Below are 56,930 nucleotides of genomic sequence, written 5' to 3'. Positions count from 1 at the left end.
GGAAGGGTCTTTATAGGTCAGGCGAATCTGGTAAATCGTCTCCTTTTCCGATACCATAGGAAGGGTGATTTTTGCAGCATAAACATCTGCCTTTTCATCACTTTTCTCCCACTCGGCATCTAAGTCCTCCCAGACTCCGTCGATACACAATTCTGTTTTCAGGCTGTCGCCCTGTTCAAAAAAGTGTTCCTCTATCTCCAGCACAATCTGCGCCTGAGAGCCATAATAATAACTTCCCTCCCAAAGCTTACCGCTTCCCTGGGGACAGTAATCCACATTTGTAAGCTTCGGGGTCGTGGTATCCAGGACCAGAACCGTGTCATCCTCCTTCTGGGTGTTATCAGCCAGAAAAATCTTGATGCCATCCTCCTGTGACCTCACGTTCCCAGCCTTGTCCTTGATCTGCGTCACCTCAAGAGTATCCTCCAGCTGCTGGTTTTTCCCTATGGTGACGGTTCCCTCCAATATCTCGTACAGGTCGGACAGCTGGTAGCCGTCCGATTCTTCTTTAAAGCTTCCGTCTATCAGAGCCGCCACACCCTTTGTGGGCGTAAGCTGCACTTCCTTTCCGCCCAGCTTCGCCGTAACACAGTCAATGCCGGCGTAATCCTCTTTCCCGATTACGTCTGCTGCGCTGCTTTGATCCTGGACGTACATGGTGATCTTCAGTTCTTCCTTTCCAAACAATTTCAGGAGTGAAAATCCATCCTTCGCCTCATAACGCACATACACAGTTTCTGCGGGACTGCTTTTGTCGATCTTCACCGTCTTTGTCACTGCATCGCCCACATTTCCCGCCTGATCCTGTGCATAAAGCCTGACCTCAAAGCTTCCTTCCCTTGTAATCTTCACAGCAGGCTCAGAAACCGCTAAATCTACAGTACCCTTTTCCGTGGCCGTACTTTCCCCCTGACGGTAGATTTCATAATATAGCTTGTCGAGCCCCGATCCGTTTTCCTCCTCTGTCACCTCTGCCCGCAGGATTACGTCCTCGCTGCTCCATCCAGTCTGGTTCCAGGAGCAGGCCGTCTCAGGCCCCTTTACATCATTTTTTAAGGAAATGACCTGTTGTGCACAACGGCCGGATTTATCGTAGACCTTCAGCTTAATCTCCAGATTCCCGCTTGCCTCAGGCTTCGGCACTGAAATCTTCCAGTCTGCAGTATTTCCCGGGCTTGCAGGTGCAGGCTCCGTCTGCTCCTCTCCGCCGTCCACGCTATAGATCAAATGAGACAGCGCCAGATTGTCTCCTGCCGTCACCTCGATCTGCACATTTCCCTCTGTTTCATAATCCTGCAGACTGCAGATATAACCGTCTTCTCCAAGCGTCTGCTGCGTGCCTCCCACCAGCAGTCTTACAGACTGAATTTTAGGATTTTCGTTATCCTTCATTACAGTAAAGCAGAGCGGCTCTGCATTATTTCCTGCATTGTCTGCTGCGTTCAGCTCATAGCTGTAGATGCCATCCTCCAGGTCTGCGCCGCCCGCCTCATAGCTTGCTGACTGTCTATAGTGGGTATTATCCGGGTTTTCTCCCAAAAAGGTTTCCTCGGTTCCATCCCGTTTTATTTCAAAGGAAGCCAGCCCGCTGGAATAAACAGAAGTATCATCCTCTGCCGTCATCTCCAGCACAAAGGAAGCATCATCTGTCAGAGAAATCACATCTCCAGATTTGACAGACGCCTTTCCGCCATCCTTATCATAGGTGATTTCCAGCTCAGGCGCCTGGGTATCTCCTGGGATTTCTACTTTGTACTCCGTCTCATGTCCAAAATAATCTTCTGCAAAAAAGATATATTCTCTGGCTTCTTTACATTCTGTATGAAGAAGCCCTGCCTCCGGATACTCTTTCTTCTCACCGTCCCCTTCTGCCTGATAAAAAAGCTTCACTTCCCCAACGCCGCTGTCCCTTACATCCGTAAGAGCGATGGTTCGCTTTGTGGGGTTCTGCGCATCCTGGTTTATCAGTATATTAGTCTGCCCAAGCTCCGGTCCAGTTGTGTCAAGGGCAATCAAATAGCTCTCTTCTTTGCCGGAATCATCTGAAAAAACAACCTTTTGGGACTGTTTTGTCAATCCTTCGGTCAAGGGAAGCTCTTCGTTCTCCCCATTCTCAAGGCGGTAATAGGTCATATTTCCACACAACAGCGAGTAATCCCCACTGCTCACATACAAAATATCCTGATTCGCCTCTTCCTTGCCGCGGGGCAGCTGGGACACCTGTGTGTCTCCTGTCATTTTGGCTTCATTTCCGTACGTCTGTACAGACAGTGCGTTGGAGCCGGAGACAGAGTCATCCTCCTGCTTCTCCTCCTGCCCATTGCCGGAGGATACCTGCTGTGAATCGCGATTTCCACTCTGTGCCAGAGCCACCGGCATCACAGGCCACTGGATGCAGCTTACAGCAAGGAAGAATGCCATTGCCGCAGCGATGGAAGCTTTTCGTTTTTTTCCAAGCATCATTGCCTTTATCATTGTCTTTCCCCTTAAACTCTCTCTTGTGTATGAATATCCATGATTTCTTCCAGTATCTGCATGCCCTCTCCTGCGCTGTCAGGCCTAGAGGTTTGCAGATTCTCTGTCACTCCAAAGCCGCTTAGCACCATGGTATGCTCAGAAGCCGGCATGGCAGAGGACATGGTCTCAGATTTTGACGGCATCGTCAGCACAGGCGGTGTTTCAGCAGGGACCGCCGCCATTTCACGGGATTTGCGCGCTTCTTTTATGACACTCCCCTTTTTAAGGGCCTTCATGGCATTTCTTCCGCTTAAAATGCCCACCGCTTCCCATATCCTCCATTTAAACGCCAGAAAAACCGTAACGCCGCCAAAAATAAGCAGAAAAAGCAGGCACACCAGATAAACAGTATGGTAAATCTGCATTAATTGTTCCAATCTTTCCATATGCCCTTTATTCCTCCGATTTTACAGTATCCGCTTCACTGATGCCGCCGGCATTCTGATAAGCAGAAGCAGTATCTATGGTTCTTTTGGCAATGGCGCCCCTTTCCTCCACCTTCGCAAGCAGCGCTTCTGTATTTTCCCTGCTTTCCACCAGCGCCGCCTTGGACAAGAGGCTGTCGATCTCTTCCTCCAGCGCCTCTGCAGAGATGCCGTTTTTCAAAAGCCCCACCGCATTGCTGTCAATTTGATATAAAATTTCGCTGTACAGGGTAAGCAGGGTCACATCGTTTCCCAAATCGCTTCCCTGATTGTCTCCAAGCAGCGTAAGGTCCTCCCACAGCTCTGCGTAGGTGGAGGCGTCTTTTTCCCCGGTAATGTCCACCGTTCCCAGCGTCTCATAGTATCCTCCGATACGACTGTAAATCTCCGCCCTCTTTGTTTTTCTCTCCTCCTCCTGTCCCAGCTCCAGCACATGGTCAAACCACTTCTTCGCCTCTGTTTTGGCGATTTTAATGCTTCCGTCGTAGTAGAAAAAATAGGCATTTCCCATTTCAAAGGAAAACTCGGAATACCCTTTTGGATTTGTCTTAAACACACTTTCGTTTGTGGTGTTTTCAGAGGTCGTTCCATACAGGATACTGCTCATGGCGATATCATCCTCTGTGCTGTAAACACCGTCCGACGTCAAATAGGAGATCAAGGACAGATACGCTCTTTCGTCACTTGGATTCAAATTCACCGCATTGCGGTAGCCTTCCAGCTTTTTTTCCTGATCTGCGGAAGAATACTCCTCTGCCTGAGCCAGATATACGTCATAGCTGGAATTACGGGTTTTACTCTCCATTACAAAGCCGTAGACGGCCCCTGATGCCATGAGCACACACAGCCCTGACATAACGCCCAAAAGTCTTACCCTGTTTTTCAGCATTCTTCGATAGGAATGCTCCAGCTCCTCGTAATGCTCCAGCGCGTAATACACCTCTTCGCAGGATTGGTAGCGGTCCTGGGGATTCAGCATGGTACAGCGCAGAATAATATCCTCAAGTCCGCTGGAAAGATTCGGATTTATCTGCCGGATAGGACGCATTTCCGAGGGTCTTGGCTCTATGCCTGTGACCAGATGATAAAGGGTGGTGCCAAGGCAGTAGATATCCGTTCTCGCATCTGTCTGTCCGTTGCCGCCCCACTGCTCCGGCGCGGCATACCCGGGCGTCCCCAGGCAGACGGTATCCGAGCTTTTGGCCGACTGCTTAAATTCCCTGGCCGCTCCAAAATCAATCAGCGTAATCTCTCCGTTTGTCTTAAGCATGATGTTTCCCGGTTTTAAATCCCGATAGATAATAGGCGGGTCGCATTTGTGAAGGTAGCTTAGCACATCACAGAGCTGTTTTGCCCACTCGATCACCGCCTTCTCCGGACAGGGACCGTTCTCCAGATAGTTGTCCAGAGATTTCCCGTCCACAAAGTCCATGACAATCAGAAAGGAATCCTCCTGATTGATTACATCTACAATGCTTGGCAGATACTTGTGCCGCAGCTTTTTCATCAGATCAATTTCCACCATGAGGCTGTTCTTGAAAATTGTCTGTGTATCCGGGTCCTTGTCCTCCTTTTTCACTTCCTTTACCGCCCAGGTTTTATTGGCGGACTCGTTCATGGCAAGATAGACGTTTCCAGACCCTCCCTCACCGATTTTATTCAAAATTTTATACTTTCCATCTACATAAGAACCGATTTCCAGCATTTAATCATCCCTCCCTGTAAGACCGGGCAGCCAGAACCGTAATGTTATCCTCCTCGCCCCTGTCCATAGCAAGCTGCGTCAGCTCACGGCAGATATCTCCTATCTGTTGTGCCGTTGTAATGCGCCCCGGCTGAAAGCATTGAAAAATCTCTTCTTCCGTAAGGGTATGACGAAAGCCGTCCGAACACAAAAGATATACCGTATCTGTCCCTACAGATCCCATGCGAAACTGGGGTTCTATCACCTCGGACGCACCCACACACTGCAGCAGCACATTCCTGCGGCTGTCTGTTTCCGCTTCCCGGGGCCCAAGTCTCCCCTCCTGCACCTCTCTGGCAACCAGAGTATGATCATCCGTGAGCTGGGAAAAGCCTCCGCCTATCTCATAAATTCTGGAATCTCCTATATGTACAATATAATAATAGTCACCGGCCGAAAGAAAGGCGCTGACAGTGGAACCCATATGAATGCCCCTGGCTCTTCCATAGGCCGCAATTTTACGGTTTTCCCGCTCAAGCAGCTGCTTTAAGCTCACCTCAATGGCTCCGTCCCGGTATTGATAGGGCTTTTCCTGCCAGATTTGCGTAAGCTCCTCCCGAAACCATTCGGAAAAAGCTCTTATGAGCTCAGCGCTTGCCACCTCTCCCTTGTCCAAGCCTCCCATGCCGTCGCAGACCACATACAGGTAAAATGAGGTTTCTCCTATCCTTCCTCTCTCTATCAGCAGCGAATCCTGGTTTTTCTCCTTTACAGCCCCCGGATGCGAGCAGAACGAATGTATAAATTCCATATCTCCTTTGTCCTTTCTCCACGCTTACATCAGATGGAATTCAAATTCCTCATTGGCCAGCTGGAATTTCATTCCGTCCGCAAGGGGTATCTCTTCATTGGGAGCCGCCATTCTGCCGTCTGCAAAGGTATGATTGGTGGAATTGTTGTCCACCAGCACAAAGCCCTGGCCCTTACGCCTGATATCCGCATGGCTTCGGCTGACCGCTCTGTTGTCTGCAACAGAAAAATCCGTGTAGGATGGATCGCTTCCGATTTTCATTACATCCCCATTCAGAAAAACCTTTTGTCCGTTTTTTACCCGAAGCACATAGGGAACAGGCTGTGGGGCCGGTGCATTCTGCCCATTCAGCACTACGGTACCTGCGCTTTTGTTGCCTGCATTCAGGACCACCGTCCCTCCAAAGGAGGCCTTCTGTTTTTCATAGGAGGGCGCCGTATAAGAGGTGCCAATGCCGCCGAAATCCTTTTCCCTATCCGTTTTTTCCTGCACAGCTCCAGGCACAGCCGGAGAAAAAGGCACCGAAGGAGAGGCAGCGCCGATACCAGGAACCGTTCCTGTACTTCTGCCCGGCAAGGAGATACCCCCTGCCTTTTCCGCCTTCTGCTTGGGCGGTGTCTTGGATTTATCGCTCTTTTTCCCGAATAAGGAAAAGCCAATTCCCTTTTTGGGCTGTGCGGAGGATTTTTCTTTTCCACGCTGTACAGGAGCAGATATGGGATTGCTCTGAGCTGCTGCCGACTCTGCTTCCCTTCTTGCTCCTCCAGGCAAAGGAGGCGAGGGAATCGGAGGCGTTGGCTGGGAGAGCTTCTGCTCTGTGGGCTTTTGCTCTGTGGGCGTTGGCACTGGGGGCTTTTGTTCTGCGGGCGTTGGCTCTGGAGCCTCCTTTGTCTCTCCTCTCTCCAGCTGACGCAGCATTGTGAGGAAATCCTCCACACTGAACATAGTATTGGAGTTAAAGTACCCCAGCAGTCTTGCAACGTAATCACAGTTTTCACTTACGTCAAACTGTACTCCTAAGACCAGCTCCTTAAAGAAATGCTCCAGATTCGCCGCTTCCCCATTTTCCCGCTCAATAGGCAGACAGACCATCTGCGCTGCAGCCGTGCTCACGTCTACAAAGATATATTCCTTGTCAAACACCAGAAAAGAAGGCTCTATCATATACTCCCGGGCATTGACCACAGCCGAAGCAATGCTTTTCATCACCCCCAGGAGTCTTTTTTTGTTTACAATTCCATTGAAATACTGTTCCAGGCTGATTCTTGAGGACACATTGTATTTTAAAAATCTGTCGCTGTCCATTTGGCTGTAGGTAAGGGGCAGCACGCCTTCGATCTTGTTATTCCGCATCATTCCCATTGTCAGAGAATCCAGCCTCTGTTCCTCCTCCATCCGGTACACCAGAAGTGTTCCTGTCCCCTGTACTTCAAATTCAAACTGCATATCCCTTTCCTCCACTGCGCTTATTGTTCAATGATCAGCATATACCACAGTCCGTCCTGCTTTACCGGAGCGGTACTGCCGTTTAAATGCTTCACCGCTTCAAACTGCGGTTCTATCACCATGCGGTCTGCGCTGCTGATAAATCCCCATTTTCCATCTACCAAAACTGCTCCCAGCTGTTCTCCAAAGGACATGGCGTCCTCATACTTCGGTTCAATGACCCATCTGTTTTCCGTGTCAACAAATCCCCACAGGCCGTTCTGCTTTACTGCAGCGTAGCCTCCTCTGTTAAAGGGCTTTGCATCCTCAAAAACATTCTCTCCCACAGGCTCGCCTTCGGTATCCACCATCCTGTAACCGTCCTGTCCCTTGACAAATATTCTGCCTGCAAAGCTGCAGAATTTGTCCTCATCCAGCTTGATATCACTGTAATATTCCTCTCCGATCCGGTTCAGACTGCTGTCCACAAGCGTCCATCCCTCCGCCATCCGCACTGCAGCTACGCCATTGTTAAAGTTTGAGCCGTCCAGCAGTTCCCCCAAAACCAGGCGAAACTGTCTGTCCACATAGCCATAGGCGTTTCCATACTGCACCAGAGCCAGGCCGCCCGAAAAGGACCAGGTTTTATCATATGTGTCCGTGGTGTCCAGATATTTTAAGCCCGTGTCATCCATAAAATTCGCACGGCCATCCACCGTCACACCCAGCAAATCTCCAAAATCCGGGGACGCATCCTCCAAATCCGTAAACTTCATTCTTTTACATATAGTGGACAAAAAGAAGGTTTCCGTCTCCGTCACCGCCACGTGGCTGCCATTATAGACGTCGCTTAAGTCCTGATACCCAGAACCTTCCAGGATAAAGCGGAATTTACATTGAAAATACTGCTCTGTCATTTCCTCGTCCCATCCGTGAACAGCAGCACAGTCCTCCAGGTAAGATACACAGACGGAATAATCTCCCGCATCAAAATAATGCTTTATAATTTTTTGATAAATTTCCTTTTCCTGGGGATACTTTTGAACGCAGACATCCAGCGTCTCATAAGCATCCTCCTCTTTTCCAGCCAATTCATAAACCTCTGCAAGCCTGGAATAATTTTCTACCGCAGGCTCCAGCTCAACAATGGCTTTATAATAGTCGATGGCGGAGCCATAGGCCTCCAGGGCTATCTGTTCCTCGGCAAATTCCCTGTAGGCAGCAACCTGGGCGCTGTGATCCTCTGGCAGGGCAGACAGGATTCCTGTGACCCAGCAAAGTATTAACAATCCAACTATAGATACAGGTACTAAAAATTTTGGCATCGCTTTGCTCCTTTGTATTTCCTTACATTCCCATCATCAGCACAACCGTCATTCCTGCACAGGTAAAGGGGCCCAGGGGCATCATGGTCCGCTTATCTCCCTTCTTTAACAGAAGCACTAAAAGCCCGGCCAGAGCAGAAATAAAAATAGTAAAAAACAACAAACCAAAAACCACACTGATTCCCAGCATAAGTCCCAGCACCGCAAAAAGCTTGATGTCCCCCATCCCAATGCTTCCCCTGGAGATCACGGCACTTAAGGCAAATACACCGCCGCCTAAAAGAAGGCCGAAAAAATAATCCTTCAAAGAGATGACCGCCGGATAGGAGGCCGCAATAATCTCCAGCGCCATATACGCCAATGCCCCCAGCAGTCCTTGCAAAATCAGGCTGTTTGGTATGAGTCCCGTATAAAAATCCACAAATGCAACAATCAGAAGCCATTCCAAAACCATCGCCAGCTTCAGCGCATAAATCATCCGATCCTGATAATAAAAGAAGGAAAGAGACATGAGCCCAAGATTCAGCAGCGTTCCCAAAGCCACATAGATTCTCCTTTTGCAGTCTTTGGGAAACTTGCGCAAAACAGCCTCCTTTGACCCGGCCCCCGCTTCCGTCAATGCTTTACACTGTCGTTCCGCCAGCAGTCCGTATACGCATATCACAGCCACCATAATTGCAAACGCCATCTTCATCCCCCTCATTCTTCCGCCGGCTTACTGGCAGTATTGCCACCGGTTTTCACAAGCTCAATCTCAACAGAGGCAATCCCCTCCGGCAGCTCCTGCGAAAGCTCTGCCTTCAGAGCGTCTATCTCTGCCTGTATCAGCAGTGCGTCCTCATCCGATACGTTTTCCGGTATCATGATTGTATAAGAAAAGTGTATATCCTCCTTTGGCAGCTCATACCGGCCGCCGCCCTCCATTACGAAGGATTCCGGAAGCTCCATCTTTTCCAGAATATTTTGCCGTATCTTCATTTTGTCTACGCTGACTGCCCCGTTTTTCATATTGGATTTTACATACGGGTCTACGGTTCTGGCCGCATATAACGTATTATGGTCCTCATCAAAGCCGCTGTAGATAAACTCAGGAGGCTTGGCGCATATATAAGAGCCTGTTTCGCTCTTGCGTTCTTCATTAAACTGTTCGATCAGCACTCTGTTGCGGTTTAGTGCCCCGCTGTCCCATGCGCTTTCCTCAGTCTCTTCTGAAGGTTGTGTACTTTCCTGGGGCTCTTCCGGGGCAGACGCCTGAGGCAGCTCCTGGGAAGTTTTTGCGTCTCCTCCCAGCCATGCCCTGGTGGAAGCGCTCTGAGCCACCGGTATGGTGGCAAAATCCCCCAGCAGAGGAAACACATTGAGACGGTACATTGCCACCAGGTTGATGTCACAATAATTCATTCCCCCAAACAGCTCCGACGCCATAAAACTCATCCCGTCCAAACCGTCCTCGATGCCAAGACTTTCCAGATATGCGTCCGCATCGTCCACGCCTCCATAGGGCAGTGAATCGTCGCTGGCCTCTATGTGTTCCACGATCAGCGCCTCGGCCAAAAGGCCTGCCATCAGGTTTTTTGCACTGTCGTACCCCTCCCCGATTCCAAAGCTTGCCAGGGTCTTTACAAACTGCATGGGATTTCCCGCAATCCCCTGGAGGTCCTCCTTCACCAGCCCAGCATTGGCCTTTAACGCCTCCATCTCCGTCTGTCCGCTGTCCTTAATATCCTGCAGGTTCTTTATGGCGGCAGACACGTCTGAGCTTCCCGAGACAACGCCTTCCAGCTCCTGGCCGCCGTTGCCGATCAGCTCAAAGAGAGTTTCCGTATTGTTCAAGACACTGTCCACATTCTCAGCATAGCCGGTAAGAACTGCTCCTGAGCCTTCAGCGGACCCCTGAATTGCCACATCCATATCGTACATCCCCGTCAGATAATAGAGGTAGCTCATGTGGGAGATATCAATGGCCGCCAGATGCAGGGCGTTGTTTACCTTGGCCTGCACTCTGCATATGTTGATCAGACTGATGATGCTGATCATAAAAAATATGAATATCGTGAGGGAAAGAGTTGCTTCCACCGTGATGGACCCTCTCTCCCTTCTTTTCCTTCCCAGCATTCTCACTATTCCTCTCCTCCGCTCAGGGAACCTACAAAATTACCGATTTTCCGGAAAAATCCCTGTACCTTTTCCAGAAAGGAATCTGCGTTGAAATCCTCCATGATCTCAATCACCATATCTATGTTTCGGATTACCTCCGGCTCAGCAGACACTGTGGTGGTGGCCACGCCCTGCATCACATAGGTATCCTGAAAGCCCAGCATTCTTAAAAATGCCGGGAACTTATATTCTTCTGTTATTGTGACGGTAATGCTTTTGGTCAAAATACCCTCCAGCCCGCTTACGTGCACATTTGTCTCCGTAATCTCCTCCAGATAATCGCCGAAGGGAAACATACGGTTTGTCTGAATGGTGCTTACAGCTTTATCCGTAATTGCACTTTGAATCATTTTTTCCAGGCTTCCGCTTCCCTTTAAGAAACGGTAGGGATCGTTTTCAATTTCCTGCATTCCTCTTGTGCTTCTTTTATAGCCCACATAATCCTGGGCAGGATCAGCGCTTATGTCCGCCAAAACGGTAAATTTAGGGTCTGAATAATACCGCTGGGCAATCAGTATGGAACGATGGGCAGCCGCATCCAGGACTGCCCGTTCATTCAAAAAATACCCTGCGAACAAAAGAAACATCACCACAAAGAGACATAAGGGCAAAACCACTGTGTATTCCACAATAGCCGCCGCCCCTCGGCAGCTTCCAAGCTTATGTAATTGTCTTTTCTCCATGTGTCTCTGCTTCATTTGTATTCCCCGCAAGCTTTCGTTCCATTCTCTCTTTGCATCTCTTTTACACCGTCTGAAATACTGTTTTTCGGCCGTTCCTACGGTCCTGTTGTAATGGGCGTATTGGTCAGACCCTGGGAATTAGTATTGATATCCTTCCACATATTAGTTACCAATGTACCGATCTGATCCTTGAACAGCACCGCCAGCAAAACCACAATCGCAATCAGCACGATAGTCGCAATGATCTCAGAACCGCCTCTCTCCCTACGGAAAAAGTCTCTGATATCCTCCTTGAGATTGTCGCCCATGATTTTTGCAGCAATCATCAATGTACTCATACGCTCTCCCTCCTTTCCACAATTTATATTAAAATGAATTAATATCATTCATTTTCCTGAATAAAAGCGTTTCTAAAAGGAAATTCCGCTGAAAATCGGTATCATGATCATCAGCATAATCCCCAGAAACATAATACAGATGGGAAGCACCAGCTTAGAGGATGCCTGCTCTCCCTTGCGCCTTGCGGCCTGCTTCCTTTCATTCCAGCTGTCGTTGGCAAAGGAACGCAGAAACTCTACCAGCTCCTTGTTTCCCTTGGACAGATTCTGCACCAGAGTGGAGGCAAACTTTGTCACCGCCGGCACACTGCACCTTTTAGCAAAATTGATATAGGCATCAAACTCCGACACCCCGTTCTGCATCTCATACACAGCATTCTGCATCTCCTGATACAAAACGCTGTCCCCGGTGGTGCTGACTCTTCCCCAGGCCTCCTTCAAAATCATTCCGGCGTTTACCAAAAGGGCCAATTTTGACACCACGTCCGGAAATTCCATCATAATGCTCTGCTCCCGCTCTCCCACGATATCCGTGATCAGAGTGTGATAGTAATAGCCCACTCCGGCTCCGGCCAAAACGGCAAGTCCGGCCAGCAGAAGGGAATCAGCCATAAGCCCCACGGCCACACCTACAATTCCTACAAATACGGACACGGAAATTTTCTGCGTCAGATTGATACAATAATAGAACTGTCCGTTATTTTCCCCGTAAAACACTTTACAGTAACCGATATATTTTTTATCCATGCGTCCCGAATAGTTATAGTGAACCATTTCCAGCACCTGAAAGCCGAAAGGATACAGACATTTCATGGGATGCTTTTCATCGGGCAGCACCGCCAAAAGCTCTTTGAATTTTCCATTTCCTTTTCCCCAGATGGCCAGATAGGCGATTCCAGCCGCCGTGATCACCAAAAGAAGCAGAAAATAAACTGGTACAGCCATAAATACCTCCCCTTTATACCTTAATGGACAATATTTTCCGTCCGATCATATAAGCTGCGGCGAACATGATTACCGCAAGCGTGGTTGACATCCATCCTGTGAGGGAATTGAGATTTACAATGTCGCTGGCCATGCTTTTGAGCATCAGCACCAGGATAATGGGCATCACAAGCATCATATTCTGTTCGCTTGTTTTTGACGCAACCATGGTTTTGATTTCCAGCTCGATATCCATTTTGTCGGCGATAATCTGATAAGTATTGCGGATGACCTCCTTGATATTGCCTCCCTTGCGGTAGCAGGTTTCAAACACGTTGGCAAAGCTCAGGATATCCGAAATACCGCTTCTGTCTCCCAGATCAAGCAAAAGGGCCTCTATGGAAAGGTTATTGTGCAGGCCTGCGTTAATAATCCACAGCTCTCTTGCTATGTAGCTGTCCTCCGTATACTGGACCACCATATCCTTATAGGCGGAGGCAAAGGAATCCTGTACATTGGAGCCTGCCCCGATAGAGGTGGACAAGGCCTCCAGCATATCCTTAAACTGCAGCGTCAGGGCCTTTTTTCTCCGCTCTATATAATTTTTATGGTAAATGGGCTGGGCAGCCGCCCCACAGATTATCCCGGCCGCACAGGTCAGAATGACATTTTCGTAAAAAATGTATCCCACAATGCCTCCTGCCAGAAATCCCGCCACAAAGCATAGAATGCGGACTCCTGCAGTCATCTGATAATAATTGTAATCTATGGCGTCTCCCAAAAGCCCTGTCTTTGGGATGTATGCCTCTTTCTCCTTCTTTTTCACCAAAACGCCTCCTATATCTTCCCCTTATAGCCCATCAGCTGAAGCTTGAAATCATTGATCAATGGATTGTCCGTCCGCACCAGGCCTCCCGATACCTTTTCAAGAGTGCTGTTTTCATCCTCCTGAAACACATACAAAGGGTTCAGCACAATCTCTCCTTTTTCATAGCCGACCACTTCTGTGATCTCCATGGTCTTACGGGACTTATCCCTGAGCCTGGACAGATGGATGATAATATCCACAGCAGAAGCAATCTGCTGCCTGATAGCCTCCAGGGGCAGCCCCTCCGCCCCCTGAAGCACCATGGTCTCCAGACGGCTTAACATATCCCTGGTGCTGTTGGCATGTCCGGTGGACAGGGAACCGTCGTGTCCGGTATTCATGGCCTGGAGCATATCCAAGGCCTCTCCGCCGCGGACCTCTCCCACAATGATCCGCTCCGGTCTCATACGAAGTGAGGATTTAATCAGGTCCCGGATGGTCACTGCCCCGCTTCCGGAAGCGTTTGCATTCCGGGTCTCCAGGCTTACCAGGTTGTCCACTCCCACAATCTGCAGCTCGGCAGAGTCCTCTATGGTAATCACACGCTCATCCTTTGGAATATAATTGGACATTGCGTTCAAAAAGGTGGTCTTGCCCGATCCGGTTCCTCCGCAGATAAAGATGTTGAATTTTGCCCGGACCAAAAGCTCCAGCACATCGGCGATCTCCTGTGTGATAGAGCCATATTTGATCAGCTGCTCCACCGTCATGGGCGTCTTGGAAAATTTTCGTATGGTAACTGTGGCGCCCTTCATGGAAATAGGCGGCAGCACCACGTTCACACGGGAACCATCGGGAAGCCGGGTATCTACAATGGGATTGGCCTGATTGACCTCCCGCCCGGCCATGCCTACAATTTTCTGTATCACATCCTCCAGCCTTCTCTCGCTCTCAAACTGCTGGTCCAGCTTCATCAGCCTGCCCGCTTTTTCGATAAAGATGTCCTGGGGGCCGTTGATCATCACCTCTGTAATGCTGTCATCCTCCATGATGCTGTCAAGCAGTCCAAAGCCCCGGATAGAGCTGAACAGCTGCTGTACAATCTTTACTCTTTCCTCTATGGTCACATAGGCTCCGCCCAGCTTCCGCTCCACAATCAGCTCGATTTGATCTTCGAGACCTTCGTCTCCAAGCTCATTCAGATTCAAAGAGTCAAAGATTTCCTTTTTGCATTCCCCGATAAACTGCTGTATGCGCTCCGCTGTCATAATCAGCCTCCTATCTGCTCAAACACACCATTTTCCGCTAAACGCTCCACCAGCTCCCGGTAGCCCGCTCCCTCAATACGGTGAATGCCTCCGATACAGTCAATGGGAAGATTCACCATCTGCTTGCCCGTTTTGGAACTAAAACGGTTGTATAAGAGCCTTGTCCTGGAAAAAATACTTCCTTTCTTTTTTTCCTCCATAAGAGTCAGGACCTCCAGTACACGCTCCAGCTTTATGTTGCCCACCTCGCTGCCGTCTCCCACCAGCACGATCTCAGAGGAGGCATTTTCGATCAGCGCCCGGCACACAGGGGAAAAATCCAAGGGAATATCCAAAACGATATATTGATAGCTGTCAAGATTTTTAAGCGCCGCCAAAAGCTGCTCCACATCCTGCGCGTTCAGCTCCAGCATATCATTGGCGTTTCGGCAAGCGTCAAAAAAATCCACCCCGCATACATCCTTTTTGATCGCGCTTTCTATTTTGATCGAAAGATTGGCCCGCCTGCTTTTTATGGCATACACCACATCGGAAAAGCTCATATTTCCCTCTCCCGAAAAGCACAAAGAGGATTTATGAAACCGGTCCAGATTCAGGTAAATCACCTTTTCTCCCGCCTTGGCTCTGTTTAAGGCAAAAGCAGCCGCTGCCGCAGAGGTTCCCGCACCTCCCTGACCGGAGGTAAACAAAATCAGCCGCCCGCTGCCATCACGGCCGCGTAGCACCATCCGTCCCTCCGTATCGGCAAACAGACTCAGCACATTCTTATAAAATAAATCAATTTTCTGGAATTTACAGACTGCTGGCTTTCCATCCAGCTCTTCAATGTCTTTGTTTGATACCAGATATGCAAAAGAAATATTTTCTGACATCTGACTTATGTCAGCCTTGATCGTCTCTGAAACCAACACTACATGCACAGCATTGGCCTCCATAAAATCCGCTAATTTTGAAAAAGCTGAAAAATAATAAATTTCCAGCTTATCCGCATAGCTTATCTGCAGATTGTTGACTAACCTTTTTACATAGCTTTCATCATCATCTACAATAGCAAGTCTAATTTTCATAGCATCCCCCTACACAATCACTTGGTATTATATTTATAAATATTCAATTTTGCTTCTACACAATTTCCTTTATTTTAACTTTCTATTACATTTTCGTCAACAGCAAAATTAAAAATATGTAAAAATTTGTCGATGAATGAGCTTTTATTTTAGGCAAGGTATAAAGATGCAGCGTAAAATTCACTATGGCTAAAATAAAAAAACGTCCTGCTCCGGCAAAGCGGAAAAGCCGCCGCCGAAACAGGACGTTTTTTTCATACACGCCTGGCAATGCGCGTTTTCGCCTCTGTTTACTTTCCGATGAGGCCGTCCACATGGAGAATGTGATTGATCAGCCAGTCTGTAAGAAAATTCAATATATTCATAATCTGCTGATCCTGATCCTCCGCATCCTGCATGTGCTCCAGGTCAAATTCTTCCAGCTTTTCAATGAAAGCCTGGTGCTGCACCTTCTGCGTGAAAAGCCTCTTGTAATGGATGGACTCCATATAGGCCTCCTCATCGGCAAAATGCTTTTTCGTATATTCCCTGAGCTTTTCAAGAATATCGGAAATATTATCATATTTATCCGGCGTAAATTCCTCATGGAGCAGCTCATAGGCCTCGTTGGCATAGGCAAATATCTGCTTGTGCTCCTCGTCGATCAAGTCAATTCCAATAAAGTATTCCGGTTTCATTTCATACATAATGCCATCCTCCTGCTTTCTTCATTCTTCTTTTTTATTCAGCTTCCCTTTTATTCCTTCCCCTGTGCTTTGTTTTTTCTATTCCTGCCAAAACTGCTTCAGGGCCTTTACCGCATATTCCGTATCCCGCACTCCTGCCGTTTCCACTGCAGAGTGCATGGCAAGCTGGGGCAGGCCGATATCCACGCAGGATAAGGACACATGAGCCTCAGACAGATTTCCCAGGGTAGAGCCGCCCAGTATATCAGAGCGGTTTGCATAGGTCTGCCAGGGAACCTTTGCCTGGCTGCAGATATGCTTCATTTTTGCGGCAGATACCGCATCTGTGGCATATTTTTGGCCTCCGTGATATTTGATCACAATTCCGCCGTTTAAATAGGGGCGGCTGGTAGGGTCGGAGAGCTCCGGATGATTGGGATGAACCCCATGGGCGTTATCCGCCGAAATGAAAAAGCTTCCGGCGATCATGGAAAGAAGTCCCTCCCCTCCCAGGCCAAGCCCCTTTGCAGCACGAAACAGCGTATCCTCCAAAAAGGTGGAATCCGCCCCCTGCTTTGTGCCGCTGCCTACCTCCTCGTTGTCAAACACCACACACAGATTAATGTAATTTTTCGGCCTGCTCTCCAAAAAAGCCCTCAGAGAAGCGTACACGCACTGCAGGTCGTCCAGTCTGGGAGAAAGCACAAATTCCTCCTTAGCCCCAAGGATTTTCCCTTTTTCCCTGACGTAAAGAAAGAGATCCTGTCCCAGAATTTCCTCCTCCTTTACCTGTGCAGCCCTGGCCAGCTCTTTTCGCAAAAGGCCCTTTCCCCCGTCGCTGCCTCCTTCTGCAAACAGGGGCAGCATATCCTTCTGGGGATTGTATTCCACCCCTTTGTTTATGTCACGGTTTAAGTGAATTGCCACACTGGGAATTACGAAAAGGTCTCTGTCAATGTTCACCAGCCTGGTGGATACTTCCCCCTTTTCTTCGTCCCAGAAAGCAACGCGGCCCGCCACGGACAGGGCTCTGTCCATCCATGTGGACAAAATCATGCCGCCGTACCTTTCCGTGTTCAGCTTCACATAATGCCCTTCCACACAAATTTCCGGCTCCTCCTTCACCCGAAAGGAGGGCGAGTCACTATGGGAGGCCGTTATATGAAATCCTTTCCATCCGGTATTTTCCGGAATCTGAAGGGCAATGATGGAGGAGCCGTTTCTTATGACGTAATAATTGCCGCCGGGCTGAATCTGCCATTCCTGGGTCTCCAAAAGCTCCTCAAAGCCCTGGTTAGAGAGCGCCTCCCTGATATTTTCCACCACATGGAAGCTGCTGGGACTTTTCTCAATAAAAGCCAGCAGCTCCCTCGCACACCTTTGACTTTCCTTCATAGCCTGCTTTATCCCTTTCCCATTCTCCATTGGGCTTCGCCTCTGCCTTAACGCTCCGCCCGCATGGGGTTGTTCAGAAAATCCTCATAGGTCAGGCGGATTCCCTCCTCAAGCTCCGTGGTATAATGGTAGCCCAGACGCTCCAGCTTGCTCACATCCAACAGCTTTCTGGGTGTGCCGTCAGGCTTTGAGGTATCCCACTTGATCGTTCCCGTGTATCCCACCACCCGGGCCACCAGCTCAGTCAGCTCCTTGATTGTCAGCTCCTTTCCGGTTCCCAGATTTACCGTCTCGTTTCCGCTGTAGGTATTCATCAGAAATACACAGGCGTCCGCCAGATCGTCCACATACATAAATTCCCTGAGAGGCGTGCCGGTTCCCCAGCAGACCACCTCGTCAGCCCCCGCCTCCTTGGCCTCATGAAACCTGCGTATCAGCGCAGGAAGCACATGGCTGTGGGTGGGATGGTAATTGTCGTTTGGACCGTACAGATTGGTAGGCATTACGCTGATATAATCAGTGCCGTACTGGCGGTTTAAATATTCACAATATTTTAAGCCTGAGATCTTCGCCAGCGCATAGGCCTCGTTTGTTTCCTCCAGCTTCGAGGTGAGCAGGCAATCCTCCTTCATGGGCTGGGGGGCCATGCGGGGATAAATGCAGCTGCTCCCCAAAAATAAGAGCTTTTTGCACCCATTCTGCCATGCCGCATGAATCACATTCATCTCCAGCATCATATTTTCATACATAAAGTCAGCCTGGGCCTGGCTGTTTGCCAAAATGCCTCCCACCTTTGCGGCGGCCAAAAACACATAGTCCGGCCTCTCTTTTGCAAAGAAGGCCTCCACCTCCTCCTGCCTGCACAGATTCAGCTCACTGTGGCTTTTTGTTAACAGATTTTGATATCCGTTTTTTGACAGGGCCCGGCAGATGGCGCTTCCTACCATTCCCCGATGACCTGCCACATATATTTTTGCTTCTTTTTCCATCGCCATGACTCCCTGTTTCCCCGGGCGGACATCCCTTAGGGTCTATCCTCCCCGCTCTCCCTGTACACAATGGCTTCCGCCATCTGCTCAGCCTTTTGTCTGCCGCAGAACACCCCGGCAATGGCCAGCGCAAAAGGAATTGAGGTCCCCATGCCTCTGGAGGTGATTACATTTCCATCCACCTCCACCGGTCCCTTGGTCACCAAAGCTCCCGCCAGATGGCTTTCAAAGCCCGGATAGCTGCACGCCCTTCTTCCTTTCAGAATGCCTCTGTGTCCCAAAATGCTGGGGGCCGCGCAGATCGCCGCCACATATTTGCCGGAAGCGTAAAAGGCGTCTACCTGCTCCATAAGGGCCTGGCAGGCCTCCAGATTCTTAGTCCCGTCTCCGCCGCCGGGAAGCACCAGCATATCATACTCTGCAAAGTCTGCCTGGGACCAGGTCTTATCCATTTCCACCAGAATGCCGTGGGAGCCCTTCACCTGCTTTTGCTCCGTAATGGACACCATATCGATGGCCAGTCCGCATCTTCTGCAGATGTCTACAACGGTCAGCCCTTCTATCTCCTCATAGCCCTCTGCGAAAAAAATTGCAATTCGTTTCATTGCGTCTACCTCCATTTCTGAAAACAGTATACACACTTGTTCCTTTTTTTTCAATTCTTTACTTTGATTTGATAAAAAATATGATATACTAAATCCATGGAGGTACAATATGGAAATAGAACGTAAATATACAATCAAAAAGCTTCCCGAAAATCTGGAAAGCTATCCCTGCCACCATATCGAGCAGGCCTATCTGAATGTAAACCCAGTTGTCCGCGTGCGCAAACAGGATGACGAATATTATATGACCTACAAAGGAAACGGCATGATGGCCAGGGAGGAGAGCAATCTTCCTTTAAATAAGGAAGCCTATTATCATCTGCGGGCAAAAGCCGATGGAAACATTATTTCCAAAAAGCGCTACCTGATTCCCTTAAACCATCCCGGCTTTAAACCGGGATTTCCCGTGCCCCCCGCTGATTACAGCCTTACCATTGAGCTGGACGTGTTCGATCCGCCCTTCGCCCCTCTTATTATGGCGGAGGTGGAATTCGGCAGCAGAGAAGCCGCCGAATCCTTTGTGCCTCCCGATTGGTTCGACAGAGAAGTCACCTACGACAAAGAGTATCACAATTCCTATATGGCGCTGCAGATTTCCTGAATCATACGGAAGGCTTTCCAGCCTTCCGTATTATTTTCGCACCAAATGGCCGGGCAGTCCGTCAATATACAAAGGCTGGAGCTCTCCCATAATCAGGGGCCGTGCATATTGTATAAATTCCTCCGTAAGCCCCCTTCCATCCTCTGTAATCCATTCTTTGGGCACTGTCTTTTCCTGATTTGCAATGGTATGAATGTCATGCACATCCACGCTGCACAGATAAGGCCTGTCCTGCAGTCTGCGAAGCACCGTCATGACGCCTGTGCGGCCCTCTGCCGCCGCCATAACCCCATGATACCCCGCCTCTCTCGCCTCATCTGCATCCGTAAGGGAAGCAAGATGCGCTGCGGAGCGCTGCAGCGTTGACAATTCAATGGCCCGGGCCTTAAATCCAGTCTGGCTCTTTACCATTTCCGCCAGTGTCAGCCCACAGCCGGAAAGCTGCTTATGTCCAAACACGTCCACGCTGTCCGCACCTCCGGAAAGCTCGCAGACGAATCTTCCGTCCCCAAGCCTGATCCCCTCTGAAACCGCAATCACCACCGTGTTTTTTGTCTCTGCCACGGCACGGATATGGGAGAGAAAATCCTCCGGGTCAAACACTCTCTCGGGAAGATAAATCGCATCCGCTCCATCGCAGTCCTCCCCCTTTGCAAGGGCAGCCGCAGCCGCCAGCCAGCCCGCATGCCGTCCCATGATCTCCACAATCAAAACCGTGGGCTTTGTAAGACCTGTGGACTGCACATCTCTTATGACCTCCTTCATGGATGCAGCGATATATTTGGCTGCAGAGCCGTAGCCGGGACAGTGGTCCGTCACCGGAAGATCATTGTCCACCGTCTTTGGAATCCCCACAAACCGCTGGCTCTTTCCATGGGAGGCTGCATAATCGGACAGCATTTTCACCGTATCCATGGAGTCGTTTCCGCCAATGTAAAAAAAGGCTTCAATCTGGTATTCCTCCATTACGGCAAACACCTGCTCATAGACCGCTTCATTGCCTGCAATCTGCGGCAGCTTATAACGGCAGGTTCCCAGGAAGGCCGAGGGCGTCCTGCGCAAAAGCTCCCTTCCCATACCGCTTTCCAGATAATCCTCCAGACAGATGAGATTTTTCTCCAAAAATCCCTGAATCCCATGCACCATGCCATAGACATGATCCGCTCCCAGCTCTTTTGCCGCCTGATAAACTCCTAAAACCGACCCGTTGATCACAGCGGTGGGCCCGCCGGACTGCCCTACCACTACATTCCCCATACGCTTCACTTTCCTGTCCTCCTTTTTTGTTCATTATAGCATTGGCAAAAAGGAATTGTCTACCGTATCAATTACTTGTTTCAGCGCATAGAATACCATAACTGCTCCGCTTTCCGGAGAAAAATGTGCAAAGGCAGCGCTAAGATGAAAAAAGACACAAATTCCTATTGTTCCCTGGACACCCTGGCGCCGGGGAAATCCGGCAGAATCCTTTCCATCCAATGTGAAGAGCATATGAGACAGCGCCTGCTTGACATGGGCTTTGTAAAGGATTCCCTTATCACCTGCGAAGGAGAAAGCTCCCATAAGGACCCAAAAGCCTTTCTTCTGCGGGGCTGCGTCATTGCGCTGAGAAACGCGGACAGCCGCCATATTTTCATTCAGGAGGTTACGTCATGATCATCGCTCTCGCCGGTAATCCAAACGTAGGCAAAAGTACGGTATTCAACGCTCTCACCGGTCTGAAACAGCATACAGGAAACTGGCCCGGAAAAACCGTCACAAGCGCAAGAGGCTTCTTTGAAACAAAGCATTTCTCCTGTGAGCTGGTGGATTTGCCCGGAGCCTATTCCCTGACCCCTCATTCCGCAGAGGAAGAGGTCACAAGGGATTTTCTTTTAGAGGAAAACCCCGACGCCGTTATTGTGGTCTGCGACGCCTCCTGCCTGGAACGCAATCTCCTGCTTGCCCTCCAGGTCTCTTTTCACTGTCCCTCGGTGATGCTTTGCGTCAATCTCATGGACGAAGCGGCCAAAAAGGGGATTCATATTGATCTGGCCCTTTTGGAAAAGCTGCTTGGCTTTCCGGTTTCAGGCACGGCCGCCAGACAGCGTCAAGGGCTTGCGGAGCTGAGCGGACGTCTGGATCATCTGCTGCTGGAAAAAAAGCAGAGGGAAAAGGACTCATTGCAAAAAACTCCCCTTCCCTCCCCGGATCAGCTTGCCACAGCCGCCTCCTCCATCGCCTCCCAGGTCACCTTCCTCGAAAATGCGGACTATCGGAAAAAGGATCGGAAGCTGGACAAAATCCTTACAGGCAGATATACAGGCTTTCTTGCAATGCTGCTTCTTTTGTCTCTCATTTTCTGGATTACCGTGACCGGAGCCAATTATCCCTCAAGCCTGCTCTCACAGCTTTTCCTGATGCTGGAAGAAGGCCTGTCCCATCTGTTATCAAAGCTTCAGGTTTCCCCCCTCCTTTCGGATTTTCTGCTGGAAGGAGTCTTTCGGGTGCTGTCCTGGGTGGTTTCCGTCATGCTTCCTCCTATGGTCATTTTTTTTCCTCTCTTTACCCTGTTGGAGGATTCCGGATACCTGCCGAGAATTGCCTACAATCTGGATTATTACTTTCAGAAATGCCGTGCCTGCGGCAAACAGGCCCTTACCATGGCCATGGGCTTTGGCTGCAACTGCGTGGGGGTTTTAGGCTGCAGAATTATCGACTCTCCCAGAGAACGGCTCATCGCCCTGCTCACCAACAGCTTTGTGCCCTGCAACGGCCGTTTTCCCATCCTGGTCACCTTGATCGCCCTATACTTTACAGGCCCAGGCGGCTCCTCCTTCTTTGACAAAGCAGCCTCCTCCCTCCTTGCGGCGCTCTGTCTTACCGGCTTCCTTTTGCTCGGGGTGCTCATGACCTTTCTGGCCTCAAGACTACTTTCCGCCACCCTGTTAAAGGGAATGCCCTCCTCCTTTGTACTGGAGCTGCCTCCCTACAGACGTCCCCAGATTCTGAAGGTCATCCTGCGTTCCCTTTTGGACAGAACCCTTTCTACCCTGCGGCGGGCCCTATGCGCCGCCGTTCCTGCAGGCGCTCTTTTATGGTGCATGGCAAACCTTACGATGGATTCCCGCTCTCTTTTGTCCATTGCCGCCTCCTTTCTGGACCCCTTTGCCCGTCTGATGGGTCTGGATGGGGTAATCCTTTTGTCCTTCCTGTTGGGAATGCCTGCCAATGAAATTGTAATTCCCATCATGCTGATGACCTATTTAGAGCAGGGAAGCCTTCAGGAAATAAACGACCCCAATCTGTTAAGGGCCATTCTCTCGGAAAATGGATGGAGCCTTGGCACGGCTGTATGTACCTGCCTTTTTACCCTGTTTCACTGGCCCTGCCTTACAACCCTCCTTTCCATAAAAAAGGAAACCGGAAGCCTGAAATGGACCGCCGCTGCCTTTCTGCTGCCCACCCTCTTCGGCGTTCTCCTCTGCATCCTCTTTGCACAGACTGCCGCTTTTTTTCTCCCCGCACCGTAAAAATGTGCTATACTATAGAAAAGATGCAGCGAAAGGAAGCAGTCATGAAAAACCAGCAGAAAATATTATTGTTCCATGTAGATAGAGAAAAACAGGCCCAGCTTTCAAAGCTGTGCCTGTCAATGGGAATCCAAATGATTTTCATAGAAAAAAAGCAGTACGGCGAAACACTGGGCGCTCTGGCGAAAATACAGGGAATCCCTCTGTCCAACACGCCTGATACAGGAGCGGAATTTCCTGCGGAAATGATGGTTTTCTCCGGTATGGATTCCCAGGCCCTGGATCATTTTTTAAAAAAATACAGGGAACTGCAGATTGCCCCCATCGCCTTAAAGGCTGTCCTGACGCCCAACAATATATTCTGGAGCCCAAGACAGCTTTACGGCGAACTGCAAAAGGAGCATGCCGCTTTTCAAAAGCAGCCCTTTGAGAGATAGCGTCCGGCCTTATCTGCTATTTCAGATACGGCTCATAGGCCTCCCTTGTGTCGTTTAAAAACACAATACCCAGAATGCCGGGGCCCGTATGCGCCCCGATAGCGCATCCTACCTGGGTCTCCAGAATATCCTTTACATGGTATCTCTCCCGAAGCTGCTCCTTCAAAAAGGCAAATGCCTCCTTGTCTGTGCCAAAGCAGGCTCCTACCACCTGATTTTCCAGATTCTTTCCCTTTTCACCTACCATATCCAGGATTCTCTTCTGGGCCTTCTTCCAGCCGCGCACCTTTTCCACAGCCTTCAGAGAACCGTTTTCATCCACAATGATGATGGGTTTGATATCCAGCACGGTTCCGGCCAGGAAGGAGGTGCGGCTGAGCCGTCCTCCCTTGAACAAATATTCCAGCCCGAATACCGTCACCGCATGCTCCATGTGCTCACAGAAGAAATGAGCCGCCTCTATGAGAAGCTCCTTGGGCGCTTTGTTTCTCTGCATCCGAAGCAGGCGTTCCGTCACCAGACCATAGCCAATAGAGGCGCATTTGGAGTCGATGATCGTCATGGTAAACTCAGGGAACTCCTCCTTCAGCGCCTGATACGCCAGATTGGCGGCATTGAAGGTTCCCGCAATCCCAGTGGAAAAGCAGATGTAAAGCACCTCATCTCCCCGCTCGGCAAAAGGGCGGAAATGTTCCTCAAACATATACTGGCTGATGTGATATGTCTTGATATCCTTGCCCGACGCCTGAATATCATAAAATTTGTCCGGAAAAATCGTTTCTCCGTCAAAGTAATCCGTACCCTCTATGGTCACAGGGGTGGGCATCACATAAAGACCATATTCCTTTTTCACGCACTCCGGTATATCCGAGGCCGAATCTGTAATGATACAAAAAGCCATATATTATTTCTCCATCTTCTGATTGTTTTCTTTATTGTATCGCGAAACTTAAGTTTTGACAAATAAAGATTTTCCAAAGATGGCTTTTTAGCAGAGAGTCTCTAAAAAATATAGCTGCCTGGCTCCACCTGGTATTCTTTTCCTTCTATTATAATGGCTGCGGGCACAGGGGTTGTGATCTCATAGCGGATTTTTTCCTCTCCCCAAAACCACTTGGAACAGATTTCACCGTGACGGGTTTTGACGGAGGCCTCCAGCCACTTTAACCGCTTATCCGGCATGGGGGCGATCACAGCCCGCTCAAATCCCGGCGCATCCTCGTCCGTCCTGATTCCCGCAGCAACGGTATATACCCAGTCCATAACGGAGCCGTAGGCATAATGGTTGTAGGAATTCATGTCGCTGCTCCAGAGCACCCCGTCATCCCGGATGCCGTCCCAATGCTCCCAGATGGTGGTTGCCCCGTGGTTCACCTCATAGAGCCAGGAGGGATATTCCTCCTGCAAAAGCAGATCATAGGCGCTTTGCACATATCCGTTTTCGCTGAGGGCATACAAAAGATAGGGGGTTCCTACAAAGCCTGTTTTCAGTCTGTTTTTGTTTTCCCGGATCATCTGCGCCAGAGCATCTGCCGTCTTTTGTCTGTCCTGGGTCAGGTGAAACTGCAGCGCAAGCACATGCTGAGTCTGAGTGCTGTATTCCCCAAAACGCTCCCGGAAGGTTTTTACAATGTTTTCATACAGGGTTTCATAGCTGCTTACATCCTTTCCCAGCACCTTTCCCGCTTTCACAAGCAGCAGGGTGGAATGGGCATAAAAGGCGCTTGCAATAAAATCAGGATCTGTAGCCCCTCTATAGCTTCCGTAGGGGGCGTCCAGCGCCAGCCAGTCCCCATAGTGCTTTTCCCACAGCTTTTTTGCCCCTTGGCCGGAGGTCCACAGATACGGTTCCAGACTGTCTTTCGTTATATAGTCCACCCACCTTTTCATTGCCTCAAAATTCTCTTCAAGCACCCGGGTATTTCCATACATTTGATATATCTGCCAGGGAATTACAGTGATGGCATCCCCCCAGGCCGTGCTGGCTTTTGGAGTTTTCCAGAAATTAGGGACAATATCCGGCACCGCACCATTTTCCAGCTGTTCGCATCTTACATCCCGAAGCCATTTTTCAAAAAATTTCTCCGAATCGTAATTGTAGCAGGCCGTTTTGGCAAATACCTGCGCATCTCCAAGCCAGCCCATTCTTTCATCCCTCTGAGGACAGTCTGTGGGAATGTCGATAAAATTAGCCCGCTGGGACCACAGCACATTTTCAAAAAAGCGGTTCAGTCCAGCGTGGGAACACTGGATATGGCCCGTCCGCTCCATGCTGGAATAAATTGCAATTCCTCTAAAGCAATCCAAATCCACCTCCATGGGAAATTCATCCAGCCGGATATAGCGGAATCCGAAAAAGGTAAAATGAGGCTTATAGGTCTGCTGCCCCTCCTTGCAGATATAGGTAAGCACCGCTTTGGCCGTACGATAATTTTCGGTATAAAAATTCCCCTGGCTGTCCAGAATTTCCCCGTGGGAAATCACGATCCTGGTGCCTGCAGGAGCGTTTACGGACAGCTCCAGGTATCCCGCAAAATTTTGACCAAAATCCACAATCCTCTCTCCCTTGGGAGAGGTAAACAGCCGTACGGGCCTGATTCTTTCCTGTTCCCGGATTTCTTCCCCCTCCTGGGCAATCAGTCTGTCCCTGGAAAGCGCTTCTATCTTCACAGGCTCCCATTCTCCTCCCGAAAATCCGGCATCATAAACCTCACCGTCATAAATATCAGAAAACCGAATGGGACTTTCTCCCACAGACCAGCTCTCGTCGGTGACAATGGTTTCCCTGCTTCCATCCACATATTCCAGCGTCAGCTGGGCGATCAGAGCACAGGGCATGCCATTGACCTCAGTATCCCTTTCACTGATTCGTCCCCTGTGCCAGCCTTTTCCTACCGTCACGGTGAGAATGTTTTCCCCCATTCTCACCCCCTCCAGCTGATAGGTCTGACACTGCAGACGTTCCTTATAGGCTGTACAGCCCGGGGCCAGAATAAACTCCCCCACTCTTTTGCCGTTCAGGCAGGCCTCATAAACTCCCACAGCGGTAATCTCAAGCTGTGCTGCCTTTACTTCCCTTTCCACCTGAAATTTTCTGCAAAACTGCGGGCACACATCACCCATGTCCTCCTTACAGCCTATCCACAAAGCCTGTTCCAACATCCCTTTTCCTCCTTGCCGTTCTCCTTTTAGCGCCCATTTTATCGGGTAATTGCGAAACTCGCTTCCTGGTCTCAGAAACTGGGCGTAATAACCAAAATAAGGGTGACTAGCCACTGCTTCGGAACCCGTTTTTGGTTATTATGACCAGGTTCGTGACTTTGTCAGCGAGTTCCGCAATTACCTCCTGTATTTATGTATACTCTGATTATATAAAAGCCAGTGACATTGTCCATAAAATAGGGTATTATATTTATAAATTGGTACGATAAAATAAACGATTGTACAGGAGTTTGCAATGCAGAAGCTTCCTCTTAAGAATCCCGAGCCCTATATCCGGTTTGTCAACAATTACAGGCCCAACTATTCCTATGTGGAGCAGAAACGGGTTTTATACGACCACGAGATGATGTATGTCATGAACGGCTCGGTGGAAATGCACTACGGAGAAAAAATATATCCTTTAAAAAAGGGAGATGTGTTTTACCTGGAACCAGGGGTTGAAAATTATATTGTAGTGAAGGAGGAATGGCATTTCCGCACCCACTGCATACATTTTGACTGGCTTGCCCCTTTGCCGGAATATGACTTTACGGCGGAGGAATTTTATATGCACTCGGTTCTGTCCTCCGATTACCACAAGCGTCTGGAAAAAATCAAAGAGCGCCCCATCTACGTGCCCCAAGATTTTTCTCTGCCTAATTTTATGGGGAACGTACCCTACGAGAGGCTTTCCGCGCTGTTTGCCAAATGCTGTCACGCCTTCTGCGGAAAAGATGCGGTCTCCCAGATAAAGCTGAAATCTGCCTTTTGGGCGATCCTCTCAGAGCTCACAGACTGCTTTTGCGCCAAAACAGCTTCCCCCATACACCCTAAGATTCTCTATGCCATGGAGTATCTGCGGGCCAATTATACCCAGAGCATCTCCGTGCCTCAGCTTGCAGAGAAATACTGCCTGTCTCCCAAATATTTCGGCGCCCTGTTCAAGGACGCAGCCGATGTCAGTGTCAGCGAGTATGTTCTGAGGCTTCGGCTCTTCGCTGCAAAGGAAATGCTTTTGGGCACGGATATGAAGATAGAGGAGATTGCAGAAAGAACAGGGTTCCAAAACCCTTTTTATTTCTCAAAATGCTTCCGCCAGCAGGAGAAGCTGTCCCCATCTGAGTACCGCAGTCTTTTAAGGTCTTAGAAAGAACCGTTTCTCCATACGCTCCCCGCCGCCCAAGCTTCAGAATCCCCGCCGCCCAAGCTTCAGAATTTCTTGACAAGGAGAAGGCTTAGCAGTTATAATCAATAACGTGTTACGCGGATATGGCGGAATTGGCAGACGCGATAGATTTAGGTTCTATTGTCAGCAGACGTGCAGGTTCAAGTCCTGTTATCCGCATTTCATTCTGCTCCTTGTGTTTTGGTCCGGGCAGAGGTATAATAAGCTTGGCGTCAGTTCTGGGAGGAGTGCGGCTTGCCGTATCGCCAGTGTCTAGGTTCACACTCATAGATTATCCCGTAGAACACTCGGCGGCTGACGCTGCTAAAAATCGTGGTCTTTTATCTGCAGCTGCCATTTTTCAGCAGCTGCAGTTTTTTTCTACAGCCGCAGTCCCTTGATATCCTTGATTCGGGAAAAAATCATATTGCAGTTACATTCCAAAACCCCCGGAAGCTTGTCCATGGTGTTATAGATTAACTCCTCCATTTCCTCCCCGCAGGAGGCCACCGCATGCACATGCAGCCTGCTCTTTCCCGTGACACGGTAAATCTGCGTAATGGTATCCTGCTCTTTCAACAGCCCTGCAACCTCCATCAGCCGGTCCGGCATAGTTTCGATTTCAAAATAGCAGGAAACGGCTCCGTTGATTTTCTGGGGATTGATAATCGTTGTATATTCCTCGATAATCCCTTTTTTCTCAAGGGCCTGCACCCGCATTTTTACAGCCACACGCGAAATGCCAATCTGCTGCCCTATTTCAGAATAAGACATTCTGGCATTCTGTATCAGCAGCCGGACAATTTTCTGATCCAGCTCATCAAGACCGTCCAAAAACATAAAAGGCCATCTCCCTTCCATCCTGCATCTCATTTTCCACCATTATACAATCTGCCTTTTCAGGAAGTCAAGCAAATCGCAACTATATTATTGACATTGTATTTCTTTTAGAATAAAATAAGTTACGAATGTTAATTTAAATAATACGTAATGAAAGCTGTGGTGTGGAAAATGGAAGCTGAGCTGACCAAGGGACCTGTTATGAAAACCATGCTGCGTTTTGCCATTCCCATGATTCTCGGGGATCTTCTGCAGCAGTGCTATAATATCGCCGATACCTTGATTGTGGGACGGTTTCTGGGCGCTGATGCGCTGGCTGCTGTAGGAAGCGCATTCTCCCTGATGACCTTTCTGACCTCTATTCTGCTGGGACTTGCCATGGGAAGCGGAACCGTCTTTTCTATCCGTCTGGGCAGAAGGGACATTCCGGGACTCAAGGAGGGCATCCTGGCGTCCTTTACGCTTCTGGGCGTTGTCACCGTAATCATAAATCTGCTCATTTTCCTGGGAATCGACTGGATTATATGGGCGCTGCGCACCCCGGTGAGTCTGAAGGCTTTGATGCGGGAATATCTCATCGTGATTTTTGCAGGCATGATAGGTATTTTTCTCTATAACTTTTTTGCCTCTCTGCTGCGTTCCCTGGGCAATTCAACCACTCCCCTTGTTTTTCTTGCCATCTCAGCTGTATTAAACATCGTTCTGGATTTATGGTTTGTGGCAGGCTTAAATAGAGGAGTGGCAGGCGCCGCAGAGGCAACCGTTATCTCACAGTATGTTTCCGGAATCGGAATTGCTGTCTACACAAAAATAAAATTTCCTGAATTTTTGAAAAAGGATAAAAATGTCCGGCTCCGATTAAGCCGCGTCAGGGAAATCACCAGCTTTTCCATGCTCACCTGTCTGCAGCAGTCCATTATGAATCTTGGAATCCTGGCCGTACAGGGTCTGGTGAACAGCTTTGGCCCCACCATCATGGCCGCCTTTGCCGCCGCCGTAAAAATCGACGCCTTTGCCTACCTTCCCGTACAGGATTTCGGCAATGCCTTTTCCATTTTCGTGGCGCAAAACTTCGGTGCGAACCAGATGGACCGCATCAAAAAAGGAATCCGCGGGGCTGTGGTTATCTCTCTGTCCTTCAGCCTTTGCATTTCCCTGTGTGTCTTTCTGTTTGCAGAGCCCCTCATGTCGCTTTTTATCAGCCGGGAAGAAACAGCCGTCATCGCAGAGGGAGTCCGTTACCTTCGTATTGAGGGTTCCTTCTATTTTCTGATCGGCGGCCTGTTTCTGCTCTACGGTTTATACCGGGCTCTGGGCAGGCCCGGTATGTCCGTGATTCTCACCATTGTATCGCTGGGCACCAGGGTAGGGCTGGCTTACACACTCTCTGCAATCCCCCTTTTCGGCGTTGCAGGAATCTGGTGGTCCGTACCCATCGGCTGGTTTTTGGCAGATCTTTTGGGTGTGGGATATTATTTCATCAGGCAGAGAAGGCAGCTTTCCGCTTAGTTTTTATCGGAGCATTTCACTTACCGCACCTTGCCAGCATTCCTCCGGTATATTGGGCCAGCTGCATTCTCCATATTTTTTCTTACACAGCGTCATAGCCCTTTCCAAAACCTCACCGTGCGCGATTTCACCTGTTCTCAATAAATTTTCAGATACCTTACACCAATACGGAGCCTTTTCGCTTAATCCTGAAGAATACAAATCCAAAATAACTTTTTCTGTATCATATTCTAAGCTGACAAATTCATAAACCCACGTTTCCGAGGCCCCTCGCAGCATCATGAACTGAGCCTTCCCTTTGCAGTGATGGGAAATGCCAACCGCACCGGGATTGAGCACTTTTTTCCCATTATGCTCTATTTTCCCTTGTACATGGGTATGTCCGCATAGGATATAATCACTAGCATTATTATCCATTACCACAAAGGTATTTTCACTGTCAGGCAACAATTTTTCATTTACCTTTTGCGGCGATCCATGACATATGGTGATCTGAGGCAGGCCGTCAAATTCAATTTCCTCTTTATAAGAGAGTGACATGAAAAAGTCCAAATCTCTGGGTTTCAAATTGTGATATGTATAATACAAAGCGCCTGTTGTCGAATTGAATTCCTTCCAGCCCCTTTCCCCTTTTGCCTTATACTTTAACCAGTAATCTTCTTTATTCCCTCTGATAAAGAAACATTTATATTTTTCCCGCAGCGAATATAACATCTCCATTGTTTTTTGCGGGTATGCCAATTCACCAACATAATCTCCCAGAAAAACAAAGGTGTCCGCTCCCTGGTTTATTGCGTAATCTATAACTGCCTGCAGGGCCACGTAGTTACCATGTATATCCGACAATACCGCTATATTCATTGTTTCTTATCCCCCACAAAATTTTTTCTGAACTTCATACCTGCGTATAGCGGGCGGCAATTCATTCAATTTAAGACATAAAAAAAGAAGCGCTGATTTTCAACACTTCCACTCTCTTACCGAACGAGACATCGGGGATTCTGAACCCACGGGGTTCGAATCGTTTCCTTCCTTGATGAATGAGACATCGGGGATTCTGAACCCACGGGGTTCGAATCATTTCCTTCCTTGATGAATGAGACATCGGGGATTCGAACCCCGGACAACTTGATTAAAAGTCAAGTGCTCTACCTACTGAGCTAATATCCCATATCCCAAATAAACGAACAGGGCTAGCTGGATTCGAACCAGCGAATGCAGCAGTCAAAGTGCTGTGCCTTACCGCTTGGCGATAGCCCTATAATATGACACCAAGCGTGTCACAAGGACACATCAAAAGTACAAAAGGGTGGATAAAGGGATTCGAACCCTTGGCCTCCAGAGCCACAATCTGGCGCGCTAACCAACTGCGCTATACCCACCATAACAATGTGCTCGAAGGGATTCGAACCCCCGACCCACGGCTTAGAAGGCCGTTGCTCTATCCAGCTGAGCTACGAACACATTTTGTCAATCGTTTAAAAGCAACCAAACTGACGAAGGATATTTTATCCTATAATTTTATGTTTGTCAACAGTTTTATAGATTTTTTTGAAAATCCCCTGAAAATCTGTTTTGCAGATAAGCCTGGGCTCTTTTATCTGTCTGCGTTTCCCGGAATCCTTTCATATAAAATGGGCTCGTCATATCCGAAGGTTCTTTTCCCGTTGACCTCCATTGTCTCCGTCACTTCAAGCTTATCCGCTGAAAATCTCTCAAACAATGTAAAGCGCAGCACCGGAGAAAACATGCTGACGCTCCCACCTTCCCAGACGCCATCCTTTTTCCGGTAGATTGCAGGCGTAAATTTCCGGCTCACCTGCAGCTGCATATAGTCCACCTCTTCCATGCTGTCAAATGTAAAGGTGCTTTTCTCACAGCCCTCCGGCAGCTCATAGGATGTCAGCTTAATTGTCTCCTGCTCCTGTGTAAATAAAAATAAATGGGCGGAGCCATGGGTCTTTTCTTTTACCGTATAATAGCTCTCTTCTACGAGAAAAATCCCTTCAAAGGACTGGGGCAGGTTTTTGATTTTCTCATTACAGACTGTATTTATATGCCGGGCAAAAGGAAAGTCCTCTTTTCCGCTTCTGCACATTTCCTGAAACTGACGGGAATTGTCAAATTTTCCTGAAAGCAATTCCACAAATTCTTCCAATGGCTTCATTTTTTCCTCCATTCCAAATCGTTTTTCGCTGATTCCATTTTCTTATTGTGCATTCCCATCCGATACAGTAAAATAAAAATCTGGGAGTGACACTTATGAATTTTTTGATAGAAAACACAGACACCATCATATTTATCATGGAGATCATCGGAACGATTGCATTTGCATCCTCCGGTGCTCTCACCGCAGTGCGGCAGCGTATGGATATCTTCGGCGTCAATGTGCTGGGCATTATCACCGCAGTGGGCGGTGGCTGCATCAGGGATTTGATTATCGGCCGCACGCCGCCTGTCATGTTCATCCGCCCCATATATGCGCTGACGGCACTCGTCACCTGTAATGTGATTTTCATTCTTTTATACATAAAACGGAATCTGCTCACCACTACCACTCATCTCATGACAGTCTATGAAAAGCTTATGCAGCTTTTAGACGCCATAGGGCTTGGCATTTTCACCGTGACAGGCATCAGCACAGGCATGGACACCCCTTACAGCGCAAACCTCTTTCTGGTGGTCTTTCTTGGGGTCATCACCGGCGTAGGAGGCGGTGTGCTGCGGGACATTCTCGCTGCCCAAAAGCCTTATATTCTTGTAAAACACGTTTATGCCTGCGCCTCTTTGTCAGGGGCGCTGGTGTGTGCTCTCTTATGGCCTTTTGGCAGCATCCCCGCCATGTGGTTTGGCGCCTTCTCTGTGATAGCAATCCGCATATTTGCTATGATCTTCCACTGGAATCTGCCCAGGCTGAAAAACATGGAATAAAAAAAGCGGGTGATGGGAATCGAACCCACGTATCCAGCTTGGAAGGCTGGTGTTCTACCATTGAACTACACCCGCATACAAAGGAAAATATGAAATTCATCGGGGTGACAGGATTCGAACCTGCGGCCTCCTGGTCCCAAACCAGGCGCTCTAGCCAAGCTGAGCCACACCCCGAAACACAGATTGCTGCATTTTCAACGCAAAAGCTATTATATACTACCGTTTCCATATCTGTCAATGATTTTTTAGGCAGTCTGGCTTCTTTAAATACGCTATCGTGAAATGCGCTTCTCCGGCAGCGTCAAGCTCCATAATGATATAGGAAGGAATATGTCCCTCCTGTCTGGGATAAGACAAGCTCCCAGGATTCAGGGCAATTACCTCCTTATCTATGTCTATGACCGGGCGGTGGGTATGCCCGTACATAACAATATCCACCCCCTTCAGCTGCGCCTCTTTCTTGATGGTCTCATTTCCCATGGAAACACAATAATTATGTCCATGGGTCACCCAGACCTTATAGCGGCCAATATTAAATTCAAGCTCCTTGGGCAGCTGAGAAAAAAAGTCATTATTGCCCAGCACAATCCACACAGGACAGTCCGCCGCCTCTGTCAAGGCATACTCGCTTCCCTCTGCATCTCCGCAGTGGATCACCAGGTCCGGCTTGTGCATTTTAAGAACCTCAAAATAATTTTCATTTTTTCTGTGGGTGTCACTGACAATGATTACCTTCATATCTCCTCAATTCCTCTTTCATTTGCTCCAAGGCCTTCCCTCTATGGCTCACCTTGTTTTTTTCTTCCTCCGTCAGCTGCGCTGTTGTCCTGCCAAATTCCGGCACGAAGAAAATGGGATCATATCCGAAACCATGGCTGCCTTTTTCCTCCTGTGCGATGCGCCCCTCTATCACCGCCCTGACCGTAAGATACGTTTTATCCGGCAGCACCGCAGCGATTGCACAGACAAAGCGGGCTGTCCGCTTTTCCTCCGGCACTCCCGCAAGCCGTTCCAGAATCACAGCGTTTTTAATGCTGTAAGGCGTATCCTCTCCCAGATACCTTGCGGAATAAATGCCCGGTTCCCCGTGCAGATAGTCGATTTCCAGCCCCGAATCATCCGCCATCACAAGACAGTCCGTGCAGGCGGCCACCGCCCTGGCTTTTGCCAGTGCATTCTCCTCATAGGTGGAACCGTTCTCCTCTATATCAACAAAAATCCCAGCCTCCTTCATAGACAGCACCTTTTTCCCCATGTCTGCCAGGATCATCTGAATCTCTTTTACCTTTCCCTGATTTCCTGTTGCAAATATAATCGTCTCATTCATTCCTTATCCCTTTCCTCGCAGATCTTTGAAATAGCGTCCGCAATGCCCTCCGCCAGCCTCTGCTGATAGCTCTCCTGCTGCAGGAGCCTGTTTTCCTCAGGATTGCTCAGATACCCCAGACTCAGCTGTGCGGCAGGAATGGTAATCTCGTCTAATATGCTTCCCTGGGGAGATGCAAAGACTCCTGCTGCCCGGTTGCTGGCAGAGATCGTCACCTGCCTTGTAACGGTGTCTGCCAGCTCAAGATTTCCGAACCCTGGAATATAATAGCTTTCATTATAAAAGCTCTGGATACCATAGCTTTGTGGGTTTTCTGCATCCTCCCATGCGCCGATACGCAGAAAGAAATCCGCCTCCGCATTCTCTATCAGAGAAAGCCTCTGCTCCCTGGTCACATCAACGTCCTCCAGACGCGTAAAATAAAGCTTTACATTGGACGGAACCGTCTCCTGCTGCAAAAGCTCTGCCACCCGGAGAGCAAGATCCTTTTCCGAAAAGCTCCCATATGTAATACCGCTTTCGCTTCCGCCGCCTGCGGGATCAATCACAATAATGGTATCATAAAGCTCCTGCGGGCTTTTATAGGCCACTGTCAGCGCATTCTCCTCCATAGTACTATGATATTCCAGCACTTCACTCATATGCAGTTTTAAAATAACACCATTTTTCCAGGGCTCGCAGTACGCCTCCGTCACAACGGAAACATCCCCGTCCAGTATCTTCTCCCGATAAAAGTCCTCCTGCACTCCCTCTATGTAAATCCACAGCTGGCCTTCCATGTAACGTTTTTCCATTACCACATCTTCCGCCCTGGTTCCCTCCGAAAGAGGCACCTTGAAGCTTTTACTGCGGGTCTCACTCTCCTGCAGCAAAAGCCGCATTCCCAAGTCTTTATTCTGGCCGGAATGCCAGGAGGCATTTGCACTGCCACTCCCCGTCTGCTCTCTGGTCACATCGGCAATCACAATGTCCTTCTCCCATGCAAGCTTCAGCAAAATAGGCATGGCCGCCGCAAACAGGAGCACCCAGAAAAGCAGCGTAAATTTCATATTTACCTTTGCCGGATCTTTCATGTGAAGGATGCTTTCCTCTCATTCTTCTTTGGTGGCTTGGGCCCCAAAAACTGATAATAATAAGTTTTTATCATTCCATTGTAAATCTTTCTGTTTTTATCAGCCTTTCGCCCGATATCCCGCTGAGCCTGCTCATAGGCTGTGATCAGATACATGCTCCAGTCATCAAGGGACCGGTATTTCTCCCCAATCATCCGATAGAGCGTCTGCATACTCTCTTTGTCCTGGAGGCGCTGGCCATAGGGCGGATTGGTAATCAAAAACCCATACTTTTTGGAATGGCTCAGCTGCTCAATCCCCCTCCTCTGAAAATGAATCAGCTTATCCACTCCTGCAAGCCTTGCATTTTCTCTGGAAATGGCTATCATATCCTCATCAATGTCGTACCCCTGAATGTCCGTCTCCACGCTTAGATCTATCATCTCTTCCGCTTCCTCTAAGACATCCTGCCAGTCCTTTGCGGGAATGATATGAGACCAATTCCATGCCGTAAAGCTTCTGTTTCTTCCCGGGGCCATTCCCGCCGCCATCATTGCTGCTTCTATGGGAATGGTGCCGCTGCCGCAGAAGGGATCCACAAGAATCCGGTCCCCCTTCCAGGGCGTCATCAAAATCAAAGCAGCTGCAAGATTTTCCGCAATGGGCGCCTTAGAAGCAAGCTTCCGATACCCTCTTTTATGTAAAGGCTCTCCTGTACTGTCAAGTCCCACCGTAACCTGATCCTTCATCAAAAATACCCGCACAGGAAAGCTTTCACCGCTCTCCTCAAACCAGCCCGTATGATACACATCCTTAAGACGTTCCACCATGGCCTTCTTCATCACCGACTGGATGTCAGATACACTATACAGCCTTGACTTTACACTGGAAGCCTTGGCCACCCAGAATTTCCCATCTCTTGGAATATATTCCTCCCAGGGAAGCCCTCTGGTTCCCTGAAAAAGCTCTTCAAAGCTTTCTGCCTGAAAGCTTCCGATCTTTATTAAAATGCGCTTTGCTGTACGCAGAAAAACATTAGCTCTGCACAACGCCTCCTCATCTCCCAAAAAGGTTACCCTTCCGTCCGAAACCTCGGTGACATCATAGCCCAAATCAATGATTTCCCGCTTTAAAACAGATTCCGTACCAAAGTAACAAGGCGCAATCAACTCAAATTTTCTCATGTTTTTCGTCCCCTGGATTCCTCAGACTGTTTGATATTCTGTTCCTTAGTATACAATTTTTTTTCATACATGTAAATAGGAACACCCTTCGGTGTTCCTATTTTCGCAGAAATCTTAGAAATTCTTTTCGTTGTTCTTCTGACTGTTTTTCTGGCTGTTCTGGCTGTTCTGACTGTTCTGGCTGTTTTTGCAGTTCTGTCCGTTCTGGCTGTTCTCAGAATTGCCCATGCCATTGTTAAACTTGTTATTGTCGAAGTTCTGATTGTTGTTAGACATTTCAAATTCCTCCTGTTTCTTTTTGGTTACAGGAGTAGTATGGAAAAAACGCACAAAAAATATGCGGAAACAAGCATGGTACTTTGGTACTGTTGCGATATTGATTTTTTATGACTTAAGTACTATAATGAATTTGTAAATAGATAACCCTTCATCATTTCTATTTACACCCTTATATTTAATTTATTTATACTCCCCTCATATGAGCCGCTGGTCCCCTCCAGCGGCTCATTTCCTATGCTCTAATTAAGCCAGTCCCGAAACAGCTTCACCAAAAACACCACCAGCAAAATGGGCAGTATGACAGGCGCCAGAAAGGCAAGAAGGGAAAACGCCAAACCAGCTGCCACAGCTAAAACCAAAATTACCAAAAGAATCCACGCCCACACCGGAAAACGGAATACCCTTTTTTCACGCCTTCCCCCCTCCGTATAAGGCTCTCTGTATTCCCGGAAAAAACCTTCTGTGTCCATGCTCTGGCCGCCTGCATTCTGTCCTCTGCCATTGGTTTCCACGATGGTTCTTGCAATCAGCCGCGGATCACCCAGAGAGGCAAGCACCTCTTCCTCTGTTCTCCCCTTGCGTATTTCCGTATTGATATAATCCTCATAATAATTTATATGATCCTCCACAAGCCCCGGAGACAGCTTCCCACTCAAGGCAGCCCTGAGCCTGCTTATAAATTCCTGTTTTGTCATACTTTCCTTCCTTTACGGCCGGAGATTATCCCACAAATAAAGAGACATATACTTTTTTAACATTGTATCATGTCTCTTTTTGCACGTAAATATAAGTAAAAGAAAGGTTTTCTAAAGTTTTTATAAAAAGAAACCGCTAGCCCTTCACACTTCCCAGAGCAACTCCCTGAACGATATGCTTCGACAGGAAAAGATACACTAAAATAACCGGAAAGATGGAAAATGCAATCATAATATAAACCTGACCCATGTCAAATTTCAGCCAGTCCGCCGCACGCAGCTGCGCGATCAAAATAGGCAGCGTTTTCTTCTTATCATCATGCAGAATCAGGGCGGGCGTAAAGTAATTGTTCCAGCTGGTGACAAAAGTAAAAATTGCCTGTACCGCGATAGCCGGCTTCATTAACGGCAAAACAATGGTATTAAAGGTCCGAAATTCACCGGAGCCATCGATTCTGGCTGCTTCCACCAAAGACAGGGGCAGTGTGCTTTCCATGTACTGCTTCATGTAAAAAAAGGTGATGGGCGCAGCAATCGTAGGAACAATCAGCGGAATAAAGGAATCCTCCAGCTTCATCTTTCCCACCAGCTGCAGAAAGCCCAGAGCCGTTACCTGTGAGGGAATCATCATAATCATCATAATGAAGGTAAACATAAATTTTTTCAGTTTAAATTCATATGTATGAATTGCGTAAGCCGTCATAGTAGAAAAATAGGTGCTCAGCGCCGCGCTCAAGGCTGCCACAATAAAGCTGTTGAACAGACCGTTCCACACAGGCAAGGTTCCGGCCAGCAGATTTTCCCAGTTTTCCAGAAGATGTGTGCTGGGAAGAGGCGTAAACCCCTTGGTCAGCTCCGCATGAGATCTGGTGGCATTAATAAAAAGCACATAAAACCAGAACAGGCACAGAAAAGATACCAGCACCAGAGCCACATAGGCTATGGCCCTCCTTGTCTTTATGCCCAGGCCCTTTTGAATTTCATAGCTTTCCTTCTTCTTCATGCTTATACCTACCTATCCCTTTCATTTGAAAACTTATAGACAATGAGGCTCAAAACTCCGGTAATAATAAACAAAAATACCGAAAGCGCGCCGCCTATGCCGTAATTTTTGCTGAACAGGTGCTTATTCAGGTACATGATCAACGTCATAGAAGATCTCATGGGTTCTCCCGTTCCGTTTGTCAAAACCTGGGGCACATCGAACATCTGCAGTCCACCGATCAATGAGGTTATAACAACATAAATAAGGATAGGCCTAAGCAAGGGCAGCGTTATCTTAAAGAACACCTGCGTGGAGGTTGCCCCATCCACCGAAGCAGCTTCAAACAGTGAGGTGTCAATGCCCATCATGCCAGCCATCAGAAGGATGGTCGTATTTCCAAACCACATAATGAAATTCATAAACGCCACCAGTGCTCTGGTGCTCCAGACGTTGGATAAAAACCGGTATGGCGAATCCAAAATGCCTATCTGCATTAAAATGGAATTGATCGGTCCCCCATCGGAAAACAGAGTAAAAAACAGCATGGCAAACGCGGATGCCATAATCAGATTCGGCAGGTAAATCACCGTCTTGAAAAATCTCTGCCCCTTCAGCCTGAGACTGGGATTGGAAAACCATGCTCCCAAAAGAAGGGAAACCAAAATCTGGGGAATGAATCCCATAAGCCACATAATCAGCGTATTTTTTGCATAGAGCCAGATATCCTGATTTTCCAAAATCGTCCTGTAATTTTCCAGCCCCACAAAATTAGGCCCTACCTGTGTCAGTCCCGAACGATAATTTTCAAAAAAGCTGTTATAAACGGTGCTAACCAGCGGAATCAGCTGGAATACCAGATACACCGCCACAAAGGGAATCAAAAATATGTAGCCCCATTTATTATAGCTTACCACCTTTCCCCGGCGTCTGCCTTTCATAATACGTCCTCCGTTTCCTCCTAATTCCTGTCTTTCTAAAAAATCAAGTCATGCCCGCCCGGCCAGGCAGGCATGACTCCCCCAATGATTCTTTCTGCACATCAATCTGTGTATCAATGTGTCAATTCAGGATACTTTTCTTCTACAGCCGTGTAGAACAAATCAAGCGCTTCATCCAGCGTTGCGTTTCCATCAAAGTAGTTCTTCATAGCGCTCTGGAATTCTTCGTTACATCCCTGATCATATGCGGAAAGGTTGCTCAAATCGATCTTCTCTGCACCTGCACAGTACATAGGCAGAGGGTTCTGGCCTCCCAGCACCGCGCTCTGGTAATCAGGATCTGCCGCCATTGCTTCCATTGCCGGCTTGTTGTTTACGAAATCATTGTCAGCCTCTACGATTCCGGTCATGATCTCTTCATTTGTGGTCAGCTGAAGCATGATATCCTTTACCAGGGTTGCATTGTCCGTTCCGGTTGCTGCACAGATCCAGGTTCCTCCCCAGAAGAAGCCCTGAGGTCCCTCAGTTGCCGCCCATTTTCCGAGATTTGCGATGCTTCCCTCGGCATCTGCCGCCATGCTGAAATCAACAAACCATGCAGGTCCAAAATAGGAAAATACCTTTCCTTCCGGATAAAAGCCCTTGCTCCAGTCATCGCTCCACAACTCATAGGTAGTAGTCTCGCCTGCGTCTACCATTTCCTTGGAATCCTGCACCCACTTCATCAGGTTGTCGTCGATCACAATCTTGCCGTCCACAACCCACTTTGTGGATACATTGTTGGAGTATACACGATAGGTATCATTTACGGAAGATGTCATATGATAGCCTGCAGCCGCAAGCTCCGCAGCTGTTGCCTTAAAGGTATCCCAGTCTGCTACCTTTTCCTGAATCACAGCCGGATCATCAGTTCCGAAAACCTCCGTAGCCACATCGCGGCTGTAAACCATGACACCGGGACAGCCCTGCCAGGAAAGCCCCTTCAATACACCGTTGGAATCTGTAACAATATCCTTGGTATACTGGTACTGGTTCGCCAGATCCGCATCCGTAATCCCCAGATCAGCTATGGGCATGGTGTACTCCGTATCCACATACTTCAGCGCATAATCCGCCTCAATCAGAAAAATGTCGATCTTGTCATCTGCAGCTGCATCCGCCTGACCCAGAAGGGTAGCATCCAGATTATTCTGGTACGCATTATCATCGCTGGGTGTAATATTCCACTTTACCGTCACATCCCCAATTGTGCCGGTGGTTCCGTCAACCTCCGTATATCCCGGATAATGATCTGTAAGTCTGGTCTTGAATTCTTCGTTCCAGCAGTAGATGTTCAAAATTTTTCCTTCGTCAGCCGCTTCCGCAGATTCCGTATCCGCTGCCTCCGAGGATGGCTCAGAAGAGCTGCTTTCCGAAACCGGAGCCTCCGAAGAGGTTTGACTTTCGCTGGCTGCAGGCTCGCTGCCGCATCCTGCCAGCATGGTAGTGATCATGGCTGTTGCAAGTAAAGCACTGAGTACTTTTTTCTTCATTCTTTTTTCCTCCCTTTTTTTGTGCTGTTTTTTGCTGTTGCATTTATTTTTACGCCGCCCGGGTATCCTGTTCCGTCCGGCATAAATGCCTGTTGTTTTTCCTCCGGTATGGAGGCCACGGATTTCCCCTCCTCCACCCATCCGGAAATGATAAGCTGTTCTATCAGAGTTGTCTTGGGCCTTTCAATCAGACTGATCAGCTCTCTGGCCGCCACGCATCCGATCTGCTCCGTATCCTGCCTTACCGTAGTAAGCTGAGGTTCCAGATTTCTGGCCGACTGTATGCCATCGTAGCCTGCAACGGATATATCCTCCGGTATTCTTAAGCCCCTCTGCCTGATGGCATTGATTCCCCCAAAGGCCGCGAAATCATCGGGATATAAAATGCAGGTGGGCGGCTCCTCCAGATCAAGCAGCTCATTGGTCACATCATATGTGGTTGCAGTGTCCCTGTATGCCGCTTCTCTGATATATTCATCCGGAACCTTAAGTCCCAGACGCTCCGCCGTCCTGTAAAAGCTGGACAGCCTGCTGCTGGTAACTGCCGACTCTGCGCCGTGAATATAAGCAATTCTGCGGTGCCCCCTGCTGTACACGTATTCGAGCAGATCCTTCATGCCATTTACGTTGTCCGACAAAACAGCAATTCTGTTGTTGAAAAGATAGTCAATGGTCACAACCGGAATGTCGCTCTGCACAAGCTCTATCACCTCAGGGTCGTTGAAATCAATGCAGGCAAGCACCACGCCGTCAAAGCCTCTGTACCGGCTGTGCTCCAGATAGGACATCCTTCCCTCTCTGTTTCGGCAGCTGTTGATAAAAGTGATATCATAGCCGCTTTTCTCGGCCGTCCGCTTAAAGCTGTCAAGCACGCTGGCAAAATAATCATGGGTAAGTCCGCTTCTGGCTTCATCTGCAAACAGAACCCCGATTGCATATGTTCTGTTTGTCTTTAAGGCCCTTGCCGAAAGATTGGGCAGATACCCCAGTTCCTTGGCTGCCTTCCTGATACGTTCCTTTGTCTCCTCACCGATGTCCTTGTGATTGTTCAACGCCTTGCTGACCGTTGCAACAGACACACCGCACCGGGCGGAAATATCCTTTAATGATGCCATAGCTCTTCTCCCCGTCTACTGACAGAAGGTTGATGAAAAAATCGTTTCCCAATGGGCTTCCTTCTCTGACAGTTCCGATTTACATCTGACTTAATCGTTTTCGTAGTTTCAATATACAACACATTTTACAATTTTGCAATGCCTTTTTTGAATTTTATAATCACTTTGTATGCTATTTACAATTTTAAATACCATTTTTTGTGTATTAAGCTCATTTTTGGATTTTCTTCTTCCATAATAATGTGCCTTTATCGTACAACGTTTTCTTTTCATTTTATTACCTGACCTTTTTATTCCCCTCCCTCAATATTTGTTTTTTCTTTCAATTTTTCTGCGATTTCTATTGATTTTTCCGACTTTGTTCTATATAATCCATGTTAAGATTACAACAACTTAAACGTTTTCTTAAACCTAAAAAAGGAGAAACTTGCCATATGAAATTTGGGTATTATGACGACAAACACCGGGAGTATGTAATCACAGCTCCCGCAACGCCGCTTCCCTGGATCAATTATCTGGGCTGCAATGATTTTTTCAGCCTGATCTCCAATACCTGCGGCGGCTACACCTTTTACAAGGATGCAAAGCTCCTGCGTCTGACCCGTTACCGGTACAATAATGTACCCTGGGATGTAAACGGTAAATATTTCTATATAAAGGACGGCTCTGTGATCTGGAATCCCGGCTGGCAGCCCTCCAAGACCGAGCTTGATTTTTACGAGTGCCGCCACGGACTTGGTTACAGCCGCTTCCTGGCCTCCAAGAAAGGCCTGCGGGCAGATGTGCTCACCTTTATCCCGGTAAAGGACAACTGTGAACTCACCAGACTGACGCTCACCAACAATACTGCCTGTCCGAAAACCTTTTCTGTTTTTTCTTATGTGGAATGGTGTCTTTGGAATGCAGATGACGACATGAAAAATTTCCAGAGGAATCTAAGCATTGGCGAGGTGGAGACAGCGGGTTCTGTTATTTTCCACAAAACCGAATACAGAGAGCGGCGCGATCATTATGCCTTTTATTCCGTTAATACGGACATTGCGGGCTTTGATACCAGCAGAGACGCCTTTTTAGGCCCTTACCGGGGCGCCGACTGTCCCGAAGCGGTGGAGCAGGGCGCCTGCACAAACTCCATAGCCAGCGGCTGGTCCCCCATCGCCTCTCACCAGATCAATCTCACCCTGGACCCGGGAGAGAGCAAAACCTTCCTTTTCGTGCTGGGATACGTGGAAAATCCTCCCCAGGACAAATGGGAGAGCCCCGGAGTAATCAACAAAAAACCAGCCTATGCCCTGCTGGAGAAATACGCCTCCGAAAGGGACGCCGAAAAAGCATTCGACGAGCTGTGCCTCTATTGGCGCACACTGCTTGACAGCTATCAGGTTCACACACAGGATGAAAAAGTAAACCGGATGGTAAATATCTGGAATCAGTATCAGTGCATGGTAACCTTCAATATGTCCCGCTCCGCCTCCTATTATGAGTCCGGTATCGGACGAGGCATGGGGTTTAGAGATTCCTGCCAGGATTTGTTAGGGTTCGTTCATCTGATTCCTGACCGGGCAAGGCAGCGGATCATCGACATCGCCTCCACCCAGTTTGAGGACGGCAGCGCCTATCATCAATACCAGCCCCTCACAAAGCAGGGGAATTCCGACATCGGAAGCGGCTTTAACGACGATCCCTTGTGGCTGATTGCCGGGGTGGGCGCATATGTGCGGGAAACAGGGGATTTATCCATTTTGTCTGAGCCTGTTCCCTTTGACCATGATCCCGCTAAGGCCGCGCCCCTTTTAGAGCATTTAAAGCGCTCCTTTGACTATATTGTAAACCATAAAGGCCCGCACGGCCTGCCGCTCATCGGCCGGGCCGACTGGAATGACTGTCTGAACTTAAACTGCTTTTCCGAGCATCCGGGAGAATCCTTCCAGACCTTTGGGCCGAGCGAAGGCCCTGTGGCGGAATCTGTCTTTATCGCCGGCATGTTCGTAAAGTATGGGGAGGAATACGCAAAACTGGCTGCGCTGCTTGGAGATGACAAGGAGGCCCAATACGCCAGAAGCCAGGTAAAGGAAATGTACGATGCCGTATTAAAAAGCGGCTGGGACGGGCAATGGTTTCTTCGGGCCTACGACGCAATGGGAAACAAGGTGGGCTCCGCTAAATGCGAAGAAGGCCAGATTTACATAGAGCCTCAGGGCTTCTGCGTCCTTGCCGGCATTGGCGTAAAAGAAGGTCTGGCCCAGAAAGCCCTGGATTCCGTAAAAAACCGCCTGGACACCGATTATGGCATTATGATCCTGCAGCCCCCTTACACGCGCTATCACCTGGAGCTTGGGGAAATTTCCTCTTATCCTCCCGGATATAAGGAAAACGCCGGCATTTTCTGCCACAACAATCCCTGGGTATCCATCGCGGAGACCGTCTTGGGCAGAGGCAGCCGGGCTTTCGAAATTTACAAAAAAACCTGTCCGGCCTATGTGGAGGAGATCAGCGAAGTTCACCGTACAGAACCTTATGTATATGCGCAGATGATCGCAGGGAAGGACGCTCCCAGGCACGGTGAAGCCAAGAACAGCTGGCTGACGGGAACCGCAGCCTGGACTTTTGTGAATATTTCCCAATATATTCTGGGGATTTATCCCACCTATGAAGGCCTTCAGATCGCCCCCTGTGTACCCGAGCATTTTGGAGATTTCCAGGTCACAAGGAAATTCCGAGGCGCCTCCTATCACATTCAGGTAAAAAATCCTCAAAATGTGCAGAAGGGTGTGGCAAAGCTTCTGGTGGACGGCAAAGAAATACCAGGGAATGTAATCCCCTGGCAGGACGGAAAAAAGCAGGTGCAGGTGGAGGTCATCATGGGATAATCCTGCTCTGTGCCAGGTGCGCCAAGACGCGTTCATCCTGCCGGATGCCGTTTGGGAAGCATGAAAAAAGGGAGCTTTGGCTCCCTTTTTTCTCACCATTTTTTGTATGGGCACTCATTTCTGGCCACCGCCGCCCGAAGCTCCACATAGCATCCGCAGGCCCTGCACATCCCCTGAAAAAGCAGATCGCATTCCCTGCACACTCCAAGCCGCTTTTCATAAAGCGTTCCATCCGCCTTTATGCCATCATCCAAACCGGCAATATAAGCGTACAGATTTTCAAAGTATGCCTCTGAACCCGCCATTTCCCTGGTGAGACATCTTTTACAGGCTCTTTTGTTGACAGCTGTTTCTTTTGCTTCCATTCCCTTTTCTATTTCCATTAATTTCTATTAATAGTTTTCCGCCTTGATTTCAAAGTAAGACTGGGGATGGCTGCACACCGGGCATACCTCAGGCGCCTTTGGCCCGATCACAATATGTCCGCAGTTTCTGCACTTCCAGATGGTATCCCCATCCCTGGAAAATACAATGCCCTCTTCAATATTTTGAAGCAGCTTTCTATACCTTTCCTCATGCTCCTTTTCAATGGCCGCAACGCCTGCAAACAGGGCCGCAATTTCCTCAAAGCCCTCTTCCTTCGCTTCCTTTGCGAATCTGTCATACATATCCGTCCACTCGTAATTCTCGCCCTCTGCAGCGTCCCTTAAATTGTCCGGAGTAGAGCCGATACCGTCATGAAGAAGCTTAAACCATATCTTTGCGTGCTCCTTCTCATTTGCAGCCGTTTCCTCAAACAGCTCTCCAATCTGCACATAGCCGTCCTTTTTTGCCTTGGAAGCATAATACTTGTATTTGGTGTGAGCCATAGACTCTCCCGCAAACGCCTCCATAAGGTTCTTCTCTGTCCTGCTTCCTTTTAATTCCGCCATAATATCCTTCCTTTCTGCTGCCAACCAGTTATTTTCATTATACGTGCATTCGTACAAAAAAGCAATCTGATGTTACGGCAATTTTTCTTCCTTTCCACTTGCTTTTTTTCTACATATTTTATATAATTAATCGACAAAAGGGAGTAGCCGCCATGTTCTTTACGAATTATGGATTGCAGGCGACATTTCGGCATCTTGGGAAACTGCCCGCCTGTAATTGAAACGGCAAGACTTTTATCACGCAAGGGTTTCCTTCCCCGCATGGTAAAGGTCTTTTTTATTCTCAAAAAACAAAGAAAGGTGTAAGAAAAATGTCATTTTTATGGGAAGGTCTCGCTGCCGTCACCTGGCAGCAAATCGTAATGTATGTAGTAGGAGCCGCCTTAATCTGGGTGGCAATCAAAAAGGAGTATGAGCCTGCTCTGCTGCTGCCAATGGGCTTCGGCGCCATTTTGGTAAACCTGCCCGGCAGCAATGCGGTGGATCAGGTTCTCCAGGGGGTAGGCGAAACCCACGGTATTGTTTCCTGGCTTTATGACGTTGGAATTGCCGCTTCGGAGGCAATGCCCCTGTTATTGTTTATCGGTATCGGAGCTATGATCGACTTTGGTCCTCTTTTGGCCAAGCCCTCCATGTTCCTCTTCGGAGCTGCCGCTCAGTTCGGTATTTTTGCCGCACTGCTTCTGGCTTCCGCTCTGGGATTTTCTTTGAATGATGCCGCTTCCATCGGTATCATCGGCGCTGCGGACGGTCCCACCTCCCTTTTAGTGTCCCAGGTGCTCAATTCCCAATATGTGGGCGCCATTGCTGTGGCCGCATACTCCTACATGGCGCTGGTTCCTATTGTACAGCCCTTTGCCATCAAGCTGATCACGACGAAAAAGGAACGTTCCATCCGCATGGATTACGACAACAAATCCGTTTCCAAGCGTACCCGTATTCTGTTCCCTATTTTTACCACGATCATTGTAGGCTTTATCGCTCCTTCCTCCGCTTCTCTGGTGGGCTTTTTGATGTTCGGAAACCTGATCCGCGAGTGCGGGGTGCTTGAGTCCTTAAGCCAGACGGCACAGACCACACTGACAAACCTGATCACTCTGCTTTTGGGTATCACTATCTCCTTCAGCATGCAGGCAGATTCCTTTGTAAAGCCCGACACCCTTTTCATTATGGCCATCGGTCTTGCCGCATTTGTATTTGATACCTTTGGCGGCGTGCTTCTTGCCAAAATTATGAATCTGTTCCTGAAAAAGAAAATCAACCCCATGATAGGCGCAGCCGGAATTTCCGCATTCCCCATGGCTTCCAGAGTGGTACAGAAGATTGCCCAGGAGGAATCTCCCGGAAATATCGTAATTATGCACGCAGCCGGCGCTAACGTTGCAGGCCAGATTGCATCTGCCGTAGCTGGCGGTCTGCTGATTCAGCTGGTAACAAGCATGGGCTGACAGACAGGTTAGCAGAATCTGCAGTTCAGGGAAAGGAGATCACATATGAATAACATTATCGTCGCATTGGAAATGATGGGCATGGGTATGCTGGGAATTTTCACAGCCATGATTATCATTATGATTATGACATTTATTCTGGGCAAGGCGGACGCCTCCTCCGCAAAGAAATCTGCGGACAAGGCTTCCAAGTAAAATAGCCGCCGGTAATTCTGGCAATTTTTCAGGGGACTGCTGCAAAGCTCACAGCAGTCCCCTGTTTATTTATCCTTCCAAACCGGCTTATCCGCCGCGCAAATACACCGAATTTCCCTCCATATTGATTAAATTCAGAACATATTGCTATTCAAACGGCTTTCTTCCTGTGGTACGGTCTTTTTTTGCACAAAAAAGCCATCGGCTTCGCCGATGGCTTTTTAACGTGCGTTAGAGGATTCGAACCCCCGACCTTTTGGTCCGTAGCCAAACGCTCTATCCAGCTGAGCTAAACGCACTGACTTATGTTCAGGTATCATCACCTGCAACATAAGGTATTCTAACTTTTTTGTCTCTAAAAGTCAAGAGTATTTTTACACTTTTTCAAACTTTCTGTTGTAATTTATTTTATCTGCTGCTCCTTAGCTGCTCCGCGTCCCGGCTTAATTCCTGCACAATATCCACTGCCTTTTCCACCAGCTTTCCATTCTCCTCGCATGCCTCATAGGTTTCATTGGCATGGGCGGATACCTCCTCGGTAATAGCCGACAAAGTCTGAATGCTCTCCACAATCTGTCCATTTGCCGCTCCAAGCTCCTTTACTACGCCTGTCAGTTCTCCTGTCTGCTGTGCAATATCCTGGGTGCCCTGAGCAATATTTCCGAAATTCTCCTGTACCACCCGGGCGCTGTCCGCATTTGCCCGGTTGCTCTCCATCACCACATTCACAGCCCCAAACACGTCTTCCAGCTCCTTGTGGATATTTTCAATCAATTCCGTAATATCTACCGTTGCTGTTTTGGTTTGATTGGCAAGCCCTGATATCTGTCCTGCAACTACCGCAAAGCCGCGGCCTGCTTCCCCTGCTCTGGCCGCCTCAATGCTGGCGTTTAAGGCGAGCATGCCGGTGCTGCCCGCAATGCTTGTGATGGTCTCGATAATCGTGTTCATCCGCTCTGTATAGCCTCTCAGCTCCTGCATCTTATCCTGCACCTGCCTATTGGCATTCATGGATTTTTCCACCTGCCGGGCCAGACTGTCCATCTGGTTTTTTCCCTCCTCTGCCTTCCTGGCAGTGTCCGAAACATTCTGCCGGATAAAATCCGCCGTATCCTGTACCTTTCCAATATAATTCTGTATCTGCTCCGTTTTCTGCATCTGATTCTGTATAGACTGTGCGGATTCATTGCTTCCAGCAGACACCTCCTGCATGGAGCTTCTGATATGCTCCACCGATTCCTTTACTAGAACCATCTTATCTGCGGCGGCGGCAACGCCTTCGCTCATGCGATCGGATACCTGCAGTACATTCTGGAGCAGCTGATCCGTTTTTTCCTGCTGCATTTGAATTTCCTGTATATTAGCCCTATGGGATTTCCGGATTCCCACTGTAGTTGTCACCATATAAATTCCGGTAAGCGCCATACAGGCCAGCTGAATTTCCACATTTCTAATTTCATCCGCCCCATAGCCCGCCGTCACCGCCTGATAAATCACGCAGGCAGCATTGGCAAGAAAGCCGCCCGAAGCTATGGCCGCACAATATGCCGTATCCATATACAGTGTGATCACCATATACATAGGAAGAGCATATACAAAAGCCACCGGACTATCCGTGGTAAATATGGCAAATATGTAAAACAAGCTGTAGGTAGTACCCATAATGTGGCGCACCACTTTTGACTCTCTTTCCCTAGCATAGAGAATCCATTCCGCTATCAGCGGCAGAATCATAAAACAGGCAATGATGAACAAATATCCCCCTGATCTGGCCCCTTTTACCCACTCGATCACATATGCGGCCAGCAAAACGGCGTCAATCACGGTATGCCCCGTAATCGCTGCCTTATTTGCATAAGCCTTCTCGGAAAATTTCACTGCTTCCACCTCCTGTAAAATCCCATATTCAATTTTCAAAGGCATTATATCATATTTCTTACAAAAATGGTATAGATTTTTCCCATTTTGTGCTATACTGTAAAAATGATGATGTCAGGGGCAAAAGGTCTCCCATCATCTAAAAATAAAGCCTGCAGAAAATACTCTGCAATGCGCACAGTGTTCTGCAAGAATAAGGAGGAAGATTATGTTAGAATTACAGAATGTCTCTTTTCAGGTTCCGGGGGATGCCTCCGGCCAGAAAGAGATCATTAAAAGCATAAACCTGAAGTTCCAAGACCACACCTTTACAGCCATCACAGGGCCCAACGGCGGCGGAAAATCCACCCTGGCCAAGCTTATTATGGGCATTGAAAAGCCTACTTCAGGAAAGATTCTGTTTCAGGGCACAGATATCACGGAAATGGACATAACCCAACGGGCAAAGCTTGGCATCAGCTTTGCTTTCCAGCAGCCGGTGCGTTTTAAGGGTATCCGGGTAAAGGATTTAATCACCTTAGCCGCGGGCAGCAGTCTCAGCACCTCAGGGGCCTGCGAGTATCTCTCAAAGGTTGGACTCTGCGCCAGGGACTACATTAACCGGGAGGTGGACGCCAGTCTTTCCGGCGGCGAGCTTAAGCGTATTGAGATCGCTACCATCATCGCCCGCAACACGCCCCTTTCCGTGTTCGATGAGCCGGAGGCCGGAATTGATCTGTGGAGCTTCAGCAATCTGATCAAGGTCTTTGAGGAGCTCCACGAGACAAGCAGCAATTCTCTCATTATCATTTCCCATCAGGAGCGCATCCTGAACATTGCGGATGAGATCGTGGTCATTGCCGACGGCACCGTTCAGGCCAAAGGGCACAGAGATACCATTCTTCCGGAGCTGTTAAGGGGTACGGAAAGCTGCAAATATTATCAACAATAAAACCACACAAATAAATACACAGAAATGAGGATTTTTATGGACGAGATACAAAAAACATTATTGGAACAGGTAGCCGGTCTTCACGAGCTCCCGGAGGGAGCCTATAACATCCGGGCCAACGGAAAAAGCGTAGAGCGCAGTACCACTGCGCATATTGACATCGTTACCAAGGAGGACAAACAGGGCATCGACATTATTATCAAGCCGGGAACCAAGCGGGAAAGTGTTCACATTCCTGTGGTTTTAAGCCAAAGCGGCCTGACCGAAATGGTTTACAACGATTTTTATGTAGGGGATGACTGTGATGTTACCATTGTAGCCGGCTGCGGCATCCACAACTGCGGCCAGCAGGACAGCCGCCATGACGGCATTCACACCTTCTACATAGGAAAAAACTCCCATGTAAAATATGTGGAAAAGCATTACGGAAGCGGGGATGGCAGAGGCGGACGGATTATGAATCCGGAAACCGTGGTTTCCCTGGGAGAAAACAGCTTTTTGGAGATGGAAACCGTACAGATAAAGGGTGTAGACTCCACCAAGCGCACCACCCGTGCAAAGCTTGCAGACCACGCAAAGATCGTTATCACCGAGCGTCTCATGACGCACGGCAGCCAGAACGCAGAGTCCTCCTTTGAGGTGGACTTAGACGGGGTGGATTCCAGTGCAAATCTGATTTCCCGCGCCGTTGCCAGAGACGACTCCAGGCAGCTGTTTTTGGCAAAGATCAACGGCAACAACCGCTGTGCCGGTCATTCCGAATGCGACGCCATTATTATGGATAACGCAAAAATCAGCGCCATACCGGAAATTACTGCAAATAATCTGGATGCTGCCTTAATCCACGAAGCAGCCATCGGAAAAATTGCAGGAGATCAGATCATTAAGCTTATGACTCTGGGACTCACTGAGGCCGAAGCTGAGGCACAAATTGTAAACGGCTTCCTGAAATAATCAGGAAGCCGTTTTTCTTATAACCCAGCCATGCTTGTCCTTTTATCCGGCTCCCCCTTCACGGTAACCTGGAACTTTTTAAGGATTTCCTCCCGAAACTGGCTGTAATTATCTTCTCTGTCATAACAGCCATACTCTATCTCAAAGGTCTCTCCCGTTTTCAGAAGCAGCATTCCCAGAATTGACTTAGCATCCGTGAGCATCTTACCTGCCCTTATATCGATAGCGTCATCATACTCGCAGCACACTTCCACAAATGCGATGATGTCCTCCTCCGAACGGAAGGTAATAAAAAGCTTCTCCATTTTTTTGCCCCTTTCCATCTGTTTTTTGGACTGCTATCAGTATATTCCCACCAAAAAAACATGTCAACGAAATACCAGATTCTATACATATTTTTTACAAGAGCCGTCATTCTAATAGTATATCAACTTCAGGAGGTGGCTACTCATGCTCAGACAAGAAAGAACAATGGACGGCAACCAGGCTGCTGCCCATGTGGCTTACGCATACAGTGAAATTGCTGCAATTTACCCCATCACTCCATCCTCTCCCATGGCGGAATATGCCGACGAGTGGGCCTTACAGGGCCGGAAAAATATTTTCGGGCACCCCCTTTCCATCTCAGAAATGCAGTCTGAGGCCGGAGCTGCCGGAGCAGTACACGGAGCGCTGATCGCCGGAACCCTTGCGGTCACCTTTACTGCTTCCCAGGGACTGCTGCTCATGCTCCCCAATCTCTACCGCATTGCCGGAGAACTGCTGCCAGGCGTATTTCATATTGCCTCCCGAACTATCGCTGCCCATGCGCTGTCCATCTTCGGCGATCACTCCGACATCTATGCCTGCCGTCAGACCGGCGCTGCTATTTTTGCGGAAAGCAGCGTCCAGGAGGTCATGGACCTTTCCCCCGCCGTCCACTTAAGCGCCATCGAGGGCAGACTTCCCTTTTTAAATTTCTTTGACGGCTTCCGCACCTCCCACGAGCTGCACAAAATCAAGGTATGGGATTACGATACCTTGGCCGAAATGTTGGACAGGAAGCTTGTAGAACGGTTTCGAGAAAACGCCCTGCATCCCCGCCACGGTAAAATGATGGGCTCCGCCCAGAATCCGGATATTTTTTTCCAGGCAAGGGAAGCCGCCAATCCCTTCTATGACGCGCTTCCGGAAATCGTGGAACGTGCCCTTGCAAAAATCAATGAAAGACTTGGCACCTCCTACGGTCTCTTTGATTACTATGGAGCGGAGGATGCCGTGCATGTGATCATCGCCATGGGAAGCGTATGCGAAACCATACGGGAATATCTGGACGCCTTCCCCGAAAAGAAATACGGCCTGATCTGTGTGCATCTGTACCGTCCATTCAGCGCCCGCCACCTTTTGGATGCGATTCCTTCCTCCGTAGAGCAGATTTCCGTTTTGGACCGCACCAAGGAGCCCGGTTCCCCCGGAGAGCCTTTGTATCTGGATGTGCTTGCCGCCCTAAAGGAAGGAGGCCGGGAAAATATTGCTTTATTCTCCGGCAGATACGGTTTAAGCTCTAAAGACACTACACCCGGCCAGATTGCTGCCGTCTATGAGAACCATACAAAAAAAAGATTTACACTGGGCATCACAGATGATGTGACCCATCTCTCCCTGGACATCCCCTCTCTTCCCTCCACTGCACCAGAGGATATGATTTCCTGCAAATTCTGGGGGCTTGGAGGCGATGGAACCGTAAGCGCCACCAAAAATATTGTAAAAATTGTGGGGGATCACACGCCGTTAAAGGTACAGGGATATTTTGAATATGACTCCAAAAAGTCCAGAGGCCTTACGATCTCCCATCTCAGGTTTGGGAAAAGCCCTATCCGCAGCGCCTATCTGGTTCACCAGTCCGATTTCACAGCCTGCTGTAATCCTGTTTATCTGCACAAGTACGATATGACGTCGGAGATAAAAGAAGGGGGCGCTTTTCTCATCAACTGCCCTTACAAAGAGAATGAGCTGGAGCAGTTTCTGCCCGACAGCGTAAAGGGACAGCTTGCCGCAAAGCACATCCGTCTGTTTTTAATCGACGCCATCGGTATCGGAAAGGAAATCGGACTGAACAACAAAATCAGCACGCTCCTTCAGGCCGCCTTTTTTGGGGCTTCGGGCATCCTTCCAAGAGAGCAGGCTATCGATTTCATGAAAAAAGCCGCCCGCAAAAGCTATGGCAGCAAGGGAGAAAAAATCATAAAAATGAATGACCAGGCCATTGAGCGCGGATTTGACCAGGTGCAGCAGATTACAGTGCCCGAGGGCTGGAAGCGTTTCTCAAATTCCCCTTTAAGGGTTGACAATCCTCTTCTGCCGGACCGCCCGGAGGTTTTATCCTATGTAAAAAATATCCAGCAGCCTGTTACAGACCAGAGGGGCAATTCTCTTCCGGTGTCCGCCTTTGGCCCCTACGCGGACGGCTCCTTCCCCTCCGGCAGCTCTGCCCACGAGCGCAGAAACGTAGCCACTGAGGTTCCCGTGTGGAAGCCTGAAAACTGCATCCAGTGCAACCGCTGCTCCTTCGTCTGTCCCCACGCAGTCATTCGTCCGGCGGTAATGACAGCCGCTGAAAAAGCCAAAGCGCCTCAGGGAATGCAGAGCCTTCCCATGACAGGCATGACGGACTATTCCTTTTCCATCACCATATCCCAGACAGACTGCACCGGATGCGGCTCCTGCGCCGGCGTGTGCCCTGGAAAGCAAGGACAAAAGGCTCTGGAGATGTGCCCAGTCCATCAGCACCAGGAAACCCAGCAGTATTTTGATTACGGCAAATCCCTCCCCGAAAAAAGGGATGCCGCTGAGAAATTTAAGACGAATACCGTAAAGGGAAGCCAGTTTTTACGTCCCCTTCTGGAATTTTCCGGAGCTTGCGCAGGCTGCGGAGAGACCCCCTATGTAAAGCTTCTGACACAGCTTTTTGGACCTAAAATGTATATTGCCAATGCCACAGGCTGCACCTCCATCTGGGGAAATTCCTCTCCCTCCACCGCCTATACGGTAAATCAGGAAGGTTTTGGCCCTGCCTGGTCCAACTCTCTGTTTGAGGACGCAGCGGAATTTGGCTACGGCATGCTCTTAGCAAAGGAGGTTCTTTCCCGCTATGACCAGACAGACGAGAATCTGGTACAGTGGGTCATCGGCGGCGACGGCTGGGCTTATGATATTGGCTTTGGCGGTCTGGACCACATCCTTGCAAGCGGCAAGAATATCAATATTCTGGTGCTGAACACGGAGGTGTATTCCAACACCGGCGGCCAGGCCTCCAAAGCCACCCCTACCGGCTCCACCGCAAAATTCGCATCAGGAGGCAAATCCACCCGCAAAAAGAATCTGGCCGCCATGGCTATGACCTACGGCAACGTGTATGTGGCCCAGACCGCCATGGGCGCAGATTACAGCCATACAGTAAAAACCATCTGCGAGGCCGCAGCCTATCCCGGTCCCTCTCTGGTCATCGCCTACGCAACCTGCATCGCCCACGGCATCCGCGCCGGTATGGGAAGCTCTCAGCAGGAAGAAAAAAAAGCGGTAGAGGCAGGTTACTTCCACCTCTTCCGCTATAATCCCTCCCTGAAAGAACAGGGAAAAAATCCTTTTATGCTGGACAGTAAGGAGCCCGTGCTGGACTATGAGACCTTTCTGGAGGGAGAAATCCGCTATGACGTGCTGAAACGCCAGCATCCTAAGCAGGCCCAGAAACTCTTTGCAGAAGCCTCCCGTCAGGCAAAGGAACAATTCCAATACCTGAAAAAGCTGGAGGCCCTGATGGCTCCCAGAACTATATCAGGCGTTGTCCGTTAATCCACAGCCAGAATTCCAGCCCCAGCCGCTCTGCCGCCTTTCTGCACAGAATCATGCGGTTCAAAAAAATTTCAAAATAGTCCATGACTGCACACATTTCTGTGTCTATCTCCAGGCGAAGTTCAATATGAGAATCCTTCTCTATGTGGACTTCGCTTTTCTTTACAGAATAATTTACCCTGTCATGAATATCAAAGCTGGCAAAATCCCGATTCCGCACCCGGGTATAGCGCACATCCGTCTTATCCGCCAGAATCAGCGCCGCCGCAACGGGATTGACAGGAAAAGCCGTAGATTCGTCATGATTTCCAATGGCAGTTATTATGGTGGCGATGTCCTCCGGGTCCGCTCCCATTTTGTCCAGAATACGAAAGGCCATGACTGCTCCCGACTGGGCATGATCAATCCGGTTCACCACATTGCCGATATCATGGAGATAGCCTGCAATCCTGGCAAGCTCTGCCTGACGCTCATCATATCCCAGCGTCAGCAGAATTTCACTGGCAAGCTGGGCCACCTTCTTCACATGAGGAAAGCTGTGCTCCGTATATCCCAGTGCAATCAACGATTCATCCGCTCTCCGAATATAAGTTTTTACCGCTTCATTATTTTGTATCTCATCAAAAGTTATCTTCAATTTCCGCACCTGACCTGTCCGTTTTTTGTATTGTAGCACATCTTCACTTCCAAGAACAAGTGCAAAAGCGAGATTCCATCACAGGCAGATACAAAATTATGCCGCGGTCAGCATTCCTGTTTTTCACATTCACAAGGTCTTATAGATACGGAATCCACCCTCTGTCCCTCCAGATAGCCGCAAGACCTCAGTCCTTCCCTGATTACGCTGTTCCAGCTTCTTGCGGAGAGCTGGTAAACCGTGCCATCATCCAGCACAATCGTACACGCATTCTCCATCGTACAATTTTCAGAGCAGGCCACCTTATACATATTCTTCCGGCTGATGGCTCCGATCTCCTCCAGCAGATTTACCATGCGGTAAACCGTCGCCACACCCAGAGTATTGTCCTGTTCCAGCGCCTTATAAAAAATCTCCTTACAGCTGGAGCATTCGTTTTCCAGTATGATGTCAATCAGATGCAGGCGCTGTCTTGTGATCCTGCATCCCTTCTCTCTCAATCTGGAAAGTATCCTGTCCTTCTGCATTTGTGTTACCCGGCGGCCTGACTCTGTCCTAACGTCCACAATGCCCTCCGCAGTGCCTGCAGTCACCGCCGCACTGTATGGATTTGCCGTTCTTTTTATCTTTTACCATGCTTCTGACAATCAGGGCTACTGCCACAGCCAAAACCGCCAAAACAATCAATGTACCCATATGCTGCCTCCTTTACAACTAATGAGACTGATTTTCATTTCTGAAGTTAGTATATACTAACTATCATTAGTTGTCAATAACCTATGGGCAAAAAAATGGGGCCTATAGGGCTCGAACCTATGACCCTCTGCTTGTAAGGCAGATGCTCTCCCAGCTGAGCTAAGACCCC

54 protein-coding genes and 9 tRNA genes (1 of these 63 running past the window's edge) are annotated in these 56,930 nt (G+C 48.8%); 14 read left to right on the top strand and 49 right to left on the bottom strand.

All coding sequences use genetic code 11. From position 1 onward, the window contains the following. From SHK35_RS00315 to SHK35_RS00230, 18 genes are all read right to left on the bottom strand, one after another. Positions 1-2,475 carry the start of an Ig-like domain repeat protein gene (locus tag SHK35_RS00315; protein WP_318707995.1) on the bottom strand. Its footprint begins 3,933 nt before the window's first position, so the window shows 2,475 of its 6,408 coding nt (coding positions 1-2,475); its start codon is at positions 2,473-2,475; its stop codon lies off the left edge, out of view. Between the two features lie 11 nt (positions 2,476-2,486). Beyond that, the gene (locus tag SHK35_RS00310; RefSeq protein WP_318707994.1) at positions 2,487-2,903 is read right to left on the bottom strand and encodes a hypothetical protein; all 417 of its coding nucleotides are present in this window, start codon (positions 2,901-2,903) and stop codon (positions 2,487-2,489) included. Between the two features lie 7 nt (positions 2,904-2,910). Further along, the gene (locus tag SHK35_RS00305) at positions 2,911-4,647 is read right to left on the bottom strand and encodes a serine/threonine protein kinase (protein WP_318707993.1); all 1,737 of its coding nucleotides are present in this window, start codon (positions 4,645-4,647) and stop codon (positions 2,911-2,913) included. 4 nt (positions 4,648-4,651) lie between these two features. Next, positions 4,652-5,437 carry a PP2C family protein-serine/threonine phosphatase gene (locus tag SHK35_RS00300; protein ID WP_318707991.1) on the bottom strand — a complete coding sequence of 262 codons (786 nt, stop codon included), beginning with the start codon at positions 5,435-5,437 and terminating at the stop codon, positions 4,652-4,654. A gap of 24 nt (positions 5,438-5,461) precedes the next feature. After that, positions 5,462-6,883: a DUF6382 domain-containing protein gene (locus tag SHK35_RS00295; RefSeq protein ID WP_318707990.1), complete on the bottom strand. Its 1,422-nt coding sequence runs from the start codon at positions 6,881-6,883 to the stop codon at positions 5,462-5,464. A 20-nt stretch (positions 6,884-6,903) separates the two neighbouring features. After that, positions 6,904-8,187, bottom strand: a complete 1,284-nt coding sequence (locus SHK35_RS00290; RefSeq protein ID WP_318707988.1) for a WG repeat-containing protein — start codon at positions 8,185-8,187, stop codon at positions 6,904-6,906. 22 nt (positions 8,188-8,209) lie between these two features. Continuing rightward, complete coding sequence (locus SHK35_RS00285; RefSeq protein WP_318707987.1) at positions 8,210-8,875, bottom strand: A24 family peptidase; 666 nt, start codon at positions 8,873-8,875, stop codon at positions 8,210-8,212. An 11-nt stretch (positions 8,876-8,886) separates the two neighbouring features. After that, entirely contained in the window at positions 8,887-10,302 is a 1,416-nt protein-coding gene (locus SHK35_RS00280) for a hypothetical protein (protein WP_318707986.1), read from the bottom strand. Between the two features lie 5 nt (positions 10,303-10,307). Continuing rightward, entirely contained in the window at positions 10,308-11,042 is a 735-nt protein-coding gene (locus tag SHK35_RS00275; protein WP_318707983.1) for a TadE/TadG family type IV pilus assembly protein, read from the bottom strand. Between the two features lie 80 nt (positions 11,043-11,122). Next, on the bottom strand, positions 11,123-11,365 hold the full coding sequence (locus SHK35_RS00270; protein ID WP_318707982.1) for a Flp1 family type IVb pilin: 243 nt from the start codon (positions 11,363-11,365) through the stop codon (positions 11,123-11,125). A gap of 72 nt (positions 11,366-11,437) precedes the next feature. Further along, entirely contained in the window at positions 11,438-12,310 is an 873-nt protein-coding gene (locus SHK35_RS00265) for a type II secretion system F family protein (RefSeq protein WP_318707980.1), read from the bottom strand. A gap of 13 nt (positions 12,311-12,323) precedes the next feature. Then, entirely contained in the window at positions 12,324-13,115 is a 792-nt protein-coding gene (locus SHK35_RS00260) for a type II secretion system F family protein (protein ID WP_318707978.1), read from the bottom strand. 11 nt (positions 13,116-13,126) lie between these two features. Next, on the bottom strand, positions 13,127-14,365 hold the full coding sequence (locus SHK35_RS00255; RefSeq protein ID WP_318707977.1) for a CpaF family protein: 1,239 nt from the start codon (positions 14,363-14,365) through the stop codon (positions 13,127-13,129). Positions 14,366-14,367: 2 nt separating this feature from the next. Next, positions 14,368-15,432: a hypothetical protein gene (locus SHK35_RS00250; protein WP_318707976.1), complete on the bottom strand. Its 1,065-nt coding sequence runs from the start codon at positions 15,430-15,432 to the stop codon at positions 14,368-14,370. A gap of 290 nt (positions 15,433-15,722) precedes the next feature. Beyond that, complete coding sequence (locus tag SHK35_RS00245) at positions 15,723-16,118, bottom strand: bacteriohemerythrin (protein WP_318705198.1); 396 nt, start codon at positions 16,116-16,118, stop codon at positions 15,723-15,725. Positions 16,119-16,196: 78 nt separating this feature from the next. After that, the gene (locus tag SHK35_RS00240; protein WP_318707975.1) at positions 16,197-17,522 is read right to left on the bottom strand and encodes a M18 family aminopeptidase; all 1,326 of its coding nucleotides are present in this window, start codon (positions 17,520-17,522) and stop codon (positions 16,197-16,199) included. 17 nt (positions 17,523-17,539) lie between these two features. Further along, complete coding sequence (locus SHK35_RS00235; protein ID WP_318705196.1) at positions 17,540-18,481, bottom strand: GDP-L-fucose synthase family protein; 942 nt, start codon at positions 18,479-18,481, stop codon at positions 17,540-17,542. Between the two features lie 35 nt (positions 18,482-18,516). Next, positions 18,517-19,086: a DJ-1 family glyoxalase III gene (locus tag SHK35_RS00230; protein ID WP_318707974.1), complete on the bottom strand. Its 570-nt coding sequence runs from the start codon at positions 19,084-19,086 to the stop codon at positions 18,517-18,519. 109 nt (positions 19,087-19,195) lie between these two features. Here SHK35_RS00230 and SHK35_RS00225 point away from each other — a divergent pair, with 109 nt between their 5' ends. After that, positions 19,196-19,687, top strand: coding sequence for a CYTH domain-containing protein (locus SHK35_RS00225; RefSeq protein WP_318705194.1), 492 nt, complete (start codon positions 19,196-19,198; stop codon positions 19,685-19,687). Positions 19,688-19,717: 30 nt separating this feature from the next. Here SHK35_RS00225 and SHK35_RS00220 read toward each other — a convergent pair whose 3' ends face one another. After that, entirely contained in the window at positions 19,718-20,944 is a 1,227-nt protein-coding gene (locus tag SHK35_RS00220) for a 6-phosphofructokinase (RefSeq protein WP_318705223.1), read from the bottom strand. Between the two features lie 144 nt (positions 20,945-21,088). Between SHK35_RS00220 and SHK35_RS00215 the strand changes: the two genes are divergently transcribed. From SHK35_RS00215 to SHK35_RS00205, 3 genes are read left to right on the top strand one after another with little or no spacing between them, the layout of a single operon-like run. Further along, positions 21,089-21,343, top strand: a complete 255-nt coding sequence (locus SHK35_RS00215) for a FeoA family protein (RefSeq protein WP_318707973.1) — start codon at positions 21,089-21,091, stop codon at positions 21,341-21,343. Next, the gene (feoB, locus tag SHK35_RS00210) at positions 21,340-23,199 is read left to right on the top strand and encodes a ferrous iron transporter B (protein ID WP_318707972.1); all 1,860 of its coding nucleotides are present in this window, start codon (positions 21,340-21,342) and stop codon (positions 23,197-23,199) included. The genes SHK35_RS00215 and feoB overlap by 4 nt, the downstream gene beginning before the upstream one ends. A gap of 44 nt (positions 23,200-23,243) precedes the next feature. Then, entirely contained in the window at positions 23,244-23,636 is a 393-nt protein-coding gene (locus SHK35_RS00205; protein ID WP_318707971.1) for a DUF3783 domain-containing protein, read from the top strand. 16 nt (positions 23,637-23,652) lie between these two features. On the opposite strand, the gene SHK35_RS00200 is transcribed toward SHK35_RS00205, so the two are convergent. Then, positions 23,653-24,537 (bottom strand): DegV family protein, encoded by an 885-nt coding sequence (locus SHK35_RS00200; protein WP_318705190.1) that lies wholly within the window; start codon positions 24,535-24,537, stop codon positions 23,653-23,655. A 101-nt stretch (positions 24,538-24,638) separates the two neighbouring features. Beyond that, positions 24,639-26,798: an alpha-L-rhamnosidase gene (locus SHK35_RS00195; RefSeq protein ID WP_318707970.1), complete on the bottom strand. Its 2,160-nt coding sequence runs from the start codon at positions 26,796-26,798 to the stop codon at positions 24,639-24,641. Between the two features lie 295 nt (positions 26,799-27,093). On the opposite strand from SHK35_RS00195, the gene SHK35_RS00190 reads away from it, so the two are divergent. Together SHK35_RS00190 and SHK35_RS00185 are read left to right on the top strand one after the other, a co-directional pair. Then, the gene (locus SHK35_RS00190) at positions 27,094-27,984 is read left to right on the top strand and encodes a helix-turn-helix domain-containing protein (protein WP_318707969.1); all 891 of its coding nucleotides are present in this window, start codon (positions 27,094-27,096) and stop codon (positions 27,982-27,984) included. A gap of 116 nt (positions 27,985-28,100) precedes the next feature. Then, positions 28,101-28,182 (top strand) — tRNA-Leu (locus SHK35_RS00185). A 201-nt stretch (positions 28,183-28,383) separates the two neighbouring features. Here SHK35_RS00185 and SHK35_RS00180 read toward each other — a convergent pair. After that, positions 28,384-28,842 (bottom strand): Lrp/AsnC family transcriptional regulator, encoded by a 459-nt coding sequence (locus SHK35_RS00180; RefSeq protein ID WP_318708059.1) that lies wholly within the window; start codon positions 28,840-28,842, stop codon positions 28,384-28,386. Between the two features lie 171 nt (positions 28,843-29,013). On the opposite strand from SHK35_RS00180, the gene SHK35_RS00175 reads away from it, so the two are divergent. Further along, the gene (locus SHK35_RS00175) at positions 29,014-30,351 is read left to right on the top strand and encodes an MATE family efflux transporter (protein ID WP_318708058.1); all 1,338 of its coding nucleotides are present in this window, start codon (positions 29,014-29,016) and stop codon (positions 30,349-30,351) included. A 3-nt stretch (positions 30,352-30,354) separates the two neighbouring features. Here SHK35_RS00175 and SHK35_RS00170 read toward each other — a convergent pair whose 3' ends face one another. The 6 genes from SHK35_RS00170 to SHK35_RS00145 form a co-directional block, all read right to left on the bottom strand. Further along, positions 30,355-31,212, bottom strand: a complete 858-nt coding sequence (locus SHK35_RS00170) for a metallophosphoesterase family protein (RefSeq protein WP_318707968.1) — start codon at positions 31,210-31,212, stop codon at positions 30,355-30,357. A gap of 236 nt (positions 31,213-31,448) precedes the next feature. Further along, a tRNA-Lys gene (locus SHK35_RS00165) sits at positions 31,449-31,521 on the bottom strand. A gap of 18 nt (positions 31,522-31,539) precedes the next feature. Next, positions 31,540-31,611: transfer RNA gene (locus SHK35_RS00160), tRNA-Gln, on the bottom strand. A 48-nt stretch (positions 31,612-31,659) separates the two neighbouring features. Further along, positions 31,660-31,733: transfer RNA gene (locus SHK35_RS00155), tRNA-His, on the bottom strand. A gap of 8 nt (positions 31,734-31,741) precedes the next feature. Then, positions 31,742-31,815: transfer RNA gene (locus tag SHK35_RS00150), tRNA-Arg, on the bottom strand. 133 nt (positions 31,816-31,948) lie between these two features. Further along, complete coding sequence (locus SHK35_RS00145) at positions 31,949-32,518, bottom strand: hypothetical protein (RefSeq protein ID WP_318707966.1); 570 nt, start codon at positions 32,516-32,518, stop codon at positions 31,949-31,951. Positions 32,519-32,625: 107 nt separating this feature from the next. Between SHK35_RS00145 and SHK35_RS00140 the strand changes: the two genes are divergently transcribed. Continuing rightward, complete coding sequence (locus SHK35_RS00140) at positions 32,626-33,282, top strand: trimeric intracellular cation channel family protein (RefSeq protein WP_334303686.1); 657 nt, start codon at positions 32,626-32,628, stop codon at positions 33,280-33,282. A 4-nt stretch (positions 33,283-33,286) separates the two neighbouring features. Here the strand turns inward: SHK35_RS00140 and SHK35_RS00135 are convergent. The 12 genes from SHK35_RS00135 to SHK35_RS00080 form a co-directional block, all read right to left on the bottom strand. After that, positions 33,287-33,357, bottom strand: a tRNA-Gly gene (locus SHK35_RS00135). 24 nt (positions 33,358-33,381) lie between these two features. Beyond that, a tRNA-Pro gene (locus SHK35_RS00130) sits at positions 33,382-33,456 on the bottom strand. A 60-nt stretch (positions 33,457-33,516) separates the two neighbouring features. Beyond that, positions 33,517-34,020, bottom strand: a complete 504-nt coding sequence (locus tag SHK35_RS00125; protein WP_318705436.1) for a metallophosphoesterase family protein — start codon at positions 34,018-34,020, stop codon at positions 33,517-33,519. Next, a complete protein-coding gene (locus SHK35_RS00120) occupies positions 33,998-34,609 on the bottom strand; it encodes an XTP/dITP diphosphatase (protein ID WP_318707963.1) in 612 nt (203 codons plus the stop codon). The genes SHK35_RS00125 and SHK35_RS00120 overlap by 23 nt, the downstream gene beginning before the upstream one ends. Next, entirely contained in the window at positions 34,606-35,682 is a 1,077-nt protein-coding gene (locus SHK35_RS00115; RefSeq protein WP_318705434.1) for an N-acetylmuramoyl-L-alanine amidase family protein, read from the bottom strand. Before SHK35_RS00115 ends, SHK35_RS00120 begins: the two co-directional genes overlap by 4 nt. Then, positions 35,679-36,845: a THUMP domain-containing class I SAM-dependent RNA methyltransferase gene (locus SHK35_RS00110; RefSeq protein WP_318707961.1), complete on the bottom strand. Its 1,167-nt coding sequence runs from the start codon at positions 36,843-36,845 to the stop codon at positions 35,679-35,681. Before SHK35_RS00110 ends, SHK35_RS00115 begins: the two co-directional genes overlap by 4 nt. 114 nt (positions 36,846-36,959) lie before the next feature. Continuing rightward, on the bottom strand, positions 36,960-37,121 hold the full coding sequence (locus SHK35_RS00105; protein ID WP_318707959.1) for a hypothetical protein: 162 nt from the start codon (positions 37,119-37,121) through the stop codon (positions 36,960-36,962). A gap of 242 nt (positions 37,122-37,363) precedes the next feature. Continuing rightward, positions 37,364-37,819 (bottom strand): DUF1700 domain-containing protein, encoded by a 456-nt coding sequence (locus SHK35_RS00100; RefSeq protein ID WP_318707957.1) that lies wholly within the window; start codon positions 37,817-37,819, stop codon positions 37,364-37,366. Between the two features lie 136 nt (positions 37,820-37,955). Then, a complete protein-coding gene (locus SHK35_RS00095) occupies positions 37,956-38,822 on the bottom strand; it encodes a carbohydrate ABC transporter permease (RefSeq protein WP_318707955.1) in 867 nt (288 codons plus the stop codon). Positions 38,823-38,830: 8 nt separating this feature from the next. Next, entirely contained in the window at positions 38,831-39,742 is a 912-nt protein-coding gene (locus tag SHK35_RS00090) for a carbohydrate ABC transporter permease (RefSeq protein ID WP_318707954.1), read from the bottom strand. A gap of 113 nt (positions 39,743-39,855) precedes the next feature. Next, complete coding sequence (locus SHK35_RS00085) at positions 39,856-41,274, bottom strand: carbohydrate ABC transporter substrate-binding protein (protein ID WP_318705428.1); 1,419 nt, start codon at positions 41,272-41,274, stop codon at positions 39,856-39,858. Continuing rightward, positions 41,271-42,389 carry a LacI family DNA-binding transcriptional regulator gene (locus SHK35_RS00080; protein WP_318707953.1) on the bottom strand — a complete coding sequence of 373 codons (1,119 nt, stop codon included), beginning with the start codon at positions 42,387-42,389 and terminating at the stop codon, positions 41,271-41,273. The genes SHK35_RS00085 and SHK35_RS00080 overlap by 4 nt, the downstream gene beginning before the upstream one ends. 434 nt (positions 42,390-42,823) lie before the next feature. Here SHK35_RS00080 and SHK35_RS00075 point away from each other — a divergent pair, with 434 nt between their 5' ends. Beyond that, a complete protein-coding gene (locus SHK35_RS00075; RefSeq protein ID WP_318707952.1) occupies positions 42,824-45,259 on the top strand; it encodes a GH36-type glycosyl hydrolase domain-containing protein in 2,436 nt (811 codons plus the stop codon). Positions 45,260-45,351: 92 nt separating this feature from the next. Here the strand turns inward: SHK35_RS00075 and SHK35_RS00070 are convergent, their stop codons facing one another. Both SHK35_RS00070 and rbr read right to left on the bottom strand, forming a co-directional pair. Then, on the bottom strand, positions 45,352-45,624 hold the full coding sequence (locus SHK35_RS00070) for a DUF6171 family protein (RefSeq protein ID WP_318707951.1): 273 nt from the start codon (positions 45,622-45,624) through the stop codon (positions 45,352-45,354). Between the two features lie 27 nt (positions 45,625-45,651). Continuing rightward, positions 45,652-46,191, bottom strand: a complete 540-nt coding sequence (gene rbr / locus SHK35_RS00065; RefSeq protein ID WP_318705421.1) for a rubrerythrin — start codon at positions 46,189-46,191, stop codon at positions 45,652-45,654. A gap of 311 nt (positions 46,192-46,502) precedes the next feature. Here rbr and SHK35_RS00060 point away from each other — a divergent pair, with 311 nt between their 5' ends. Then, positions 46,503-47,639 carry a sodium ion-translocating decarboxylase subunit beta gene (locus tag SHK35_RS00060; protein ID WP_318707950.1) on the top strand — a complete coding sequence of 379 codons (1,137 nt, stop codon included), beginning with the start codon at positions 46,503-46,505 and terminating at the stop codon, positions 47,637-47,639. Positions 47,640-47,684: 45 nt separating this feature from the next. Further along, on the top strand, positions 47,685-47,834 hold the full coding sequence (locus SHK35_RS00055) for a hypothetical protein (RefSeq protein WP_318707949.1): 150 nt from the start codon (positions 47,685-47,687) through the stop codon (positions 47,832-47,834). Between the two features lie 225 nt (positions 47,835-48,059). On the opposite strand, the gene SHK35_RS00050 is transcribed toward SHK35_RS00055, so the two are convergent. Next, positions 48,060-48,133, bottom strand: a tRNA-Arg gene (locus tag SHK35_RS00050). A 109-nt stretch (positions 48,134-48,242) separates the two neighbouring features. After that, the gene (locus SHK35_RS00045) at positions 48,243-49,757 is read right to left on the bottom strand and encodes a methyl-accepting chemotaxis protein (protein ID WP_318707947.1); all 1,515 of its coding nucleotides are present in this window, start codon (positions 49,755-49,757) and stop codon (positions 48,243-48,245) included. Positions 49,758-49,920: 163 nt separating this feature from the next. On the opposite strand from SHK35_RS00045, the gene SHK35_RS00040 reads away from it, so the two are divergent. Further along, positions 49,921-50,643, top strand: a complete 723-nt coding sequence (locus tag SHK35_RS00040; protein WP_318707945.1) for an ABC transporter ATP-binding protein — start codon at positions 49,921-49,923, stop codon at positions 50,641-50,643. Between the two features lie 36 nt (positions 50,644-50,679). After that, the gene (locus SHK35_RS00035) at positions 50,680-51,597 is read left to right on the top strand and encodes a SufB/SufD family protein (protein ID WP_318707943.1); all 918 of its coding nucleotides are present in this window, start codon (positions 50,680-50,682) and stop codon (positions 51,595-51,597) included. A gap of 17 nt (positions 51,598-51,614) precedes the next feature. On the opposite strand, the gene SHK35_RS00030 is transcribed toward SHK35_RS00035, so the two are convergent. After that, positions 51,615-51,902: an HPr family phosphocarrier protein gene (locus SHK35_RS00030; RefSeq protein WP_318707941.1), complete on the bottom strand. Its 288-nt coding sequence runs from the start codon at positions 51,900-51,902 to the stop codon at positions 51,615-51,617. A 145-nt stretch (positions 51,903-52,047) separates the two neighbouring features. On the opposite strand from SHK35_RS00030, the gene nifJ reads away from it, so the two are divergent. Next, a complete protein-coding gene (gene nifJ / locus SHK35_RS00025) occupies positions 52,048-55,428 on the top strand; it encodes a pyruvate:ferredoxin (flavodoxin) oxidoreductase (RefSeq protein WP_318707939.1) in 3,381 nt (1,126 codons plus the stop codon). Here the strand turns inward: nifJ and SHK35_RS00020 are convergent. From SHK35_RS00020 to SHK35_RS00005, 4 genes are all read right to left on the bottom strand, one after another. After that, positions 55,406-56,065 carry an HD domain-containing protein gene (locus SHK35_RS00020; RefSeq protein WP_318705411.1) on the bottom strand — a complete coding sequence of 220 codons (660 nt, stop codon included), beginning with the start codon at positions 56,063-56,065 and terminating at the stop codon, positions 55,406-55,408. The two genes, nifJ and SHK35_RS00020, sit on opposite strands and share 23 nt — an antisense overlap. A 107-nt stretch (positions 56,066-56,172) precedes the next feature. Continuing rightward, a complete protein-coding gene (locus tag SHK35_RS00015; protein ID WP_318705438.1) occupies positions 56,173-56,592 on the bottom strand; it encodes a transcriptional repressor in 420 nt (139 codons plus the stop codon). Positions 56,593-56,620: 28 nt separating this feature from the next. Continuing rightward, a complete protein-coding gene (locus SHK35_RS00010; RefSeq protein ID WP_318705410.1) occupies positions 56,621-56,761 on the bottom strand; it encodes a FeoB-associated Cys-rich membrane protein in 141 nt (46 codons plus the stop codon). Between the two features lie 96 nt (positions 56,762-56,857). Next, positions 56,858-56,930 (bottom strand) — tRNA-Val (locus tag SHK35_RS00005).

It is taken from the genome of Candidatus Acetatifactor stercoripullorum (assembly GCF_944382095.1).
Classification (GTDB): Bacteria; Bacillota; Clostridia; order Lachnospirales; family Lachnospiraceae; genus Acetatifactor; species Acetatifactor stercoripullorum.
The sequence above is the reverse complement of the archived record's forward strand: the minus strand, read 5'-3'. Positions and strand labels throughout refer to the sequence as shown.

Coding starts and splice junctions, on each gene's coding strand:
- SHK35_RS00280 (WP_318707986.1), bottom strand. CDS start 10,302: ATGCTGGGAAGGAAAAGAAGGGAGAGAGGGTCCATCACGGTGGAAGCA.
- SHK35_RS00100 (WP_318707957.1), bottom strand. CDS start 37,819: ATGACAAAACAGGAATTTATAAGCAGGCTCAGGGCTGCCTTGAGTGGG.
- SHK35_RS00295 (WP_318707990.1), bottom strand. CDS start 6,883: ATGCAGTTTGAATTTGAAGTACAGGGGACAGGAACACTTCTGGTGTAC.
- SHK35_RS00110 (WP_318707961.1), bottom strand. CDS start 36,845: ATGAGAAAATTTGAGTTGATTGCGCCTTGTTACTTTGGTACGGAATCT.
- SHK35_RS00085 (WP_318705428.1), bottom strand. CDS start 41,274: ATGAAGAAAAAAGTACTCAGTGCTTTACTTGCAACAGCCATGATCACT.
- SHK35_RS00270 (WP_318707982.1), bottom strand. CDS start 11,365: ATGAGTACATTGATGATTGCTGCAAAAATCATGGGCGACAATCTCAAG.
- SHK35_RS00115 (WP_318705434.1), bottom strand. CDS start 35,682: ATGAAAGATCCGGCAAAGGTAAATATGAAATTTACGCTGCTTTTCTGG.
- SHK35_RS00035 (WP_318707943.1), top strand. CDS start 50,680: ATGGACGAGATACAAAAAACATTATTGGAACAGGTAGCCGGTCTTCAC.
- SHK35_RS00105 (WP_318707959.1), bottom strand. CDS start 37,121: ATGTCTAACAACAATCAGAACTTCGACAATAACAAGTTTAACAATGGC.
- SHK35_RS00060 (WP_318707950.1), top strand. CDS start 46,503: ATGTCATTTTTATGGGAAGGTCTCGCTGCCGTCACCTGGCAGCAAATC.
- SHK35_RS00275 (WP_318707983.1), bottom strand. CDS start 11,042: ATGAAGCAGAGACACATGGAGAAAAGACAATTACATAAGCTTGGAAGC.
- SHK35_RS00095 (WP_318707955.1), bottom strand. CDS start 38,822: ATGAAGAAGAAGGAAAGCTATGAAATTCAAAAGGGCCTGGGCATAAAG.
- SHK35_RS00250 (WP_318707976.1), bottom strand. CDS start 15,432: ATGAAAATTAGACTTGCTATTGTAGATGATGATGAAAGCTATGTAAAA.
- SHK35_RS00220 (WP_318705223.1), bottom strand. CDS start 20,944: ATGGGGAATGTAGTGGTAGGGCAGTCCGGCGGGCCCACCGCTGTGATC.
- SHK35_RS00170 (WP_318707968.1), bottom strand. CDS start 31,212: ATGAATATAGCGGTATTGTCGGATATACATGGTAACTACGTGGCCCTG.
- SHK35_RS00285 (WP_318707987.1), bottom strand. CDS start 8,875: ATGGCGTTTGCAATTATGGTGGCTGTGATATGCGTATACGGACTGCTG.
- SHK35_RS00245 (WP_318705198.1), bottom strand. CDS start 16,118: ATGTATGAAATGAAACCGGAATACTTTATTGGAATTGACTTGATCGAC.
- SHK35_RS00205 (WP_318707971.1), top strand. CDS start 23,244: ATGAAAAACCAGCAGAAAATATTATTGTTCCATGTAGATAGAGAAAAA.
- SHK35_RS00070 (WP_318707951.1), bottom strand. CDS start 45,624: ATGGAAGCAAAAGAAACAGCTGTCAACAAAAGAGCCTGTAAAAGATGT.
- SHK35_RS00145 (WP_318707966.1), bottom strand. CDS start 32,518: ATGAAGCCATTGGAAGAATTTGTGGAATTGCTTTCAGGAAAATTTGAC.
- SHK35_RS00200 (WP_318705190.1), bottom strand. CDS start 24,537: ATGGCTTTTTGTATCATTACAGATTCGGCCTCGGATATACCGGAGTGC.
- SHK35_RS00120 (WP_318707963.1), bottom strand. CDS start 34,609: ATGAATGAGACGATTATATTTGCAACAGGAAATCAGGGAAAGGTAAAA.
- SHK35_RS00195 (WP_318707970.1), bottom strand. CDS start 26,798: ATGTTGGAACAGGCTTTGTGGATAGGCTGTAAGGAGGACATGGGTGAT.
- SHK35_RS00230 (WP_318707974.1), bottom strand. CDS start 19,086: ATGAAACGAATTGCAATTTTTTTCGCAGAGGGCTATGAGGAGATAGAA.
- SHK35_RS00225 (WP_318705194.1), top strand. CDS start 19,196: ATGGAAATAGAACGTAAATATACAATCAAAAAGCTTCCCGAAAATCTG.
- SHK35_RS00265 (WP_318707980.1), bottom strand. CDS start 12,310: ATGGCTGTACCAGTTTATTTTCTGCTTCTTTTGGTGATCACGGCGGCT.
- SHK35_RS00235 (WP_318705196.1), bottom strand. CDS start 18,481: ATGGAAAAAGAAGCAAAAATATATGTGGCAGGTCATCGGGGAATGGTA.
- SHK35_RS00240 (WP_318707975.1), bottom strand. CDS start 17,522: ATGGAGAATGGGAAAGGGATAAAGCAGGCTATGAAGGAAAGTCAAAGG.
- rbr (WP_318705421.1), bottom strand. CDS start 46,191: ATGGCGGAATTAAAAGGAAGCAGGACAGAGAAGAACCTTATGGAGGCG.
- SHK35_RS00045 (WP_318707947.1), bottom strand. CDS start 49,757: ATGCCTTTGAAAATTGAATATGGGATTTTACAGGAGGTGGAAGCAGTG.
- SHK35_RS00125 (WP_318705436.1), bottom strand. CDS start 34,020: ATGAAGGTAATCATTGTCAGTGACACCCACAGAAAAAATGAAAATTAT.
- SHK35_RS00310 (WP_318707994.1), bottom strand. CDS start 2,903: ATGGAAAGATTGGAACAATTAATGCAGATTTACCATACTGTTTATCTG.
- SHK35_RS00040 (WP_318707945.1), top strand. CDS start 49,921: ATGTTAGAATTACAGAATGTCTCTTTTCAGGTTCCGGGGGATGCCTCC.
- SHK35_RS00175 (WP_318708058.1), top strand. CDS start 29,014: ATGGAAGCTGAGCTGACCAAGGGACCTGTTATGAAAACCATGCTGCGT.
- SHK35_RS00015 (WP_318705438.1), bottom strand. CDS start 56,592: ATGCAGAAGGACAGGATACTTTCCAGATTGAGAGAGAAGGGATGCAGG.
- SHK35_RS00075 (WP_318707952.1), top strand. CDS start 42,824: ATGAAATTTGGGTATTATGACGACAAACACCGGGAGTATGTAATCACA.
- SHK35_RS00090 (WP_318707954.1), bottom strand. CDS start 39,742: ATGAAAGGCAGACGCCGGGGAAAGGTGGTAAGCTATAATAAATGGGGC.
- SHK35_RS00255 (WP_318707977.1), bottom strand. CDS start 14,365: ATGACAGCGGAGCGCATACAGCAGTTTATCGGGGAATGCAAAAAGGAA.
- SHK35_RS00055 (WP_318707949.1), top strand. CDS start 47,685: ATGAATAACATTATCGTCGCATTGGAAATGATGGGCATGGGTATGCTG.
- SHK35_RS00080 (WP_318707953.1), bottom strand. CDS start 42,389: ATGGCATCATTAAAGGATATTTCCGCCCGGTGCGGTGTGTCTGTTGCA.
- SHK35_RS00215 (WP_318707973.1), top strand. CDS start 21,089: ATGAAAAAAGACACAAATTCCTATTGTTCCCTGGACACCCTGGCGCCG.
- SHK35_RS00305 (WP_318707993.1), bottom strand. CDS start 4,647: ATGCTGGAAATCGGTTCTTATGTAGATGGAAAGTATAAAATTTTGAAT.
- SHK35_RS00030 (WP_318707941.1), bottom strand. CDS start 51,902: ATGGAGAAGCTTTTTATTACCTTCCGTTCGGAGGAGGACATCATCGCA.
- SHK35_RS00180 (WP_318708059.1), bottom strand. CDS start 28,842: ATGTTTTTGGACGGTCTTGATGAGCTGGATCAGAAAATTGTCCGGCTG.
- SHK35_RS00190 (WP_318707969.1), top strand. CDS start 27,094: ATGCAGAAGCTTCCTCTTAAGAATCCCGAGCCCTATATCCGGTTTGTC.
- feoB (WP_318707972.1), top strand. CDS start 21,340: ATGATCATCGCTCTCGCCGGTAATCCAAACGTAGGCAAAAGTACGGTA.
- nifJ (WP_318707939.1), top strand. CDS start 52,048: ATGCTCAGACAAGAAAGAACAATGGACGGCAACCAGGCTGCTGCCCAT.
- SHK35_RS00010 (WP_318705410.1), bottom strand. CDS start 56,761: ATGGGTACATTGATTGTTTTGGCGGTTTTGGCTGTGGCAGTAGCCCTG.
- SHK35_RS00300 (WP_318707991.1), bottom strand. CDS start 5,437: ATGGAATTTATACATTCGTTCTGCTCGCATCCGGGGGCTGTAAAGGAG.
- SHK35_RS00290 (WP_318707988.1), bottom strand. CDS start 8,187: ATGCCAAAATTTTTAGTACCTGTATCTATAGTTGGATTGTTAATACTT.